The organism is Pseudomonas sp. C2.3V (assembly GCF_058536325.1).
In genome coordinates, this window is record NZ_JBZUBN010000001.1 from 1,254,930 (window position 1) to 1,311,048 (window position 56,119).

Consider the following 56,119-nt stretch of genomic DNA (forward strand, 5'->3'; position numbering starts at 1 on the left):
CGAGGCTTAAAGTTGAGTTCAGCAGACGCCATTATGGCAACAGGCCGCCCGCCACTTACCGTTAAACTACTGACCAAGAATCAGTTGTTGGGGCAGTTGTTCCAGCACTTTCTCAATCAGCAGACGGAATTCGAGTTATGCGTGGGTGACTTCAATGGATTGGAAAAGGCCAGGGCATCTCTGTGGCTGCTTGATGTCGGTAGTGTCGCATTCGAGCAGTGCTCGGCTGTGCTGGAGCAGTTGATTGGTCAGGCACCGGTTGCGCTGGTCAATACCTCGGATGAGCAGGCGCAGCAGCTCATCGAAAAGCATCCCGAGATCAAGGGAATCTTCTACACCCATACCTCCCGGGAGCTTTTGCTCAATGGCATACAGGCCCTGCTGATGGGACGGGACTGGTTGCCACGTGATGTCATGGAGCGTCTGATCGAGCGCTATCGGCGGATGCAGACACTGGAAGAGGAGGCGGTGGACCTGACCGGGCGCGAGCGTGAGATCCTGAGCCTGGTTGGCAAGGGTTATTCAAACGCGGAGATTGCCCATCAGCTCTGCCTGAGTACACACACCATCAAGAGCCATATTCATAACCTGCTTCGCAAGATTGGCGCCTCCAATCGTGCAGAGGCTGCGCTGAAGTTCTACGAAAAGAGTAAAGGACATTAACGCAATGAAGCGTTGGGGAGTCGGACTGCTGGGGATGATGCTGCTGATGTCGGCACAGGCTGCCGATGATGAGGAGAATATCCAGGGCTTTATCGTCGACAACACGATCTCCCGCTTCGGTCACGACTTTTATCGCTATTTCAGCGATCGATTGGTCGATACCAGCCAACTGGATTTCAACTTGGTAGTACGCGAGAGGCCTTCTGCGCGTTGGGGAAGTTTGGTCTGGGTGGAGCATGACCAGCGAGTGGTTTACCGACAGTTCATCCAACCTAATGTCGCGGAGCTCAAAGGCACGGCCTATGCAGCGGCGGACATGGTCAAGGACACAGTCGCTAAACAAAAACTGGAAAATCTTTTATATGACACCTTCGACATGGACAGAGACGAGCTATGAAGAATAAGAACGTACATTCAGCAACGATGCTAGGGCTGCTATTGCTAGGTTCCGTCTCGTCGCTCCAGGCCACTGAACTGGTCTATACCCCCAAGAACCCTGCTTTTGGCGGCAGCCCGTTGAACGGCTCGTATCTGCTTGGTAACGCGCAGGCCCAGAATGACTATGACGATCCGGATGCAAAAAAGGCAACTACGCTATCGGCACTGGAGCGTTTTACCAACCAACTGCAATCAAGCTTGCTCTCTGACGTACTGACTAAGGCTCGTAAAGGGGAAGCAGGTAGCCTTCAAACTGACGATTTTATTGTCAATATGCTCAAGGATGAGACTGGACAGTTGGTCATTCATATTACCGACCGAGCAACCGGCGAAATATCCGAGATCGTAACCGGAACGACTTACTAAGCGGCACGCTAAACCAGGAATAGCCATTATGAAACGACTCATGATGTCGTCAGCGTTGCTGTGCGCGATGCTGATGCAGGGATGTTCTGTGCGTGACCCCATGCCCGCCGAACAAAATGCCCAACCTACACTGACCCCACGGGCTTCTACCTATTACGATCTGCTGAATCTGCCAGCACCGCGAGGCAAGCTTGTTGCGGCCGTCTATGGGTTCCGTGACCAGACCGGCCAGTACAAGCCCAGCCCGGCCAGCTCGTTCTCTACCGCCGTCACCCAGGGTGGCGCCAGCATGTTGGTCGATGCACTCCAGGCCAGCGGCTGGTTCGTGGTGCTGGAACGTGAGGGACTGCAGAACATTCTGACCGAGCGCAAGATCATCCGGGCGACCCAGAGCAAGCCCAACACGCCACAAAACATTCAGCAGCCGCTCCCTTCACTGCAGGCAGCCAACATCCTGCTCGAGGGTGGCATCGTTGCCTACGACACCAATATTCGCAGCGGCGGCGAAGGCGCTCGCTACCTGGGAATCGGTGCGTCCCAGGAATACCGGGTCGATCAGGTGACGGTCAATCTGCGCGCCATCGATGTACGTGGCGGACAGGTATTGGCCAACGTGATGACATCCAAGACCATCTTCTCGATTGGTCGCTCGGCGGATGTCTACAAGTTCGTCGAGTTCAAGAAGCTACTAGAGGCAGAGTCTGGCTATACCACCAACGAGCCGGCTCAGCTTTGTGTGCTGTCGGCTATCGAAGCGGCTGTCGCACATCTGATTGCCCAGGGGATCGAGCGTAAATTGTGGGTCGCCTCCGACGTTCATGCGCTGGATGACAATGAAGTCCTGAGCAAGTACGTGACCTCGAAAACGATGCCCAAGTAAGCCAATGGGGCCTCAAGCAGGCCCCATTTCCATAGGCCCGATCAATTCGGGCCTATTTGTATGCACTGACTAGGTGTGCTCAGGTATTTCTTGAGCGTCGGCCATTGCGGGCGTTCCTGTCCATTCACGGGCTCAACCGCCAGGTTGTAGTTACCCCAGCCAGGACCTGCCGCCCAATAGGTTGCCGGGATACAGTTCTGTCTGAGATAGGCCAACATGTTGTCCATCAGTACCAGCCAGCGAGGATCATTGTCTGGGACGCCAAACTCGCCGATATAACCCTTCTTGCCATGCTTTTTCAGCCACTCTACGAAAGGCTTCACTCGCGCCACACCATACATGGGGTCCAGTGTGCTGACGTCCACGGTCTCGTAGGTGCCGCCGGAGTTGTTATCGAAATAGGTGTGCGCCGAGAAAATCAGATTGTCGGACGGGTCTTTCAGATTGAGCAGCGAATCGTTCCATTGCGCCCAGCGGGTTGCCTCCGCCCAACCATTGCCTTCGACAATAATGGGTTTGACCTTGTCCACCGTACGCACGCCATTGATGCCATGCTGTGCTGCGGTCGGCCAGTAATCGAGCGCACCGTTGGGTTCATTCATAATGTCGTAGGCGTAGAGGGCAGGGTGCTTGGCCCAACGAAAGGCGATGCGGTACATCACGTCGTGGTAGGCCGCATACGGCACGTTCTTTGTGCCAATCAGCTCACCGCGATAGCGCGCATAGTTATGTAGGTCCAGAATGACGCGCACATTGTATTTCTGTGCATAGTTCATGGTCTGCTGGATCAGCCCTACATAGTCCGGGTCAAGCATGCTGTAGAGCTTGGGCTGTAGACGCTCCCAGATGATAGGAAAGCGGATCAGGCGAACGCCTCTCTCGCTCCAATCCTTGAAATGGGTTTCCGTAGGGAAAATATAGTTGCGGTTGTTGAGGCCGGGTAGAACGTGGGCCGCAAACCCTGCGCCCGACATGTTCAAGCCAACCAGACCGACGCTTAAATCATCCGCTTGGGCTGTAGCGGATAGCGTAGCCACAGAAGCAGAGAGCAGCAGCCCCTGTACTGCACCACGAAAGAGGCGTCTGAGTCGTGCGATGGATTCAAAGCGGTTCATGAAAGTTTCCCCAATATTGAATAAATCAATTACCAGCTGCTGTGTTGCGCTGGATAAGCCGTGACAGTCGTTTAAGCGCCGAGGTGATTTCTGCGGCGCATACTGTCGTTGTGCTTGGCGTATCGACGGCTTAGCGTTTGGCTTGAGGTACGAAATAACAGTGAAAAGGCCGTCATAGAGCGGCGATTAGTCGCAATAATGGCTATTTGGAATGATTAATTTAGGTCTGTCAAAAATATGGCGAAGGCGCTTATAAAAATAATTGGCGCGGCTAAGTGACGATGAGTCAACGATTAACCGGAGCTATGAATGATGTTCGGGACAGATATTTTCGTGAACGAAAAACGCACAGGAAGCGCGAGGCGGACCAGCGAAGAGGATTTGAAGCGTTAACAGCTAAAGTTCTAAAGTGTGAGCTTGATCAATTTATCGGTGGCCTCTGCCGCTGCTGCAGAAGCCACCGATTCCAAGGGCATTCCAGACGTTAATGCACGGATTGGGCGCCCACCTTGCTGAGCACTGCAAGGGTCTGCTTGAGCGCGGCGAAGGCAGTGTTAGTATTCTCATCCGTACTCAACAGGCCGTCGAACAGGCTGGCAATCAGCACGTTATCCCGCTGCGTAAAGGTTTCGATAATGGCCGTTGCGTTCACCTTGGCAGCCGTACCGGTTGCCTGGATATGCTCGACCAGCAGCGAGGCAAGCAGGGCAACATAGCGGGCTGCCAGAGGGTAGGCCTTGAGAAACACACTGTAGGGCGCGTCAAGCAGGCTTGGAGAGAACCCTTTGGCGAGACCACGTTGAGCCGTAGCGGCTGCCAGGTGAATGGCTGCCTCACGGTCCTGAGTAACGGCAGGATTATCCTGCAGCGCCTTGCTCATATGGGTAATAAGTGTGTTGAGAAATACCTTGCGGTTGGCCAGGTATTCGTCTTCGATATCCAGCAGGTTCTTGTGGATGTACGCCAGTTGCCGGGCTTCTTCTTCGCCTTCGGCGGCAATCGTCGCGTTAAAGGCTCGCGTCAACGGCGCGGCCAGGATGCTGGGTTTGCGTCCTTCCAGCTCGGCCTGAAGAATTGGCCCGCTGGAATCTGAAAAGAAGATGCGATCCTTGTACTGCTTGAACAATCCGTTGCGGGCCGTTACCCATTGCTCGGGTTGAAAGAGCTGTACGGCCGTGCTGTCGGAAATGATGACACGGTTCTTAGGACGCGCAGACAGGTAGGCTTCCAGCTGTGGGCTGGTGAAGGCGCTGCTATCGATGACAAGGTAGCGATGGCTCACAAAGGTTCCTTGATAAAGCCTGCGGGCCAGCGAACCGGCCTGCAGTGAACAACAGGAGGCATATGATCAAAGCGCCAGGCGCATGGAAAGATCCAGTGCCTTGACGTCTTTGGTCAGCGTGCCTATTGAAATATAGTCGACACCGGTTTCGGCGATTGGGCGAATGGTCGTGTCATTGATGCCGCCCGACGCCTCCAGCTTGGTGCGGCCCGCATTGATTCTTACGGCCTCGCGCATATCTTCAAGCGAGAAATTGTCGAGCATGACGATTTCAGCGCCTGTGGCCAGGACCTGCTCCAACTCAGCGAGGTTCTCGACCTCTACTTCAACCGGCTTGCCGGGGGCGATACGACGCGCCGTCTCGACCGCCTGGGCAATACCGCCGCAGGCCGCAATATGGTTTTCCTTGATAAGAAAGGCATCGTACAGACCAATGCGGTGATTATGACAGCCGCCACAGGTAACGGCATACTTTTGTGCCAGCCGCAGGCCGGGTAGGGTCTTGCGCGTATCCAGCAGGCGGACCTGAGTACCGCTGACCAAGTCTGCGTAGTAACTGCAGCGAGTCGCTGTGCCTGACAGCAGTTGCAGGAAGTTGAGCGCTGTTCGCTCTCCCGTCAGCAGGGGGCGGGCGGGGCCTGACAGGGTAAAAAGAATCTTGTCGGCCATGACCCGTTCCCCGTCTCGAACCTGCCATTCAACCTTTACGGTGGAATCGATCTGGCGGAACACCTCATCGACCCAGGCGGTGCCGCAGAGGGTGGCGTCTTCACGGGTAATGACAGTAGCCCTGGCGGTGCGGTCGGCAGGGATGAGCTGGGCGGTGATGTCGCCGGTTCCTACATCTTCAGCCAGCGCAGTGCGGACGTTGGCCTGAATTTCCTGAGGTAATTGTTCTAGGTAGGTGCTGGGCATGGACAGTCCTGGCGTGCAGCGTAAAACGCAGCCGAGTGGATGCGCTTTACGGGCGTGGGTCAAGACAGCCAGATTACCAGAGCTTGGCTGCCGTCGCCTTACTCGATCGGTTCATAAGGCAGACCGACATAGTTTTCGGCAATGGTTTTTCTACCGGCCTCAGAACCCAGGAAATAATCCAGCTCGGTCTGCTGGATGCGGCGGCCAAAGTCATCGGTATTAGGAAAGCGATGGAGCAGGGAAGTCATCCACCAGGAAAAACGCTCGGCTTTCCAGACGCGGCGCAAACAGACCTCCGAATAGCGTTGTAGGAGATCCGTACGGCCGTCGTGATAGACCTTGGTCAAAATCCGATACAGGGTGCAGACATCGCTGGCCGCCAGGTTCAACCCCTTGGCCCCTGTGGGTGGAACGATATGCGCCGCATCGCCGACAAGGAAGAGATGACCATACTGCATGGGCTCGACCACAAAGCTGCGCAGAGGCGCGATGCTTTTCTCGATAGAGGGGCCGGTAACAAGTCTGGCAGCGGTTTCGGCCGGCAGGCGTCGTTTGAGTTCATCCCAAAAGCGTTCGTCGGACCAGTCCTCGACCTTCTCGTCAGCGGAAACCTGCACGTAATAGCGGGTACGCGTCTTGGAGCGCATGCTGCATAGGGCAAAGCCGCGCTCATGGTTGGCATAGATCAGCTCTTCGTTCACCGGTGGGGTGTCGGCCAGGACGCCCAGCCAGCCGAAGGGATACACCCGTTCGAACGTCTTGAGCGCGTCTGCCGGAATCGACTGGCGCGAGATGCCATGATAGCCATCGCACCCGGCGATATGGTCGCAGTCCAGGCGTACGGTTTCGCCATTCTTTTCAAAGGTCACATAGGGCTTTTCGCCTTTCAGCTTGTGAAGCTGTACGTTGCTGGCTTCGTAGACACTAAGCGCACCACTGGCCTTACGTGCCTCCATCAGATCTCGGGTGACTTCGGTCTGGCCGTAAATCATGACCGTCTTGCCACCGGAAAGCGTCTTGAGGTCGATGCGCTCTTGGCGACCTTCGAACGCCAGCTCGAATCCATCGTGGACCAAGCCTTCCCGATCCATACGCTCGCTGACGCCAGCCTCGCGCAAGAGGTCGACCATGCCTTGTTCGAGGACGCCGGCACGAATGCGGCCCAGCACGTAATCAGGACTCTGACGTTCGAGGATAACGGTGTCGATGCCAGCGTTGTGCAGCAGCTGACCCAGGAGAAGGCCGGATGGACCGGCGCCGATGATGGCGACTTGTGTCTTCATTGTTATGGTCTCTCGCTTATTGTGTCGTCACGTCCGGCAAAGGGGTGGCCAGCGTGCGTTCTTATCTGCGTCGCCTGTATTTTTGGTTGATCATTGCCGGGCGAGAAGGCACTTTACGTAGGAAGTTCTGGACTTTTATAAACACCCTTGCATAAGAATGAGGTCCACCATGAAACCGCCTGTGCCGAATATTCCGGTGTTCATGCTCTATGGCGACCCATTGGAATGGCCTACACCGGACCTGCTGCACTGCGAGTCCATTCCCAAGCGCAGCAGCCTGCACGATTGGGAGATTCAGTTGCACCGGCATGCCGATCTGGTGCAACTGCTCTATGTGCGAAAGGGATGGGCCGAGCTTAATGTGGATGGGCAGCAGACCCGGATCGATGATGCCGCCATCCAGGTGGTGCCTGCCTTTTGCATCCACGGATTTCGGTTCTCGGAGGACATCGACGGTTTTATTCTCACCCTGGCGATGCCCTTGGTTTCCCGGCTGCAGGAGCATCTGGGCGGGCAGACCCAGACCTTCAGCCAGCCTGCGCTTTATCAGGTCGGACGAGAGCGGCGTTACATCCACACGCTGTTTGCCGCGATCAATAATGAGTACAGCTCCTCGGCGCCGGCACGGGACCTGCTCCTGCAATCGCTGGTTGGGGTGTTGGCGGTATGGTTGGGGCGGCAGGTAATGGTGCGCGACGCCCAGGAGCGGCCCGAGCGAGGTCAGTCCTACCTGACTGCGTTTTCCCAGCTGGTAGAGGCGAATTATAGCAATCACTGGCCTATCGAGGCCTATGCCAAGGCGTTGGGTATCACACCGGCCTATCTCAATGGGCTTTGCAGGCGGCTGCGCGGACAGACCTCACTGGGCGTCATCCATCAACGGCTGTTGCTTGAGGCCAAGCGAAACCTGATCTACACGGGCCTTACGGTTAACCAGATTGCGGATCTGCTGGGCTTTTCCGAACCGGCGTATTTCACGCGGTTCTTCAAGCGGCTGGCCGGGGTGTCGCCCTCGGTGTTCCGCCAGGAGTCCTCCTCGCGCGAAGCAGAACTGCATACAGCCTGAGTTCATGGCTACACTGACGGCTCGCTTATCGATAATCGGATACCCATGGATCTTGAACTGGCCCGTACCTTTCTTGAAATTGCCCGGACTGGAAGCTTTCTGGCTGCGGCGGAACGGCTGCATGTGACGCAAACCGCGGTCACGGCGCGGGTACAGAATCTGGAAGCGCAGCTTCAGTGCCGGCTGTTCGTGCGTAACCGGGCGGGTGCCAGGCTGACGGCAGATGGTCAGGTGTTTGCCGGATATGCCAGTCAGCTGGTACAGACATGGGACGCTGCGCGGCGTGACCTGCCGCTGCCGGAGGGGTTTCGCAATCTGCTCACGGTAGGCGGGGAGGTCAGCCTGAGCAATCCATTGATCCTCAATTGGGTAAAGCGTTTGCGGGAGGCATTGCCTGGCTACGCGGTACGGGCTGAAATTGCCGACAGCAGTCGTCTGCAACAGCAGGTAGAGCAAGGTGTGCTGGATGCGGCACTGGTCTATCAGCCGGAATACTGGCCAGGAATGCAGGTCGAGCAGGTGCTGGAGGAAAAGTTGATTCAGGTCTGCTCGGTAGCTCAACCTGAGCCCTATATCTACATTGATTGGGGCGAGGCCTTTCGCAAGCAGCACGACGCAGCCATGCCCGAAAAGGCGAAGGCAGCACTTTCTTTCAGTCTGGGGCCTCTGGCCTTGCAGTACCTTGTACAGAATGGAGGTGCAGGATATTTCAGGACGCGCGTCGTCCAGAGCTATCTGGATAACGGCATATTGCAGCGGGTAGAACGGGCACCGGAATTTACTTATCCCACGTATCTGGTGTACTCACGGGACAAGGAAACGCCCGTGCTTCAGGATGCGATCCAGTTGCTGCGAGACGTGATCGGTGAGGACGCAGACTGGTCCCAGCGTTGGGAGGGATGAATCCAGGAGGACGCATGGCCTTAACCATGCGCCCTTTGAATCAGGCGGCGCTTTCCTCGGAGGCGCGCTGATTGGCCGCCTCACGGTGCGTCAGTACGTTCTTCAACCAGCGTTGGTAGAGCGCAGCGATCAGGTCGGTCTGGCTGATGATGCCGACCAGGTTGCCCGGCTCATCCAGGACAGGCAGGTAGTGCAGGCCCTTGTCTGAAAGCAGTGACACCAGCTCCAAGATATGGGTGGTATCCCGCACACATTGCACATGGCGTGTCATAAAGCGCTCAAGCGGGATATCGCCTGGATTACCCTGCGCGTTCGGCGAGCCCGGCTCGATGGCCTTGAACAGGTCGGCCAGGGTCACGATGCCCACCAGATGCTTTGCCTCATCAAGAATCGGCAGCGCTTTCAGGTGATGAGATTCCAGCAGGTTCCAGGCATCCTGTAGCCGCGTGTCAGGATGGGCGATCTGTAGGTCCCGCGACATGATCTGAGCGGCGGTGATGGCGCCCATGCTACGACTCAAGGCGTGGCGCTCGGTCTGACGGACCAGGGACTCAAGATCGTCTCGAGTGATGTCGACAAAGCCACCAAACTCCTTCATGGCAAGCTCAAGATCTGCCGTCGTAAAGCCCGCACGCTGCGAAGGAAGCGGGTCTCGTGTGTTATGCGGATTGACAGCGGGCGCCGGAGCCTTTGGGTAAGGCAGGCGAGTCAGGTTGTTGTAGATCAGGGCGCCTGCCAGAACGATTAGCGAACAGAGCGCCACCGGCAGCATGATGTACAGACCGAGTTGTTGAAAAGCCGGCCCGCCCAAGCTGACTGCCACGACCACTGCGATGCCCGGTGGATGGAGGCAACGCAGGCTGAACATGGTCACGATGGTCAGCGCCATCGCCACCGCGGCGGCCAGCAGGGTATGGTCGATCCACTGGCCAACCAGTGCACCAATTCCAGCAGCCACTACGTTGCCGCCGATAATCGACCAGGGTTGCGCCAGAGGACTGGACGAGACAGCAAACAGCAGCAGGGCTGATGCACCGATAGGGGCTGCAATTCGCAGCGCAATCTCGAGTCCGTAGAAGTGAGTACACGCCAGAACGCTGGCTACCATGCCCAGGCAGGCGCCAAGCGTGGCACGGACCAGTTCACGGGGCGGGGCTTTGACGGCAACGGGTTTAAAACGCTTGAACCAGGGCAGCACGGAACGCAGTGTTTTTTTCACGATTATTAGAGGCTTTTATAGGCACGCAGGTAATAGCCTCTTTATCCTAGCGAGCCTGTTGGGATCGATCTAATAAATAATAATGAGCCTTTTGCTCAATAAAAGTGAATTAAAAGGCGGGCCGTTGAGACCCGCCTCTTTACTCAGGCTTCCAACGATGCTGCTGGCCCAAAGAATTCATAGCGACTTTGCGCTTCAGGCACACCCAGCGCTTTCAGCTCACGCTTGATCAGGGCCATGAAGGGCTTTGGACCCAGGAAGTAGGCATCCAGGTCACGATTCTCGGGTAGCCACTGCTCCAGTAGTGCATGTGTTAAAAGTCCGTTTGCATCGCCCCGATCCTCGGGACGCGGATGGCTGTAGCAGAAGTAGCAGCGTAGCTGAGGATGCTTTGCCTTCTGCGCTTCGAGCCACGGGCGGAAGGCTTGGACGCCTGCGTCGCGGGCGCAGTGGATAAAGGTAATAGGGCGACGGGTTTCGAGTGCCGCTTCCAGCATGGTGAGTGCCGGAGTGATGCCAACACCAGCGGTAATGAAGACCAGAGGCTTGTCAGATGGCCTGAGCGTAAACTCGCCTGCCGGTGGGAAAAGCTCAAGACGATCCCCTTCGTTTACCTGATCGTGCAGGTAATTGGAAACACGGCCATCGGCCTCGCGCTTAACGCTGATGCGGTATTCGCGACCGTTGGCGCGTGCCGATAACGAGTAATTACGGCGTACCTCTTCACCCTCCAGTATCAGGCGCATGCCAATGTATTGGCCTGGTTGAAAGTCCAGCAGGGCACCGCCGTCCTCGGGTATCAGGTAAAAGGACGTGATCTCGTCACTCTCTGCTACCTTGCGGGTAACACGAAACCAGCGACCGCCACGCCAGCCGCCGGGGGCTGCCTCATGAGTGGCGTACAGATCTTCCTCTGCGCCAATCAGGATATCGGCCAGCTGACCGTAGGCTGCGGCCCAGGCGTCGATCACTTCGTCGGTAGCGATTTCCTGGCCCAATACCTCGCGAATAGCCCGCAGCAGGCAGGTCCCTACGATGGGATAATGTTCCGGCAGAATCTGCAAGGCGACATGCTTGTTGACGATCTGAGCCACCAGTGGGCCGAGTGCCTCCAGCTGGTCGATATGACGGGCATACATGAGTACGCCATTGGCCAGGGCACGAGGCTGGGCGCCACTGGCCTGATGCGCCTGGTTGAACAAGGGGCGGACCTGCGGGTACTCGTTGAGCATCATCTTGTAGAAGTGAGTCGTCAGCACCTCACCTCCGGTTTCCAGCAGCGGAACGGTGGACTTGATGATTGTGCGTTGTTGAGCGGTTAACATGGTTTAGCTCCTGCGTTGGCTTTATCTTAGTAATACACGAGGCGTGCCAATAGCGAGGGCTTTTAAAATCAATAGGTTATCTAGATTCGAGTCATTTTGACTGATTAATGCGTTTGTCAAAATGACTCTATGAGAGGTCATAATGACCACGGCTCCGTTGTTGTCTGCACTGATTCCCTTGGTCGCCGACCTGTCCCGAGAGCTGCCGGAGCAAGAGCGCTATCGCAAATTATTGCTGGCACTTCGGGAGTTGCTGCCCTGCGATGCCGTTGCCTTGCTCAGGCTGGATGGCGATCAACTGATACCACTAGCCGTACAGGGGCTCAGCCCTGATACGTTAGGGCGACGCTTTCGCATCAGTGAGCACCCGCGGCTCAAGGTGCTGATCGAACATCGAGGGCCGACCCGCTTTGCAGCAGACTGCGACTTGCCCGATCCCTATGACGGTCTGGTTGAGGGCCATGAAGCTCTTGAGGTCCATGACTGCCTGGGCTGCCCGCTGTATGTGCAGGATCAGGTCTGGGGCTTGCTGACACTCGATGCCCTGGACGAAGCGCGTTTCGGCACTGTGGATCTGGACATGCTGCAAGCCTTTGCCAGTCTGGCTTCGGCTACCGTAACAGCAGCCGAGCGGATCAATGCTTTGACGCGACGCGTGGCCGATGAAAGCCAGTTGGCTGAACTCTACAAGCAGGCAGCAGGGCAGGTTCGAACCCGTGAGCTGATCGGGCAGAGTGCTGCACACAAGCAGCTCCTGCAGCAGATCGCTCTTGTAGGGGATAGCGACCTGACCGTATTGGTGACGGGAGAGACCGGTGTTGGCAAGGAGCTGGTGGCCGAAGCCATTCACGCGCAGTCTGCCCGTGCACGCCGGCCCTTGATCAGCATCAATTGTGCGGCGCTGCCGGAAACCCTGGTCGAAAGCGAGTTGTTCGGGCATGTGCGTGGCGCCTTTTCCGGAGCGATCAGCGAGCGCAGCGGCAAGTTCGATCTGGCCAATGGCGGGACGCTGTTTCTGGATGAAGTGGGTGAAATGCCTTTGGCGGCTCAAGCCAAATTGCTCCGGGTTCTACAGAGTGGTCAGCTACAGCGGGTAGGCTCGGATCGTGAGCATCATGTTGATGTTCGGATCATCACTGCCACCAACCGCGATCTGGCTGAAGAGGTAAAAGCCGGCCGCTTCAGGGCAGATCTCTACCATCGTTTGAGTGTGTACCCACTGAAGGTGCCCGCCTTGCGCGAGCGTGGACGTGATGTACTGCTGCTGGCCGGCTACTTTCTTGAGGAGAACAGGGCGCGATTAGGATTGCGTAGCCTGCGCCTGAGTCCTGAGGCGCAGAAGTCATTATTGACCTATGACTGGCCTGGGAATGTGCGCGAGCTGGAGCACCTGATCAGTCGCGCCGCACTCAAGGCGCTGTCGAGCCACGGCGAGCGTCCCCGTATCCTGAGTATCGACAGCCGCTCGCTGGATCTGCCCACTGCAACACCCATTGCAGACATAACGCCTGCTGTTGAAAGGCCCGACCTGCCTGTTAGTCTTCCCTTGCGCGAAGCGGTAGATACCTATCAGAAGCAATTGATTGAAGCATCGCTCGAGCGGCATCACCATCGGTGGGCGGATGTAGCTCGTGAACTGGCCGTTGACCGTGCCAACCTGAGCCGCCTGGCCAAGCGATTGGGGATCAAGTGATGTAGCTAACCTGATCCAGATCAGGTTTTGGGTTCAAGCGCCGCTGCACCATGGGTATCCGGAGAGGTCCAATAGTGCATCGAGCAGGAGAAAGGATATGACGCAGCGACTCGAATATCTCAGCCGCGAGCAGATAAAAGCTATCGCGGCATTGGCAACCTGTACCCAACTTACCCATGACGGGTTTGGTACCGGGCTGGGAGGGGGCTTGGGATTGGGAGGCGAATCCGCCACAGGCTCACTGATCGGTGAAACACTGGCCGAACAGCGCTTGCGGGAGGCGATATCCGGTCTGACCCACGAACAACTGGTTGAACTGCTGGCGCTGGTCTATGCCGGTCAGGACTGGAGTACCGCGCGGGCGCTGGAAGAATATGCAGCATCCAAGCAGTCGCTACAGGACCTGTGCTCGGAGTTTCTTATCGACAAATGCATCGAGCACAGTCCCTATCTGCATGAGCATCTTGAGCGAGCTTTGGACGTGATCGCCTGATGCTGCGGAGCCCTCCGGTGGGGCTCCTTGAGTGGGCAGGGCAGCAATCAGGTGGATGGCACCGTAGAGGGGAGGTGGACTTCCACCACGACGTGGTCGTCAATATTTTTGAATTCAGCATGGCCGCCAAAGCTTTCACACAGCGCCTTGACGATGGGAAGGCCCAGTCCCCAGCCGCGATCATCGCTGCGGGTGGAAATGAAATAAGGCGTTGCCAGGTTGACCAATACCTCGTCAGGCATCCGGCCCTGGTTGCGAACGCATAGGACAATGCGTTCGGCAGACATTTTCTGACTGACTTCAATTCGAGTGTCTGGAGCGCCATGCTTGGAAGCATTGATGACTAGATTATCGATGATTCGCAGGAAGGCGTGTTTGTCCCAATAGACGATTTGTTCGGGCGAATTGAGGGTTAGCGTAATTTCGTTCGTTATCTGAATACGCAGGTTGCTGACTGCCTCGCCAAGCAATGTACCCAGATTTAGCCTCTCGCCGTGTAGCTTAACGCCGCCACCCAGACTGGTATGGGAAATATCCAGTACGTTCGTGATCATCTGATTCATACGCTGCAGGTTTTCCTCGAGCAGCTTCAGCATGTCATCGGTGCGTCGGGCAGGCGTGCGACGCATGAGGCTGGCTACCATGGTCGCGGCAGTCAGCGGGGAGCGAAGGTCATGGTTCAGCGAACGCATGAAGCGCTCCAGCATGATCTTTTCAGCTTCCAGGTTTTCACTGCGGGCAATGGCGACGTTGCGCTGGTTTTCGATGCTCGCCAGACGAGTGCTCGATTTGAGCAAGGACGAAATGGTAGCCAGGACTTCGTCCCGGTTGATCGGGTGGGTCAGATAGGCCTGGGCGCCCTGGTTGAGCCCCATGGCCTTGTCCTTGCCGCTGACGAACGTGGCCGAGATGTTGATGATGGCCGGCATCTTGTCCTGGTCCAGCTTCTTTTCAATGGCCTGAATCAGTTCGAAGCCGCTCATGTCCGGCAGGTTGATATCAATGATCACCAGGCTGGTCTGATCGTTGATCAGCTCGAGGCCGGCACTGCCGCTTCCGGCCTCGAGAATATCGAAGTCAGGCTGGGACAGTAGAATCTTCCGCAGCACATAACGGTTCGCATCCGTATCATCAATGATGACGATGCGCTTACGGTCACTCATTTCTCAAGCTCCTGGACAAACTCTGTACCTGACAGAGCAACTGCTCAAGATACCCAGGTTGGGATTTTTGCAGAATGGCATGGCAATAGGGTCTGAGGCGGGCCAGCTCTTCATCGTTCAGAGCCTTGGCTGTGTTGACCAAGACGCGACGGTGCATGGACCAGTCCATGCTCTCCAGCAGCTCTTCACCGCTGATATCCGGCAGATCGAGGTCAAGGAAGATGATATCTGGTCGCACGGCATTGAGCTTGTCCATGCTGGCCTTGGCGCTATCAGCCTCAATCATGATCGGGGCGTAGCTTTCCAAGGCGCGGGTAACGATATAGCGATCGGCTTCGCTGTCGTCGATCAGCAGAATCGTCATGCCGGCGAGGGCGTTCTGCTCGAGCGTGGAGGCGTTTTCCTCCAGCGCTATCGGGATGCGCAGGTAAAATTTGCTGCCCACGCCTTCCTGGCTGGTCAGATCAATTTCGCCTTTGAGCAGGGTGGCCACCTTCTGCGCCAGGGACAAGCCCAGCCCCGTCCCTTCAATGTTCTTCCGGCCCGGTGATTTGATCCGGTAGAACTCGTCGAATACCTTTTTCTGGTTTTCTTCGGAAATGCCGATCCCGGTATCGGCCACCATGAATTCGATCTGCTGGTCGTCCGGACGGAAACAGCGAATCGTCACGCTACCCTTGGGCGTGTACTTGAAAGCATTGGAAATCAGGTTGCGCAGGATCTGGAACAGACGCTCCCGGTCCGTATTCAGAATGACGTCTTCCGGCAGGCGGTCGAGCCGGTAGCTGACATTCTCGTAGCGGAACGAAAGCGCGGCGGCAAAGGCTTCGATTCGCTCCAGAAGTTCATTCAGGCTGAACGGCTCAGCCATGACTTTCATTCGACCGGACTGCACTTCAGCCAGATCCAGTAGCTCATTGACCAGGGTTGAGAGTTCGGCTGCAGCATCACTGATGAATTTGACCTGACGGTACTGTTCTCCATTCAGTGGTCCGTCCTGACCGGAGATCAGGAGCTTCGAGATGTTCTCGATAATGTTGATCGGCGTCCGGAACTCATGGGTCATGTTGGAGAAGAAGCGACTCTTAGCTTCGCTGGCATCCTGCAGCTCCTGAGCGGTCTTTTCCAGCTCGGAGTACAGGGCCACAACCCCCTTGTTGGTTTCCTCCAGTTCCTTGTTGGTGTCCTCCAGTTCCTGCTGCTTGGCGCGCAGTTCCGAGGTGGTCACCAGCAGGTCTTCACTCTGGAGCTGCATTTCCTTGTAAGGGTCCAGCGCACTCTTGTCGGTGAGCTGATGCAGCAGCCGACTCAGCTCCGCCTCGCTGGGAAAGGGCTTGGGTACGGACAGGTATTTGGCGGCGCGGATTCGGGTACCGCTCGAAGAGGTGTCGATCTGGAAATCGTCCATCAGGCGCTGAGCGCCCCGCAGACCTACACCCATACCGGTCTGAGAGACGTAGCTGCCATTAAGGATATCGTCCAGATTCTGGATGCCTGCACCGTTGTCCTGCGCTTCAAATCGCAGGCCGTTCAGGCGCCCTTCGGCAGTGGTCATCATGTAAAAGCTGAATCGACCCTGCCTGGCGTACTGGTAGATATTGCGTGCCAACTCAGAAACCGTGGTGGCAACGCGGATCTGGTCAAGCCTGGGTAGCCCAATCCAATCGGCAAGCTGCTTGGCACGTTGGCGACACCAGACGATGTCCTGTTCGCTTTCGATGCGCAGGCTAGAAATCAGGCGGTCATTAGACATGACGTACTACCAGCGCCGTGGCGTCATCCGTTGAACGCTTGAAATCACGATGAATCAGGGCGGCGATAATGGCGGGATGCTTGCCTAGCAGGCCGGTATACCCTGCAAGGTTGACCCGGGAATTGATACCATCCGAATTCATGACCAGCACGGTAGATTCATCCCAGGGATAGGAAAAGGATTGTACGCGGCCTATCTTGTAGCCAACAGTACCGTTGGCCGAGACCATGCTTCGCGGCCGATCTGCCATCAGGGTGCCGGCAATGTTGCCAACACCACAGAAATTGACGGTGCCTTGTTCCGGTAGAATTTCAGCAAAGGCCAGGGCTGCACCACGTGTACTTGTCAGGGCACGGTGCATGCGCTCCATCAGCTCGGTCAGGGGAAGGCCGGTGGGGTGGTTGAGAAATATATCCCGAGCCTTGGCACTGGCTTCTCTGGCCTGTGTGCCATGCCCAAGCCCGTCACACACCATAATCCGGTTGTTCAGCACGGCCCAGCTGTCGCCACAAACTTCCTCCCGCGGATGCGGGGTGCACAACACACCGTCTTCAAACCGCTTGCCTGGAGGCGAGGGCACCAGTTGCGTTCGGGAAAATACAATAGTGCCCTTGCCCGGCTGCGAGTAGATATCGAAGCGATCAGACATACGCCGGATCGCCCCCAGTCCGGCCCCCATCGTACCCTTGGTGGAATAGTTGTCGCTCAGGCACTGCGCCACGTTGACCATGCCTGGACCGCTATCCACCGCGATCAGGTCCAGCTCATGGTTATTATGGCTCAGGTACAACTCGCCTTCGCCGGCATGGTTGACCAGATTGCGTGCCAGCTCCTGGACAACAAGGGTCAGCTTGCCCAGCACTTCTTCGTCATCGGTCAGTTCGCGGGCATGGCGGATGACCGCCCGGCGCGCAGCATCCACGTGGGCGACATCGGAAACCGAGAATGTCTGGCTGCAATACAATGGGGTCAACGCCACTTCCACAACTCCACACGTGTACCCTGGCCGGGTGCACTTTCGATTGCGAATTCATCCACCAGCCGCTTGGCACCGCTCAGGCCCAGGCCCAGCCCATTGCCTGAGGTATAGCCGTCCACCATGGCCTTGCTGATGTCATCGATTCCCTTACCCTGGTCGGTGATGACCAGGTGAACGGCGCTGCGGCCGTTACGCATCGTATCCTCGATCACGCATTCGCCACCGCCGCCGTAAATCAGAGCATTACGGGCAATCTCGCTTGCGGCCGTAACGATCTTGGTCTGTGAGACAAGCCCCAGCTTGGCTGTCTCGGCAGATTGGCGTACACGCTGCCGGATGAGGACGATGTCAGTCTCCTGCTTCAGCGGAAGTATGTCTTTCTTCGCCACGCTCTAGCTCCAGGAGTTCATCATCCGCGACCATCTGTTCCAGACGGGCCATCCCTTTTTCTACATTCAGTGCCGTGGCAATGCCGTCGAGTGATAGGCCTAATTCGACGAGCGTGATTGCGACGGCAGGTTGCATGCCCACGACGATGACCTTGGCGTCAAGGATGCGAGAGACATTGGCAATGTGGGACAGCATGCGGCCAATGAACGAATCGACGATCTCCAGGGAAGAGATATCGATCAGCACGCCCTTGGCTCGGTGCTTGACGATTTGATTGGTCAAATCTTCCTGCAGGTCCAAGGCCAGTTGGTCGTGCATGTCGACCTGGATGGACAAGAGCAGGTATTTGCCCATTTTGAGAATAGGGATCTTGTCTACCATGGCGGCTCCTTAGCGTGCCGTAGCAGAAACGAGACGAACGTTGAGCTCTTTTAGAGCCATCTGGAATGCATCGGCCAGCGAGGCTTTGGTCACGACATCACCCAGCTCTACGCCCAGATGGACGATGGTGGCGGCGATTTGCGGGCGAATACCGCTGATGATGCATTTGGCGCCCATCAGCTTGGCGGCGGTCACTGTCTTGAGCAAATGCTGGGCGACCATGGTGTCTACGGTAGGCACGCCGGTAATATCGATAATGGCAAGGTCGGACTCGGTCTGGACGATCTTTTCCAGCAGGGCTTCCATCACGATCTGGGTACGGTTGCTGTCGAGCGAGCCGATTAGGGGAATGGCCAGGATGCCTTTCCAGAGTTCAACGACCGGAGTCGACAGCTCCAGCATACTCTCCTGCTGCTCGCGAATGATGACCTCACGGCTTTCCATATGGCTTTCAACACAGTACAGGCCGAGCTTGTCCAGTAACTTGCTGGCAATCCATATCACTTCTACGGGATTGGCGCACTGCGCCTGAATCCGTGCAAAAAGGGGCTCCTTCAATGAAAAAACGAAGGTTGCCGTCTCCGAAGGCGTGAACCCCTGTCGGCTCTGGCTGCGAGACAGACGATCCAGCATGGCCTTAACCGGGCTCCACTGGTCATGATGAAGATCATCCAGGCCTTCGGCAGCCGCAACGGTCAATAGTTTGAGCATTTCTTTAGAATTGCTCTTGACCGTTTCTTCATCAATCAGATCGGTACGAATACCTGCTGAGCGTTGCGCAGTGATCCATTCCTCTAACAACTCGCGTTCATGCTGTTGTAAAAGCTCGGCAATAACAGATGCAGGCATTGCTTATCCTCGTAAGAAGAGCGAGGTCGCCAGACGCGTACCTCATGGACATCAGATTCAACCTGAGTGTCCATCATGCAGTATTTTGCGGGCTGGCATGATGGAATCGTGGCGTCGGGTCATTGATGCTGAATAATCAGCCTTTTAATGTGGCCTTCGACCCGCGATTCAAGGGATGGTGCACACACTGAATCAAAGAATTTCAGTGGCAGACAAGCGCAGGGTAGCGCGTGCAGGGCATGAAGCGGTATGGCGTTTCATGCCCTGCCAGGGAGGGTTACTGCGAGCTCAGTGCCTGCTGACCCGCGCCCTGCAGATCCTTGCGGCGGAACAGAACCAGCGTAGCCGTCAGGCCAAGTACGGCCGCCAACGTCAGCCAGATGCCCGGTGCGGCACGGTTATCCAGCGTATGGATCAGCCAGGTACAGATGACCGGGGTGAAGCCGCCAAAGGTCGCCGTGGCCAGACTGTAGGCCAACGAAAAGCCTGTAGTCCGTACGTCAGCCGGCATGACCTCAGCCAGGGCCACGACCATCGCGCCGTTATAGCTGCCATACAGGAAGGACAGCCACAGTTCGACTAGCAGCAGACGGGTGAACGAGGGTTCGTTCGTTAACCAGATCAGCGCGGGGTAGGCGGTAAAGATAGCCAGAACCGTTGCTGCGATCAGCAAGGGGCGACGTCCGATCCGGTCCGATAGCGAACCCATCACAGGCAACCAGATGAAGTTCGAAACTCCTACGCACATGGTGACCAGCAAACTGTCGATGTCGCTCAGGTGCAGTTCGGTCTTGCCAAAGGTCGGGGTATAGGCGGTGATCAGGTAGAAGGACGCTGTGGTCATCGAGACCATGGCCATCCCGGCGATGATCAGGCCGAAGTTGCTGCCAATGGAGCGGATTACCTCACCCAGAGTTGGACGGTGGTGACGCGCCTGGAACTCGGGCGACTCCTCCAGCGAACGGCGAATGATGAACAGCACGGGTACGATCAGGCAGCCAATCAGGAAGGGAATACGCCAGCCCCAGTCACCCATGTCTTCTGGAGACAGCAGACGATTGAGCATGACGCCCAGCAGGCCGGCAAAGACCACTGCTACCTGTTGGCTGGCTGACTGCCAGCTGACAAAGAAGCCGCGGCGGCCGGGCGTTGCAATCTCGGCCAGATAAACGGATACACCACCCAGTTCGACACCCGCCGAGAAACCCTGCAGAAGACGGCCCAGCAATACCAGGATGGGCGCAAGCACGCCCAGCGTGGCATAGCCGGGCACCAGTGCAATCAGCAAGGTTCCGGTGGCCATCAGGGCCAATGTGATGACTAATCCCTTGCGACGGCCATGACGGTCGATATAGGCCCCTAGAAAGATGGCGCCTAGAGGACGCATCAGAAAGCCCGCTCCGAAGGTTGCCAGGGACAGCATGAGCGAAGCAAGGGGGTTGTCGCCGGGGAAGAAGGTTTTGGCAATGGCGGTGGCATAGAAGCCATACACCATGAAATCGTACATTTCCAGGAAGTTGCCGCTGACAACCCGGAAGATGGCTTTGCCCTTGGAGTTGTTCGCCATGGGTACACACTCGATGTTGGAATAATCGGCCCTGACGTATCTGGTTACAAATATCAGGCTCTTTTGAGTCACGCACTTGTAACCATATGTGTAATTGCTACCTTACGGCAAGGCTTGTCAGCATGCGCATTTCCAGTTATGGGTGTCTGGCATCACTATTTTGGAAAAGCAAGAGAGGCAGGCTCTGGCTCGAGACGCCAGACAGACGTGGGTCCACCTTTCAGCACGCCTTGGCGCTTACAAAATTGCTTGGCCGACAGCTGGTTTGTGCTCCATCAGTTTCGCTTTTGCAAAATGTGACCGTTTGGGCGTAGTGAGGAGGATTCAACCCGTTCATTCAGCGGGTTCGGCTTTAACTGTCCCGTTTATCTCTGTTAAGACAGCACATCTCGGCCGGCACCGGTGTGCCTATAAGGTTAGTTTGCTAAGCAATTTAATGGCACACTGAGCGGGCAGCGCGTCGTCTGCACTGGGCTTTTGGCTGAATTGCCGAGCCGTGGAAAGCGATGCGTACCATAAAGACAAACGACAAATGAATTGAATCTCGACTGCCAATGAGATCTTGCACCTCTCGATTTTTACGGTGCACCATTTTTAAGGAGAGCCACCCCTGATGAAGACCTTCAGACTGAGCACGCTAACCCTCTCGTTAATGGCTTGCAGCAGTACAATGGCCTTCGCCGGTCAAGCGGATTCCAATGGATTTATTGAAGACAGCCATCTTCAGCTCCTGAATCGCAGCATGTACTTCAATCGCCAGGTCAAAGGCGATGGCCACCACGAAAACGCGCATAACCAGCGTGATCCTCGCGATTGGTCCTATGGTCTTCTCGCCAATTATGAATCGGGGTTCACCCAGGGAACGGTAGGCTTCGGAGTAGATGCCTTCGGGTATCTTGCGCTTAAACTCGACGGCGGTAATGGCCATGCTGGCAGCGGCAATGTCCAGGTCAACTCGAGCGGCGAAACGCAGGATGAATATTCAAAGGCTGGCGGCGCGGTAAAGCTACGAATTTCCAACACTATTCTGAAGTATGGCGAAATGCAGCCGACGGCCCCGGTGTTTGCGGCAGGTGGCAGCCGACTATTGCCGCAGACTGCACGTGGTCTGAACATCATTAGCAAGGAAATCGATGGTCTGACCCTGGACCTGGGGCATTTCACGGCGGGTACCGAACCAACCTCTACCAGCACCGATGGCGGATTGTGGGCGACCTATGCCGGCGTCGAAACCCGCAAGGTCGACTACCTAGGCGGCGCCTATCAGGTTAATGACAACCTCAGTGTCTCGCTGTATGGCTCGGAATTCCAGGACCTGTGGCGTCAATACTACGGTAACGTCAACTATGCGCTGCCCCTGCAGGATGATCAGTCGCTAACCTTCGACTTCAACATCTACCGTACCAATGATGAGGGGCGCGCCGAGGCGGGCTCCATCAGTAACACGGCCTGGTCTCTGGCAGCGGCCTATAACCTAGGCGCGCATACCTTTACGCTGGCGCACCAGCGCATTCACGGCGATACGCCCTTTGATTATGTAGGCTTCGGCAACAATGGCGCAGGCGGCGGCGGTGACTCGATCTTCCTGGCTAACTCGATCCAGTGGTCTGACTTCAACGCACCGAATGAAAAGTCCTGGCAGGCGCGTTACGACCTGGACATGACGTCCTATGGCGTGCCAGGTCTGAGCTTCATGGCCCGCTACATCTATGGCTATGACATCGACGGTACTCATGCGGACGCTGGCGGTGCCTACGTATCCCGAGACGAGGCGGGTGCGGTAACAGGTTATGCCTACGATCATAATGACAAAGAGCGTGAAACCAACCTGGAGGCCAAGTATGTCGTTCAGGAGGGGCCGGCAAAGGATCTGTCCCTGCGCGTTCGTCAGGCATGGCACCGTGGCGCTGCCTCGACGGGCGGGTCGGTCAACGAGTTCCGCTTGATCGCGGATTACCCACTCGATATCTTCTGAATACGAAAGCCCGGCGCTGTCGGGCTTCTGATTGGCTCACACCAACGGTTTGGGTTCTCGCTCAAGCAGGGCAGGGCTGTCGTTACGAACACTGCCGACAGCCTTGTTCACCGGATACCATTCGAACTGATCGACAGAAATCGCGCCGTCCTGGGCGATTTCCTCGGCGCGCTCGGGTGAGAGGTCTGGCTCTATCCATTCCCGGGCCGCTTCGGGCGTCAATACCAGCGGACGTCGGTCATGAATGTCGATCATGCCTTCATCGGCAGCCGCCGTGATGATGACGAAGCCATCATCTTCATGTTCGTGTTGGTCGGTCCGATGAAACTGTCCAATGGCGGCAAAGAACATCGGCTCGTCTGACTTCAGCTTGATGAAGTAAGGCTGCTTGCGTTTGGGGTCATCGGCATCCTTTTTCCATTCATACCAGCCATCAGCTGCTACCAGTGATTTTCCATGCTTCCACAGGCTGCGAAACATTTTACTGGTGGCCGCTGTTTCTACACGGGCATTGATGACAGGAGGCCGCTTGGGCTTGTGTGACTCGGGATCACGCGCCCAAAAGGGTGCATATCCCCACGGCACTGGATCGAAGCGGATGCCTTCGGTCTCTTCATGCAGCAATTGCACCCGGGTGCCAGGTGCCACGTTGTAACGGCCAATGGGCATGGGGTCGAGTCCGCCTGCAAATTCGACCGATGTCTTGAGCGCCTCGATATAGTCTATGGCGGTCCGGTATTGCGCAAATCGTCCACACATGAAGAGATGCCTGGCTGCTGGTACTGTCCAGTCGACAACACCGCCTGGCATAAGAGTTCATTTTTAAGAAAGGCGCAGCAGGGCGGCGGGCGGTGCGTCTTGATACAGAAGGCGCTAGAAGGCCCTTGGCTAGTAATAGTCAAAGTCCCTAAAGGGGCCTAGAATTTCAAGCATATTCACCTTTGAATAAGGTCGCAGCAGTATGTCGATCCGCGCCAAGCTTATTACGCTGGTAATAGCCATCTTGGCTCCGACACTGTTGGCTTCTACATTCGCCATCTACTACGTCTATCAGGATCAGCGAAGCAAGGTGGAAGAGAGCATGCGGGCCACCACCCGGGCGCTTTCGCTGGCCGTTGACCGTGATCTGCTCAGGCGTGATGCCATTATCTCGACTCTGGCCATTTCGCCTTCCCTTGAGCGCAACGACCTTGAGGCCTTCTACAAGCATGCGCGACGGATTACCCAGACCTGGGAAAACTCCATCATCCTGTTCGACCTGGACGGGCAACAGCTAATCAATACCCGTAGACCTTTTGGTGCAGACCTTCCCCATAGCATTAACGCTGAAATCAATGCCACCGACTTCAACAAGCCGTTACTGGTGAGTGGACTGTATGTCGCGCCTGTGGGGAAAGAGTACAGCTTTGCGGTCCGGCGGCCTGTTTTTCGTGATGGGCAGGTCACCTACTTTATTGCAATGGGCTCGTTTGCCTCGCAGATGGATACGGTGCTTAAAGAGCAGCAGCTGCCCCAGACTTGGCTGGGTGTCATCATGGATTCCAAGGCGCAAGTCGTAACCAGAAGTAGCCGTCCGCAGGACTTTGTAGGAAGACAGGCTTCAGGCCCCTTAATGGATCGGCTGATGGTCGATAGTGAAGGGTTTCTCGATTCGGTCTCGCTGGAAGGCATGCCCATGCGCTCCTTCTTCAGCAAGGCACCCTTGTCGGGGTGGTCAGTGGTTATTGGCCTCCCACGCGCGGAAATTCAGCGTACGGCTATTCATGCCTCGATTGCCGTCATCGTAGGATCACTGATTCTGTTGGGGTGCGCCATTCTTCTAGCCTTCTGGATGGGGCGCAGAATCGCGCAGCCGCTTCGTCTGCTGGATCAAACGGCCCAGGCGCTGGGCCGAGGCGAGGCGATCAAGCCCATTGCAACAGGCATGGTTGAAACGGACCGCACTGCTAGCGTACTGGCAAAGGCCAGCGAGGAAATACAGAGCGCCAACGCCAAGATGAACCAGCGGGTGGATGAGGCGGTTGCTCAGGCCGAGCGCTCGCAGAAGGCGTTGCTGCAAGGGCAGAAACTGGAATCTCTGGGGCGCCTCACCGGCGGTATTGCTCACGACTTCAATAACCTGCTGCAAACGCTAACCATGGGGTTGGCGCTGGCTGAGAAGTCAGCCACGACACCCCGCGCCCAAAAAGCGATCGAAGCCTGCAGCCGGTCTGTTGAGCGGGGCACCAAGTTGACTCGCCAGCTCATGGCGTTCAGTCGCAGCCGGGTTGATGAGGCTCGTACAGTGGACCTGCGTACGGTCCTGATGGGTATGGGCGATCTGCTGGACGGCGCCTTACCCAGCCGTATAAGGCTCACGCTGGAAATACCGGACCAGTCCTGGTCGGTATTCCTCGATCCGCTTCAATGCGAGCTGGCCGTCTTGAACATGGTATTCAACTCCCGCGATGCCATGCCTGATGGCGGCGAAATCACCGTCTCGCTGGTGCGTAAGGTAATCCAGACCGGTGAAGTAGAGGGATTGGCAGGGGGAGAATACGTGGCGTTGTGCGTGAAGGACAATGGCCATGGCATGAGTGAAGATGTGCAGGCCAGGGCCATGGAGCCGTTCTTCACGACCAAGGAGGTGGGGCAAGGCACCGGGCTTGGGCTTGCCCAGGTCTATGGGTTTGCCAGGCAAGCGCGGGGGACGGTGCTGATCGAAAGCGCTGTAGGCGTAGGCACGACCCTTACAATCATGCTGCCCCTGGGGGAGGCCGTATTGATCGAGCACCAGGAGGCCGCTTCCGACAGCGCGTTGCCTGTTGCGTCTGCCCGGGTGTTGCTGGTGGATGATGACGAGCAGGTGAGGGAAGTGGTCGGACCGATGCTGGAAGAGTTGGGGTTTGAGGTAACCACAGCCGCCAATGCCGACGAGGCCTTGCAGCGGTACGAAACGATGCTGTCCGGCTCGCCCAGCGTACGACCCAACATCATCTTTTCCGACATCATTATGCCTGGCCGTCTGGACGGCGTCGGACTGGCGTTGGCGCTACGCGAGCGCGATCCAGGTCTGCCGATTGTATTGGCCACCGGTTATACCGAGCACGCGGTAAAGGATTATGGCTTCAAGGTCCTTTCCAAACCCTACGATTTGAAGACCCTGGCGCAAACCCTGAGAGATGAACTTGACCGCTCTGCCGCCTGAAGAGGCATTAAGCATTACCCGTCCAGGACAGCTGTTGGGTATCGCTGGGCTGTACCCAACCTGCTGAGCGGAGTGTAATGGAGAGAGCAATTAGGATGGGTTGAGCAATGCGATACCCAACTGGAGCGCAAGAACCGAATCAGTAAGGTATCCAGCAGAGCGGTTGGAGATTGCATCACGGCATCCAACCGACTCGCTTATGACCACCTGACCAAAGGATGCCAGCCCTCAATCAGGCTGGCAGCTCATACGTCAACCCATTCGGGCCTGTATCAGCAGGGCGTAGCCCAGCGCCATCAGCGTCCAGGCTAACAACGGGCCAAAGGCCCACTTCCAGACTTTCGCCCGAGGGTCGAACCCTACGCCGTGCACAAAGCCGCCCGCCACGCCCCACATCACCAGCATAAGCATGCTATGGCTGTAGTGGCCTTCGGCATTCAGAAACGCAGTGGGATAGATGAGCAGCAACAGGCACAGTGGCGAGGCGAGGAGCAGGGAGAGTACCCTGAACCCTCCTCGCAGCAGCACCGGGCGGGCGTGGGTGATCACGGCTGGATCTCCTCGTCGAGATTTTCAGTCGCTTCGAGCCACAATGCATTCATGATGCCGAAGCCGCACGCCAGAGCGATACCGAGAACCCAGGTGAAATACCACATGATGATGACTCCTGAAGATATTTAGGGCCTGTCCGGCCGATCCCTGGGACTGTTTTGAGCCTCCGCAGGGTCGGCCGAATGAGCAGACGAATGAATCAATAAAGGCCGTGGGGGTTGTCGTTGATATGCGCGGTAGTCACCTTGCCCCACATCTTCACATAACCCCACAGGGTATAGGTCAGGATGATCGGGACGAAGATGCAGGCTGCTACCAGCATGATCCCCAGAGTCTTGTGACTGGAGACGGCGTCCCACATGGTCAGGCTCGCCGCGGGATCAAAGCTCGACGGCATGATGAAGGGGAACAGTGCAAAGCCTGCGGTGCACAACGTACCCACAATGGCCAGGCTGGAGCCGAGGAAGGCTACCCAACTGCGGCCGGAAGTCGAGGAGAGCAGGGCCATCAGCCCACCCACGATACCGATGACCGGGGCCAGCTTGGTCATCGGATATTGAGCGTAATTGGTCATCCAGCCGACGTTGGTCTGGGCGACTTCCTTGGCTAGCGGATTCAGCGCGGCGTTGGCGTCAAAGCTGGACAGCAGAGCGAAACCGTTGATGCCACCCATCCACAGCCAGACACCCGCCCCAATAAAGGTAGCAAGGAACGCCAGCGCCAGAATCTGCGAGGCGCGGCGGGCGCGTTGGCTGATAGCACCTTCGGTGCGCATCATCAGCCAGGTACCGCCATGCAGGGCCAGCATGGTAAAGCTGACGATACCGGCCAGCAGGCCGAAGGGGTTCAGCAGTTGCCAGAAGCTACCGTGATAAGAGGCACGCAACGTGTTATCCAGTTCCAGCGGTACGCCTTGCAGAAGGTTGCCAAAGGCCACACCAAACACGACCGAGGGCACGACTGCACCGGCGAACAGCCCCCAATCCCAGGCCTGACGCCATTGGGTATTTTCCAGCTTGCTGCGGTAGTCGAATCCCACCGGGCGTACAAAAAGTGCAAACAGCACTACCAGCATGGCCCAGTAGAAACCTGAAAACGCGGCGGCATAGACCATCGGCCAGGCGGCGAACATCGCACCGCCTGCTGTGATCAGCCACACCTGGTTGCCGTCCCAGTGGGGCGCAATGGTGTTGATCACCACGCGCCGCTCGTTGTCCGTACGGCCAACGATGGGCATCAGAATCGCCGCACCCAGGTCGAAGCCATCGGTCAGGGCAAAGCCAATGAGCAATACCCCCACCAGTACCCACCAGATCAGTTTAAGACTCTCGTAATCAAACATAAGGGTGTTCTCAGGCAATGATGGTTGGAGTCGCAGCCGCTTCCGGCGCCTGCGGCAGTTCGGTCTTTGCGCCTTTCTCAAAATGGTAGCGACCGGTGTGCAGGCTGGACGGACCGAGGCGAGCGAAGCGGATCATCAGGTACATTTCGATCACCAGCAGGCCGCTGTAGAAGACGATCAAGGCGATCAGCGAGCCCCAGACATCACCTGTAGAGACGCTGGAAGCCGACAGGTGAGTAGGAAGCAGCTCGCCAATGGACCAGGGCTGACGACCGTTCTCGGCGACAAACCAGCCCGTCTGGCCGGCAATCCAGGGCAGCGGTAGGCTGAACAGGGCAAACTTGAGCAGCCAAGTCTTGGTGGCCTCGTTGCGGCGTGCCACGGCGTAGAAGGCGCAGGCGAACAGGATCAGCATCAGGAAACCCGAGGCGACCATGATGCGGAAGCTCCAGAAGATGCCAGATACGTGCGGGATGGTGCTCTTGGCCGCTTCCTTGATCTGGGCATCGGTAGCCGATACCACATCAGGGGTGTATTTCTTCAGCAGCAGGCCGTAACCCAGGTCTTTTTTCACATCGTTGAAGGCAGCGATGTTTTCAGGGGTCTTCTCACCGCCACGCAGTTTTTCCAGCAGACTATAGGCCACCATCCCGTTACGGATGCGGTCTTCATGCTGGTCGATCAGCTCATGAATACCGGTTACCTGCTTGTCCAGCGAGCGGGTGGCGATAATGCCCATGACATAGGGAATCTTCACCGCATAGTCGGTGCGCATGGTTTCCTGATTCGGGAAGCCGAACAGGGTGAAGGAGGCCGGAGCTTCTTCGGTATGCCATTCGGCTTCGATGGCGGCCAGCTTGGCTTTCTGCACGTCACCCACTTCGTAGCCGGACTCGTCACCCAGCACGATCACAGACAGCACCGAGGCCAGGCCGAAGGCAGAGGCGATTGCAAAGGAGCGGCGGGCAAAGCCTACGTCACGCTTCTTCAGCAGGTAGTAACTGGAGATGGCCAGCACGAATACCGAGCCGGTTACATAGCCTGCCGCCACGGTATGCACGAACTTGACCTGCGCGACCGGGTTCAGCAGCAGGGCGCCAAAGTCGGTCAGCTCCATGCGCATGGTCTCGAAATTGAACTCGGCACCCACCGGGTTCTGCATCCAGCCGTTGGCGATTAGAATCCATAAGGCCGAGAGGTTGGAGCCCAAGGCTACCAGCCAGGTTACCGCCAGGTGCTGTTTCCTGGACAACCGCTCCCAACCAAAGAAGAACAGGCCGATAAAGGTCGATTCGAGGAAGAATGCCATAAGGCCTTCGATCGCCAGCGGTGCACCGAAGATATCGCCCACATAGTGGGAGTAGTACGCCCAGTTGGTGCCGAACTGAAATTCCATCGTCAGGCCGGTAGTGACCCCCAGGGCGAAATTGATCCCGAAGAGCTTGCCCCAGAACTTGGTCATATCCTTGTAGACCTGCTGGCCGGTCATGACGTAAACCGTTTCCATGATGGCCAGCAAGAAGGCCATGCCCAGCGTCAGGGGAATGAAGATAAAGTGATACATCGCCGTCATGGCAAACTGCAGACGCGACAGGTCGACGACTTGTTCCGAGATCATCTCGGTGTCTCCTCAATTTTAAGCGAAGCGGGAGTGGCACCCAAAAGGCGTTGGCTCATTTCCACGGTGCCGTCCTTGGGAACGGTGGGCGCGTCGAACCAGAGGGCCTTGATGCCCATGAGCAGGGTCAGCTTGATCAGGAGAATCACGGCGATCTCCTTGGCCAAGCGGTGTTTAAGAAAGCTGAAGGGCGAGTTCATAGTCGATACTCCGTGGAGTATCGGCATTAGAGACGATGGCAGGGTGCTATCTATTGATCTGGCGCAATGAAATCAGAGTAGAAGCATCCCTCAAGGGATGGCAGTTTGCCGCAGGGGTCAGGTGTAGCGGATGAAAACCTCGCGAACCTTGGCCAGCGCCTCGGCACTGTCCTGATCGGGATCGCTCATGGCTTCTTCAATCAATGCTGTCAGCATCAGGCGATACGCTTTTTCCAACGCACTGCGTGAGGCAGAAAACTGCTGGGCCACCGACTCGAAGCGCTCTCCGCGTCGGATCATGGCCTGAAGGCCCCGAATCTGGCCTTCGATACGGGCCAGCCGCTTGAGCATCACCTGCTGCGCTGTGGGGTGGTCGAGTAGATCATCATTCGCGGAAAGATTCGATTTCATGAAGCGCTCAGTAAATATAACGAGGCCACGCTCTTTGAAAGCTGTTATGCCATAGGGCGAGGCGGAAAAACGTAATCAAGATCATGGCTACTGCTTAAAGACACGTCTTATCCATTAATAAAGGAGGCGCCAAAGCGGCTGATAAGCAGCAGGGCTTGCGAGTTACCTCCAGATGGAAGGGCCCCAGGCCCATCAGAGCTGACGTTACGATGGCTGGAGCCTAGCAAGGGTATGTCCGATGTAGCCTAGCAGGTGATGCCGGTGGCCCTTGCCTAGGCAGCGGACTAATTCGCTCTCGATTGACTTGAATCAATCGAGGTGACGGGCTGTGCTCTTCATGAAGCGGTGAGGTGTGTTTACTGCGGTTTACAGGGTATCCGTACCAAGGTGGCCTGAGTGACATCAATCGGGTCGCGGCACATGAGCACAGCGGTTTACTCAAGGCAGAAGAGACTCGCTGCGCTGCACGCTTTGCAACACAGGGCCACTAACCTTTCCGTGTTTATCCTTCTGTCGAATCAGGCCGCTGGTAGACCTCTGAGTGCTGCCGATTTGATATTGAAGGCAACAGTTCATGAACGGCATTGATTGAACTTGTTAGTAAGTTTTCATTATAAATCAATCAATTAAATTGTTTTCTTAATGGGGATTCAATTTAACGCTAAGGTTCTCAGCGAGACGGCCGTTACAGTAAAGACGATTACAGATTATTGGCGTCAAGGTGTATGCTCCGCACGCATGCTTGATATCGAATGGCCATCGCTCTGTGTGATGAAGCAGCTGTTGGCTATGCAAGGTGCAGACAGGATCGTGCAGGTCAGGCTGCCAGGGTAGGCCAGTAACCATTCATTATCCGATTTGTTTCATCGCGTGGCGGTGAACGTAGTTATCAGGATTTTCTTGTGCGGAACCGCTTCTCTCAAAGCCCGATTCATTTTGCGCCGCCCTTGTTTCTGGCAATGGTGGCGTGGCTGCTTAGCCTGTATTGGCCGGGCACGGCTTTCATGGCATCGCTGTTCAGTGTACTCCCAACGCTTCTGGTGTTGTTGGGAGGAGCCTTTTGTGTGGTCTATCAGCGGCAGAGCCAACTGTTTTCTCTGGTCACGCTTTACATTGCACATTTTTCATTGTCGCTTCAGGTCAGCCATTATCAGCAGACCCATACGCTCAACCCTGAAACGCCCTTAGTCTTTCACCTTGCCACCGTCATGACTCCACTGCTGATTGGTATCTATTGCGTCTGGCAGGTCAAGGCGCATCTGCTGCAGGACAGCATTGCCCGGCTGACGCTACTGATTGTGGCAACAGTCGTCCCGCTGGCACTGGGCCGTGTTTATCCCGAAGCGATGCTGCACGCGGTCGATACCATCTATTGGCCCACGCTGCATGGCGACTGGATGAAGCTGGCGCAGCTGGCCTATTTCACTTTTATCGTGGGGTTGGGGCTTGTCATCACGCGATATGTTCTCTTGCCAAGGCCGCAGACGGCGGCGCCTATTGTGGCTATTGGCTGTCTGATGTGGATGTGGTCCAAGGTCTTTATCGAGCCCCAGATCCTGGATGTAATGATCAGCTTTGTTCAGCTCATCATCATCGGCTCGGTCATTCATGAAACCTTCTACATGGCCTTCCGAGACGAGTTGACCGGTATTCCGGGGCGCCGTGCGCTCAATGAGCGCTTGAGTCGCCTGGGTAACCAGTACGTCATTGCCATGGCCGACGTGGATCACTTCAAGAAATTCAACGACACCCACGGCCATGACGTCGGCGATCAGGTACTCAAGCTGGTCGCCAGCAAGATACGCAAGGTCGGCGGTGGCGGCAGTGCGTATCGGTATGGCGGCGAGGAGTTTACGCTGCTTTTTCCAGGCAAGACGCTGAAAGAATGTCTGCCGCATCTGGAGGCTGTGCGGCGTAGCATCGAAGAGTACCCTTTGCGTATCCGGGACAAGCAGAGCCGCCCCCAGGATGACGAGCGGGGCAGGGAGCAACGTGGCTCCGGTGAGGCCAAGACTGTCTTTATCACAGTCAGCATGGGCGTCGCAGAGCGGGGCGTGGCAGCGCGCACCCCTGAAGAGGTCATCAAATGTGCGGATCAGGCACTATATAAAGCCAAGGGCGCTGGCCGTAACAATGTCATGCCTTATGGGCAGAGCGCCCAGCCTGCTTCACGGGTCAGGCGGGCCTGACCTTGGTGCCGTGCAGGAAGAGCTGCACGGCATGGTCGACAAGCCGGTCCAGCTCCTCTGAGGTAGGTGAGGGGGCCGCACCCAGGGCGGCGCGGCGCTGCGGGCCTGGAATCACCATGCCGAACAGCATGATCGACGCCTCCCTGGCATCCGGTACGTGCAGGCGTCCCGCCTGGCATTGCTGTTCGATCCATTCTGCCAAGAGCTCGACCGCCTTGTAGGCGCCACGATCTTCGTAAAGACGAGCCATCTCGGGAAAGGCTTTCGCCTCTGCCAGAACCAGTCGAAACAGGCCCACCGGAATCTCACCAAGCGATACATCAGCAATTGCTCGCACATACCGCCGCAGCCCTTCGGCCAGATCATCACCCGGCGTGCCGATGTAGGCTATCGCCTGGCCCATATAGGCATCAATGACCGCCTCGAACAGCTCGCTCTTGGAGCGGACCACAGCATAGACCGTCCGCTTGGACATACCCGCCTGCTCGGCAATGGTATCCATGCTGGCGCGATACCCCTGTTCCAGCCATACCCGCAGGGCCGCTTCGATAAGGCGATCCAGGTGGCGGCGGGCTGGTTCGGTCAAGGCTTGACGTTCCGTCATTGATCCTTCCTAGAAAATTAATAAACATAACTGGAAACTAATCAGTTTCCGTTCCACTCTTTAAGCATGCTGGAGATTGGCTTCAGGCAACCAGCCTAAATCGTTTCGCGATATGGCCGTTTGAAACTGCCTGTTCAACCCGACCGGTTTCTCGCATAAAGATGACGATCCAGTCCGTACGTCATCTCCCGAACGGCTTCAAGGCTACTACTTGAACAGGTCAGATCCTAAGGACACGCATAATGACAACAAAAGTTGGACTCAGCGGTTTTTCTCTCTCAGTACTCAGTGCGGCGCTGCTGACGGCAGGTCATTCCTGGGCTGCCGAGGCGTCAAGCCGACACGACTCACCGGACCGCCGTGCAGAGGCGGTTGTAAGTGCAATGACGCTGGACGAAAAAATTGCGCTCGTGCATACCCCGTTCGGCTATCCGATTGGCGATAGCCCCAAGCCGGAAGGTGCCATCGGTTCTGCGGCCTATGCTCCGGGTGTGCCACGTCTAGGTATTCCCGCCCTGCAGGAAAGTGATGCCAGCCTCGGTGTGACCAATCCTTACGACATCCGCCCCGGCGACAACGCGACCGCGCTGCCGTCCAGCATGATGTTGGCCGCTACCTTCGATCCCAAGCTGGCCCGCAAGGGCGGTGAGATGGTAGGCACCGAGGCCCATGCCAAGGGTATCAATGTGATGCTGGCCGGTGGGGTGAACCTGACCCGCGAGCCACGTAATGGTCGTAATTTCGAATACCTGGGTGAAGATCCGCTGTTGGCCGGACAGATGGCTGGCAATTCCATTGCCGGTATCCAGAGCAAGCATGTGGTTTCGACGATCAAGCATTATGCCTTGAATGCTCAGGAAACCGGGCGCGTGATGGTCAGCTCTGATATCAACAAAGGTGCTGCTCGTGAGTCCGACCTGCTGGCCTTTGAGCTCGCTATCGAAAAAGGCCGTCCCGGTTCAGTGATGACAGGGTACAACCGCATCAATGGCGAGTACGCTTCGCAAAATGCCTTTTTGATCAATCAGGTACTCAAAGGCGATTGGAGGTATAAGGGTTGGGTGATGTCCGATTGGGGCGCGACACACTCGACCGAAAAGGCTGTTCTAGCCGGTTTGGATCAGCAATCCGGGGAAAACCTCGATCCTGAAGTCTTCTTTGGTGAGCCGTTGAAGCAGGCTGTGCAAGAGGGACGTGTCCCCCAAGAGCGCTTGGACGACATGGTCAAGCGCATCCTGCGTAGTCTGTTTGCCGTAGGCGCCATCGAACATCCAGCCAAAGCAGCCAGCATCGATTACGACGCCCACGCCCAGGTCGCCAAGGCAGTAGCCGAGCAGGGGATCGTGCTGCTGAAAAACGCTAACAACCAGTTGCCGCTGTCCAGCAAGGCCAAGCGTATCGTAGTGATTGGTAGCCATGCAGATGTCGGAGTTTTGTCTGGTGGCGGTTCCAGCCAAGTGACTCCGCTGGGCAGCGTAAAAGTGCCCTCGCCATACCCTGACAATGCCTTTATCGCCAATATGGTTTATCACTCATCCTCGCCACTCAAGGCTATTCAGGCGGAGGCACTCAGCGCGCAAGTAATATTCGATAGCGGGGAGGACCCTCAACAGGCGGCCAAACTGGCCCAGGGTGCCGATGCCGTCATCGTCTTTGCGCAGCAATGGACCGCCGAGTCCGTGGATGTGAAGGATTTGAGCCTACCTGACAATCAGGACGCGCTCATCGAAGCGGTTGCCAAGGCCAATCCCAAGACTACTGTCGTACTGGAAACGGGAGGTCCGGTCAAAATGCCGTGGCTGGGCAAGGTGCCTGCGGTGGTCGAGGCCTGGTACTCAGGTTCCAAGGGCGGCGAGGCTATTGCCAGCGTGTTGTTCGGCCGTGTGAATCCTTCCGGCCGCCTGCCGATTACCTTCCCGCAGGATGAGACCCAACTGCCGCGCCCCACTATGCGTGACCCGGCGACCACAACGTCTAATCCAGGGGAAGAACGCAAGGGGCTGTTCTCTGAGAACTACAATATCGAAGGCGCCGATGTGGGCTACAAGTGGTACGAGCGTGAAGGCAAGAAGCCGCTCTTCCCGTTCGGCTATGGCTTGTCTTATACGACTTTCAGCTATAGCAACCTGAGTGCCGAGCTGCGTGGCTCCAAGCTCGTACTCGGCATGGATGTTACCAACCGCGGCCAGCTCAAGGGCATCGATACGCCGCAGTTCTATATCGGCAATGCGTCCAGTCAAAATGGCTTTACCAGCCGTCTGGTGGGTTGGGATCGGGTCGAGCTCAAGCCTGGCAAGACTAAACGTGTCACCGTAACGGTTGATCCTCGTCTTGTGGCGCGCTTTGATGAGAAGGTTAATGCCTGGCATATTCGGAGCGGTAACTACCGCGTCAGCGCAGGCGCCAACGCCCTGGAGCGCCCACTCAAGGCACAGGTGCGCCTTACCGAGAAATACCTCGCGCCGTAACCGTGAAAAGCCGCAGCTACCGCTGCGGCTTTTCGCTTCCGCGGTATCTGCTTGTCCTATGTTGGGCACCCTCGGGCCATCCCTGGGTCATACCTGTATCGATAAGCCACAGTAAGTCAGTGCAGCCATGCGACCGATCACGATAAACCTCGAAGCGCTCAAATCAGTCCTCACCAGTGAGGCCCGACACGACCACGTACTCGATCTGGAAACCGGCAAGCTCCTGAATCTGACCGAGGATGACTTTGAAGCCGAAGAACTGCACGCCATCGAAACCCAGAAAGATCGCTATGTGCCCATCGAACCACTGGGTATCGCCGAGCGCGTAGCCATGCGCGAAGCCTTTTTGTTCGATCTTCATGACCCCCATGCACACCCGGTGCTCTCCCGCGCCTTGACCGACCGCAAGCCGCTACGCACCTTTGACTACGAACTCAAGAACTTCCCAAAGGCCCAAAAGGCTTGGGAAGCCTATGAGGCTACTCAGGTCAGCCAATATGCCCTTATCTGGCTGCACGACCATGATCTGGAGCCCGTTTCAGAAGACTACGCTTCCCAGCCTGATGTTAAAGAAGGCGTGCCCGAAGGCATTCTGCGCCGCATGAACAAGAGCAACGTTCAAGAGTAGAGCGCTACCTGACAGCAGCAGGTGCCTGAGTAGATGACTCAGGCGCCTGACTGGATACCTCTGATCCCCTCTACTGGCCCGTCCGTTCTGCACAAATAAATTTGATGAAGCTATCTAGCCAACCGAACTGTCATATGGGATAGATAGGATGGACAAAACATAACAAGAAAGTCATCTGTATAACGGGGGATGGAGACCATGCGTGGTTTAGTAGTAGTAAGTCTGATCACGTTACTGACAACCGGCTGCGTCATGAGCGGGCGCAACATTGACGAACAACAGGTAGGGCAGATCGTCGAGGGCCAGACGACCCGCTCGCAGCTCATCGCCATGTTTGGCGAGCCGCAATCCAAAATCCGCAAGTCAGGCTATGAGATGCTGTACTGGTCCTATTTTAATTCAGGCTTTCTCGCTGCCTCTGAACAATCCAAGGGCCTACGCGTCCTGATCGATGAAGACGGCACGGTCAAGAAATACCAGGCAATCAACTCGAACACCAAATCCGCACTGGCACAAAGCGATATCTAAGCGTATTCATACCGGTTTCCTGTGCGTTGCTCAGTGGCAGCGCACGGGCAAACTCATGTCTTCTGCCTACAATCCTTACAGCAGGTATGTATTTTTTGAGGGATGACATGCGGAAGGTAACGGCGCTAACGCTGCTGCTTGGGGTGGGATGGCTGGTGCTGGTCGCCATTACGCTTCGCGGCACTGTCGAGATGGGCTTAGTGGCGGGCCTGTACACCTTTGTAGGCGACTTTGCTCATCCGTGGCGAGCGCAGTTCCACTCAGACCTGAGCCTGAACGTTTTCCTGATTGCCCTCTGGCTTCTCTATCGAGCCCGCTCCTGGCAGGTTGGTCTGCTATGGGGCTTGCTGGCACTCATGGCGGGCGCCTTGTTTACGCTGCCTTACGTAGTGATAGCAATGATTCGGGCGAAGGGGGATTGGCGAGTGCTGCTACTGGGAAGGCAAGCCAGGATGTCAGCCCCGCTTGAATCATGAGGAAGCGAATTGGAGCGGGCGAAGGGAATCGAACCCTCGTCATGAGCTTGGGAAGCTCAGGTAATGCCATTATACGACGCCCGCTTCGGGAGGCGTCCTTTGTACCAGAAGCCGAGCCTTGGGTGAAGCCTCTTGATAAGGTTTTTGTGCGAGGGAGTCTAGGGCGGGTTTTGCGGTCTAACCCTGTGCCACGTAGAGTGGCGTGAGAGGGGTAGTGTTGTGCTGCTCCAACGCTGGCTGCTTAGGGAGGGCGTTCGTATGCCTCGCTTGGGTTCTGTTCAAGGTTTTATCCCCCCGTACATCCTCAGCCGTATCGTTGATCATGGCGATGAACGCCAGCGCTCCTGCGCGCTAGGTACGCTAAGTCATGTACGTACGCTTTTGCATAATCCAGGCCCGCCTGGGGTGCGTCAGGCACCGGTGAGTGAGCTGGAGCGTACCGATGATGAGCGTGCACAGCGCAGTATCTATGATGCAAAAAATGGCAACCAGTTGCCGGGTGTGCTGGTTCGCAAAGAGGGCCAGCCTGCCGTAAGTGACATTGCTGTAGATGAGGCTTATGACCATCTCGGCGCCACCTTCGATTTCTTCTATCAGGTGCTGGGCCGCAACTCCATTGATAACCGGGGCCTGCCGCTCTCGGGCACGGTACATTACGGGCAGGACTATCAGAACGCCTTCTGGAATGGCGAGCAGATGGTATTCGGCGATGGGGACGGCGAGATCTTCAACCGCTTTACCATTTCGCTGGATGTCGTTGCCCATGAGCTTACCCACGGGGTGACGGAAAGTGAGGCGGGGCTGGTGTATTACAACCAGTCTGGCGCACTTAATGAGTCCGTGTCCGATGTCTTTGGGGTCTTGGTTAAGCAATACAGCCTGAAGCAGCGAGCCGAGGAGGCCAACTGGCTGATCGGGGAAGGGCTGTTGACTGAGAAGATCAATGGTCGTGGTCTGCGCTCGATGGCTGAGCCGGGTACGGCGTATGATGATCCGATGCTGGGCAAGGACCCGCAGCCTGGCCATATGCGTGACTTCATTGAAACGCGGGATGACAATGGCGGTGTGCACCTCAACTCGGGCATTCCGAACCGGGCATTCTATCTGGCGGCAACCGGGATCGGCGGATACGCGTGGGAGACAGCGGGCCGCGTCTGGTATGACACCTTATGCGACAGCCGCTTGACCAACGATGCTGATTTTGCGGCCTTCGCTCGACTCACCGTTTCGAATGCCGGTCGCCGCTTCGGCGCAGAAGCGCGCGAGACCCAGGCAATTAACAAGGCCTGGGAAGACGTTGGGGTAGAGCTGACCTGAGGAGGTCATTATGAAAGAGCTACCAAAGTTGGGGCCGGATGCCTTGTTAAGGCTTTCTCGACAGGGCGGCTTTGCAGCGATCCATGCGCTGGCGCGCCCACGGGAGATCGATTTTTCCAGTTGCAATGAGGATGAGCGCGGACGAATCTGTTCCGTGCTCGAGCGTTCGCTGCCAGCCTCGGCGGAAAGCGTAGGGCGTGGCGATCAGCGGTATTACAAGATCGAGTTGCGCTTCAAGGACAAGCCCGACGAGATCACAATTACCGTTCCGGAAGACCGTGCACCCAACGAGCTGGTAAGGCTATGGGATAAGGGCGACGCCAAGGTGCCCTGATCCCACTTCACGCCTAGTATCTAGCCGTCTCGCCTGGCACCGGCGCATCAGGGGGCAGGACGCCCTGCTCCCGTAGTGTTATCCAGAGTTCCTGCGGGATTGGTACCTGCATCAGTTCAACGTTTTCCCTGACCCGCTCAGGCTTGCTGGTGCCTGGGATCGTGGCGGCTACAGTAGGGTGTGCTACGCAGAATTGCAGGGCTGCAGCGCGCACGTCGACGTCGAACTGTTCGCAGACCCATTTGAGGTGCTTGGCTTTTTCCTTAATGGAGGAATCAGCCTCGGCATAGTTGTAGTTCTCGCCGCCCGCCAAAATACCCGAGTTGTACGGACCTCCTACAACAATACCTACGCCGCGCTCCAGGCATTGCGGGAACAAGGTGTCCAGCGCCTCGCGATGGTCCAGCAGTGAGTATCGACCCGCCAGCAGAAAGGCATCCGGGTCAGCCTGCTCCAAGGCAAGACGGCAGGGCTCGACCATGTTCACACCTAGCCCCCAGCCTTTGATGAGACCTTCTTCGCGCATCCGGGTCAGTGCAACCGCTGCGCCTTTCATGGCCCGGTCAAAATACTCTCGCCATGTGGGGCCGAACTGGTCTTCGGATACATCGTGGATCCAGACGATATCAATCCGGTCGGTCTTGAGGCGTTCGAGGCTGTCTTCAATGGAACGACGGGCACCGTCTGCGCTGTAGTCCAGAATGCGGCGGTAGGGGCGCTCGTTGACGAACGGGGCTGCATTCTCGGGCTCGTCGGCCTTTTGCAGCAGACGGCCAACCTTGGTGCAGAGGGTGTATTCATCCCTGGGCTTTTGACTGAGCACCTCGGCAAAGCGAATTTCCGACAGGCCGGCACCATAATGGGGAGACGTATCGTACAGACGGATACCGGCCTCCCAGGCCGCCTCAAGCGTGGCGGAGGCTTGTTCTTCGGTGAGCTCATGAAACATGTTGCCCAGCGGGGCGCCGCCAAAACCGAGGCGGGGAACGTGAATGCGCATACGGCTCTCCTGGCTGATGAATGATTCTTATGCCGACCGGAGTGCGCGCCGAATGTTCCTCAGTGGTCTAGGCAGGGACGCCGCATGCGATTTCTGTAGCGGTAAGAGGGCGATATTCACTGGGTGCCAGGGCGGGGTCAAGCACAATGGGACCGATCCGCTCCCGGTGCAGGTGCAAGACCTGATTTCTAAAGTGCCCGAACATGCGCTTGACCTGATGATAGCGGCCTTCGATGAGAGTAAGCCGCGCGCTGCGCTCGCTCAGGATATCCAGATGGGCGGGCAAGGTAGTAAGGTCTTCAAACTTGAAGTACAGCCCGGCGGCGAATGTGGAGACGTATTCCGGCAGGATCGGGTTGGCCGTCTCGACGTAATACACCTTGGGCAGCTTGCTGCCGGGCAGGGTCAGACGACGAGACCAGAGACCATCGTTGGTGATGAGCATGAGGCCTGATGTGTTCAGGTCCAGACGGCCGCTCAGGTGGAGATCATCCTTGTCCTGTTCGTTCAGCAGATCGATTACCGTGGGGTGATCCGGATGCTGCGTTGCGCTCACATACCCAACGGGTTTGTGCAGCATGAAGTAACGAGCAGCCTTGCCAGGTTGAAGCAGCTCGTCCAGCAACTCGACCCGATCGAAGAAGCGCACCTCGTAGCGGCCATCACGCACAGGCACGCCATTGATCCGTACGTGTCCATGCGCTAAATGCATGCGTGCGTCCAGGCGGTTGAGAGTAGGTCGGTTACTGATGAAACGATCCAGGCGCATCAGCCGTTAGTATCCGTTTCATGTTCTAAGGTAGCACTGGCGCAGCGGGCGCACAGGCAAGCCACGTTGCGAGCGTCTTCCGGCAAGGTCTCGAGTGCTTCGGGAGCGATACGAGTGTGGAAGCACCAGCAGTCAGTCACCGGTTGGCTGCAACCGAGCTGAGCACAGCCATTGGGTTGCCCGCAGCGTGGGCAGAGGTGGGGTGGATAGGCTGTGTTCATGTCTGTCGCCTCGTGCGCCTGTAAGGGCGTACGGAAATTCAATGTAAATGGGGTAGACCGTAATCGTACCCCGTGTGGGACAGTACGGCTATGAAGACCAGCCGTATGGGCTACGCTTGCTTACGTCCTTTGACTGATGGCCCGCAAATGTGGGGATAAGCGGTATCGTCACGTTAACGTCGTGTTCATGCCGCAGCATGGGCGTTGTGTATTCAAAATCCAAAAAGTTACAACAACGGGAGACACCGATGGATAGAGGTTTATGCAAGGGATTATTGGCAGGAGCGCTAATGGCGGCCATGGGGATGATGGGGCAGTCGGCTGGTGCCGCGAGCGAGCCGGTAGGCAAGTCGCTGAGCGAGAAGGCGGGCATTCCGTACCCGGCCGTGATTGCACACCGGGGGGCGTCCTATGATGCACCAGAGTCCACCGCGCCCGCGTATATGCTGGCCCGTGACTTGGGCGCCGACTATCTGGAACTGGACCTGCAGCGTACCCGTGATGGCGTCCTGATCGCCCTGCATGACGACAACCTCAAGCGCACCACTAACGTTGCGCAGCGCTTTCCGGACCGGGCGGATCAACCTGTCAGTAGCTTTACGCTGGAGGAGCTTAAAAGCCTGGATGCCGGAACCTGGTTCAATACGGCTCACCCGGACCGTGCACGGCCCAGCTTTGCTGGCCAGAAAATTCTGACCCTGGACGAGGTGATTGATATTGCCGAAGGTGGACAGAACAAGCCGGGCCTATATATCGAGACAAAGCAGCCCAAGCTATTCCCCGGCATCGAAAAAGATCTAAAGGACAAGCTTCAGACGCGCGGCTGGTTGAACAAGCCTGCCGAAAAACCGGCCGATACACAGCACGTGCACGTGGCGTCCATGCCAGGTCGCGTAGTCCTGCAGACGTTCGAAAAGAGCAGTATGGAACTGTTGCAGCAGGAAATGCCGCAGGTGCCCAAAGTGCTTCTGCTATGGCTGGGCGATGGCAGTATCGAACCCAAGTCGAACGTGACCTTTGCCGAGTCCGGCGAAAAGGACAAGGCAGCCTATTATGCCAAGCAGGAGGTCAAATCCAAGGCTGAGTACGAACGCTGGCTGAATTGGGCGAAAGCGCATGGCGCACTGGGAATAGGGCCTTCCTCGGCACTGACACATGGCGGTGATCAGAGTTATGCGGATCTGGTGAAGCCCTGGATGAATCAGATGGCTCATGAAAAAGGGCTGATCGTGCATCCATACACGGTGGACGAGGCCGTGGACTTCAAGAAAATCAGCGATGCGGGCGTAGATGGCTTCTTTACCAACCGCACTGCCGAGCTGTTGAAGTTTTACAACCGCCCTGCAAAGGACGGCATCGACACGATACTGAAGCGCCACGGTTATTGATAAACGCCCTTTAGCTTTATGATGGGTACCGCGTTGCTCCACCCACTCTAGAAGAGACCGGCTTGGACGTAGGAGGGGGAGCAGCGATACCCGTCATGTCGCCCCCTTTATCCATATAATTACCTATGCGGTCACCGCAATTCGAACACAACACGGATAAACTGGCAGGGTGGGTCTGAAAAAGAGTCTGCCAGCAGGAGAGCAGTAGTGAACGACTTTTCCGGGGCTAAACTTGCCTTGTTGTGTGGTGATCAACTCCTGACCTACAAGCGAGACGAGAAGAACTCGATTCCCTTCCCGGGCTGCTGGGATTTTGCTGGCGGTGGTCGAGAAGGGGATGAGAGCCCAATCGAGTGCGCATTGCGAGAGTTGGATGAGGAGTTTTCCCTGCAGCTGACCAAAGATCGGATCATTTGGGAAAGGCGCTACACGAGTTATACCCGTAAGCCTCTTGACGCCTATTTCTTCGTCGGCGAACTAACCGCTGAAGAGATCGAATCCATACGCTTTGGTGATGAGGGTCAGTATTGGCAGATGATGCCAATAGCGGAGTTCCTGTCCTTGCCGGACGCAGTACCTTATCTGCAAACACGGCTGCGCGACTACCTTGAGCAGGAATCCTGATCTGAAACATCTGGTTACGTTGCTTAATGCCAGCTGAATGCCTGGGTGATTGCACAGAACAAGGTTTCACAGAGCAGTAATATGTTACTACGCACCGTTTTTTAGGGCGTGGAGGATACTGTTTTGCGGCGTCTATTCTTGGCGTTAGCGTTTGCTCTACCGTTAAGCGGCTGTGTGGTTTACGACGATAACCCTTACCGTCATACCACCACGACCTACTACCGTTCATATACCCCTGTTTATGTAACGCCGGCTGTTCCTGTTGGGCCGCCGCCTTCTGTCATTATTTATGACCGACCTGTGACACGTTGGCGCTCGAATTTCTATTATGGCCCACCACCGCCTCCGCCGCGGTTTCGCCCTGGTTGGGGCCCCGGTCCCGGCCCAGGCTATTGGCGTCATGGACCGAGACCGTACTGGGGGCCACCACCGAGACGGTGGTAAGCCCCGGCAAGCGATTAGCAAGCCCCTCCTATCGCTGGCTGGCCATATAAGCCCGCCAGCCACCGAAGTGGGTGATGTCCTTGGCGCCTTCCAACCCATAGGGCTCACAGATAAACCCGGTTTCCCAACTGCTATCAGCCAGCTGAACCTTGCCTAGGCCGAGCGGAGCAGGAATACCCATCAGAAACGAGCCTAGCTCGCGGCTGGGCAGTTCCCAGATTTCCACGGCAATGGCTCGACCACCTTCGGCTACACGAACCATGCCTGGGCGGAAGGGGGGGCTGCCAGCCAAGGCGTACAGTTTGTAGTCGGGGCTGCTTTCTGTACGTGAAACCAGTTTGCCGCCCCGCTTCATCAGTTGCCAGTTGAGCGGCAACCCTTCCAGATGCGCACCGCAGACGACCACACGAGCATGATCATGGCGCGCTACCGTAGTAGGTGCAGAGGCAGGCATATGTGCACTGTTTACCAGAGGTAATTGCTGCACACGCTGGAAGGCATCGGCCAAGCTCAAGAGGTACTGGTCGGTGAAGGCGCGTCCGAACAGCGTCACGCCCCACGGCAGGCCGTTTTGCATAAAGCCGGCCGGCACCGCCACGGCGGCATAATCCAGCATGTTCATGAAGTTGGTGTAGTAACCCAGATCGGAGTTACGGGCGACAGGCTCGGCCTGCAATTCATCCAGAGTGACGGGGCGGGGGTAGGCAGGCGTCAGTACGCAATCCAGCTCGGCCAGCGCCTGGTCACAGACAGCCTTGAGTGCTTGCAGGCGGTACTGCGCCCGGAAGGCGTCTACGGCCGTCGTGCCGGGCGCCTTGGCCAGTACTGCCTTGATGACGGGCAGTACCGCGTCCGGTTGTACTTCGATCAGCTCACCCGCCACGCTGTAGCGCTCGGCTACCCAAGGACCTTCGTAGAGCAGCTTGGCCGCTTCGAGGAACGGGGCGAAATCCAGTTCGACTGCCTCGCCCCCGAGCGCTTCCAGCTGTCTTACCGTGTGCTCGAACAGCGCGGGACTTTCCGGACAGCCGAGAAATTCGAGCTGCCTGGGTACACCAAAGCGGAACGGGCGCGGAGTACCGAAGGCCGAGGCATCGTTCCAGAGCGGATTGGCGCGACTGTACGCGTCGCGTGGATCGTATACAGCGGTCAGGGCGAGCAGTTCGCTGGCCTCTTTAGCCGTGGCGGTGAAATAGGTGACGCAATCCAGTGTACGGCATGCCGGAACGACACCCGCCGTCGAGATCAGCCCTTTGGTGGCCTTGAGACCGACCAGGTTGTTCAGCGCAGCAGGTACTCGACCCGAGCCGGCCGTATCGGTACCCAGTGCAAAGGTAGCCACGCCTAGCGCTACGGCCAGGGATGACCCCGCGCTGGAACCGCCGGAAGGGTAGTCTGGATGAATACTGTTGCGGCAGGCACCATAGGGCGAACGTGTACCGTTGAGGCCGGTGGCAAATTGATCCAGATTGGCTTTGCCCAAGGGAATCGCACCCAAGGCGATCAGCTGCTCGACAACGGTGGCCGAGCGCTCCGGTGTATAGGCAAAGGCTGGGCAGGCGGCTGTGGTAGGAATGTCCGCCAGATCGATGTTGTCTTTGATGGCAAAGGGGACGCCATACAGCGGAAGGTCCGCGGGGGACCTGCTTTCCAGTACCGCCAGATAGGGTTCCAGCTCCGCCAGGGAGAGCAGATGGATGAACAGGTGAAAGTCGGGATTCAACTGCTCGGCCTTGTTGCGAAGTTCGGTAATAAGCGTGCGTGGCGTGGTGCGGCCTTCACGGTAGGCGGCGCGGAGGATATCGAGGCGCAGGTCAGTCATAAAATAGTCCCTGGTAGTCTGGATAAAGCCATTGGCAATACCCAGCAATAGCGTTCTGAGCCGGGTATCGCCTTGCTCGACCCGGCCTCTGGTTAAGTTGGATCAGGCGTGCTCGATTACCATCATTCTTTGCCCGGCGCGTACAGGAGAGCCGGGCTGCACGCGAACGTCCTTTACGAGTCCATCGCAAGGCGAGAAGAGCGGAATCTCCATTTTCATGGATTCCAGAATCACCAGCACATCGCCGGCTTTGACCTCTGTGCCCGGTTCCACCTGTACCTGCCAGAGATTGCCGGCAATCTGGCTTTCCACAGCGGTCTGCCCGGCAGTCAAGGGGGAATCCTCATCGGGCTCTGGCGTGACGTCTTCGCTTTCGAAGTGCGCCTGACCGGACTCGAGCCAGCGCTGGCGCTCGGCATTGAAGGCTGCCTGCTGGTGGGTGCGGAAGGTTTGAATAGAGTCCGCCTCTTTGGCAAGAAATGCCTGATAGTCCGCCAGGGACAGCTCGGTCTCTTCGATCTGCAAGGGATAACGACCCAGCGGAAAGTCGGCGCGTATCGTGAGCAGTTCTTCTGCTGACACCTCATGAAAGCGAATCTGGTCGAAGAAGCGCAGCAGATAAGGCTGGCCGCAGAAGGCATCGACCTGCTTGTAACGGTTCCACATTTGCAGCGTGCGGCCCACGAACTGGTAGCCCCCCGGGCCTTCCATGCCATACACGCACAGGTAAGCGCCGCCGATGCCGACAGAATTTTCCGCCGTCCAGGTACGGGCCGGGTTGTACTTGGTTGTTACCAGACGATGGCGAGGGTCCAGCGGTGTGGCTACCGGGGCGCCGAGGTAGACGTCTCCCAGACCCATCACAAGGTAGCTGGCGTCAAAGACGATTCGCTTCACCGCTTCAATGGAGTCGAGGTCATTAATGCGGCGGATGAATTCCAGATTGCTCGGGCACCAGGGGGCGTCCTTGCGGACAGTCGTTGCGTATTTTTCGATCGCCAGTTTGCACGCCGGGTCGTCCCAGGAAAGCGGAATATGGACGATACGAGAGGGTACGCGCAGATCGTTGGCGTTGCGTAATTCCCGCCAGGTTCGCTCGACCAGGATCAGCAGGTCATTGAGTGACAACTGCTCGGGGCGATAGTGAATCTGTAGCGAACGGATGCCGGGGGTGAGGTCGATGATACCCGGTAGGTCGAGGGCTTCTAGGGACTGCATCAGCGCATGCCCCCGGAAACGCAAGACCAGATCCAGTTCGGCCGGTCCGATTTCCAGAAGCAGATGGGTATCGCCAGAGAGCCGTGCGACCAGACATTCGTCGTTGTGGCCGATATCCAGCACGATGGGGCTGATCAGCTTAGAGTCAGTACCGGTCAACGGCAACACGTCATAATCAACGTTTGGTATCAGCGTTTCAGTCTCGACATGACGCGCCTTGGCCAGTAGACGTGCCGTCTCGATGCCGACCGGCACAAAGCGTACCCTGTCACCGGCCTTGAGCTGACCCATCTGCCACAGGTCTGCCTCGATGATTGTGACCGGGCAAACGAAACCGCCCAGGCTTGGGCCGTCTGGCCCGAGGATGACAGGCATGTCGCCCGTAAAGTCAACGGCACCGATGGCGTATGGATTATCGTGAATATTGGAGGGATGCAGACCGGCCTCGCCGCCGTCTTCCCGTGCCCACTCCGGTTTTGGCCCGATCAGCCGTACGCCGGTACGACTGGAGTTGAAATGTACCTCCCACTCGGTATCGAGGAAGCGCTGGATGTAGGCCTCGCTGAAATATTCCGGCGCGCCGTGCGGACCGTAGATCACGCGCAGGGTGCGGGTATCCGTCAGCGAGGTGCATAATTCGGGCGAAAGGTTGGCACCTGCATGGTGGTCCTGCGACGGGTACAGGTGCAGCACATCGCCTGCCCGCAAGGCACGACCGCCATGCCCGCCGAACTGACCAAGAGTAAAGGTGCTCTTGCTGCCGAGGTAATCTGGTAGATCCAGGCCGCCTCTCAGGCAGAGATAACTTCGCGCGCCGGCACCGCTGACCGTTCCCAGCGTCAAGGTTGCCCCGGCGGGGATGAACAGCGTGGTATTCATGGGTTGCGACACGCCATCAAGCTGTACAGGCAGTGCTGCCCCTGTCACGGCTACCACCGCAGACGTGTTGAAGCGCAAGGCCGGCCCGGTCATGGTGATCTCGAGCCCCGCAGTGCCCTCAGGGTTGCCCAGCAGGCGATTGCCCAGGCGCAAGGCTCGATCATCCATGGGGCCTGACGGCGGAATACCCACCGCCCAATACCCCTGGCGGCCTGGGTAATCTTGTACGGTCGTCTGAGTGCCCGCGCTGATGACCTCAAAGGTAGTAGCTTGATAAGTCAGGTTCTCCAGGCAGCGGGTCCAGGGGTTGCCTGAGGCGAAGGGGGTATCGGTGAGGATCTGACGCAGGTAATCGCGGTTACTTTCTACCCCATAGAGGCGGGTGCGTTGCAAAGCAAGGTCCAGTGCACTGCGCGCGGCGTCTCGGGAGTCGGCCCAGGTAATGACCTTGGCGATCATCGGATCGAAGTAGGGCGGGATTTCACAACCCGCTTCCACCCAGGTATCGATACGCAGGGCGCGACCCTCCGAGGGCGGAAACTCGACAGCGGTCAGCAGGCCAGGGCTGGGCTGGAAGTCGCGGCCTGGATCTTCGGCATACAGCCGCGCCTGGATGGCATGGCCATGTGGCTTTAAATGTCTGGCAAGTTCGGCCAGTGGGGGCAGATCGCCTGCGGCCAGCTCGATCATCCAGCGCACCAGGTCCACACCCCAAACCTGTTCGGTTACTCCGTGCTCGACCTGCAGGCGTGTGTTTACTTCCAAAAAGTAGAAGTGCTGGGCTTCGCTGTCATACACGAATTCGACGGTGCCGGCGCTCCGGTAATTGACCGCCTTGCCCAGCGTGATTGCTGCTGCGCACAGGGCTTCCGCCATGCCGTCAGGCAGGTTAGGCGCTGGGGTCTCTTCCAGCACTTTCTGGTTGCGGCGCTGTACGGAGCAGTCGCGGACACCTAGGGCAATCACGTCGCCCTGGCCGTCGCCAAAAATCTGGACTTCCAGATGGCGGGCGCGCTGGATGTATTTTTCAATGAATACGCCCGCGTCGCTGAAATTGTTCTGACCCAGACGTTTGACGGCGTCGAATGCTTCAGCGAGTTCACTGGCCGAGCGGCACACCCGCATGCCGATACCGCCACCGCCAGCGGTGCTTTTCAACATGACCGGATAACCCACGGTCTCGCCAGCCTTTAACGCAGCCTCCAGATCCTCCAGAAGCTCTGTGCCTTCGAGCATCGGTACGCCTTGAGCCTTGGCCAGCGCGCGGGCCGTATGCTTGAGGCCAAAGACACGCAGCTGCTCAGGAGTGGGGCCAACGAAGGCGATGCCGGCGGCCTCGCAGGCTTCGGCGAATGCGGCATTTTCGGAAAGAAAACCATAGCCTGGATGGATAGCCTGTACGCCGGCTGATGTAGCGATAGCCAGGAGCTTGGGCACATCCAGATAAGTAGCCGCGGCTGCGCCTTCCCCCAGGCTTACGGCCTCGTCAGCGTGGCTCACATGCAGGCTGGCACGGTCGGCCTCGCTGTAAACAGCTACGCCCTTTACCTGGAGGTCGCACAGGGTGCGCAGAATGCGGCAGGCAATGGCGCCGCGGTTAGCGATCAGGAGTTTGGTGAACATGTCGCACCCTCGAAAGGGAGGCGGGCCGTCCCGCCGTAATTTCACGCTCCAGGGTCGTCCCGGGAGCCAAGTCGTTGTCATGCATAGCTGGAGGGGGTATAGCGGGGCGATACCTGTCGTTTTCGGCGTCGCTCAGTCCCTTTTGCACTCAGAGCGTCGTGTATTCAAACACTGCCCGGAGCGGCTCTGGCAAAGAGTATGCAACCAGGTGCGTAGTCGCTGTTTCAGCTCCATATCAGCACCTCTGCCGGAGTCGGGTTCCAGCCGTTGCATGGGTTGTTGAGCTGCGGGCAGTTCGAAATCATCACAATTACATCCGTCTCGGCGCGCAGTTCTACGTACTTTCCCGCGCCGGAGATGCCATCCTCGAAGGTCAGCCCGCCTTCAGGCGTCACCGGAACATTCATGAAAAAGTTGATGTTGGCAGCGATGTCGCGCTTGCCCAACCTGCCGTCATGGTGGCAGGCGCAGAGAAAGTTATCGCGGCAGCTATGCATGTAGCGCTTCTCCAGCGCATAGCGCACGGTGTTGCTCTCTTGGGCGCAGGCGCCGCCAAGCGTGTCGTGTCGGCCACAGGTGTCGGCAACGATGGTCAGGAGTGGATTGCCCAGGTTGGAATACAACACGGTCCCGGTGGTGAGGTAGACCTTGCCCTGTCGACGCAGCGTACGCTGGGCGTCATAGCGCTCGCGCGGGTTCGTTGCGCTGTAGAACAAGGTATCAACAGCCTGATTGCCTTCGAGGTCATGAATGCGAATTGTCTGGCCGGCCTTGATCTCTTTCAGGTAAGGCGCACCCGCCGGGATGACCTCACGGTAGAGGGCATTTTCAGGACGTTTTTCGCTAGCAGTCATGGTCATGGCAGTCGTCCTCACAGAAAGAAGCGTTCGGTGTTGATAAAGCCGCGAATATTCTCTTCACGGGATGTACGGCAGACGTCGGCCACGCCTGGGTCGGCGCTTTTCAATGTCAGCGTGACGGATTTCGGTGCGTATTTGGGTGTTGGGTCCAGCGGGTGCTGCAAGGCGGTGAGTACAACCAAGGTATTCATGGGTGCATACAGCTCGATGTAGTCGCCGGCTGAAGAGTTGCTTTCGATGAAGTAGAAGACGCCTTCGGCATCCACGTCCACCCGGCTGAACAGGTTCAGTGTCATGAGTAAATCTTCCTGCCCCAGCCCCCACTTGCCCATCTCTACCAGCAGGTTGTCAGTACCGTTGCGGTGAAAGCCGTTGCGCAGCTCCTGATATCGGCCGGGGCCGTACTTTTCAGTGACTTCTTCGGCATTTGCCACGCCACCAAAGCTGTCGTGCCAGCCGCAGGTATCTTCGACAATGGCGGCCAGCACGCGGCCCATGTCTGAATATAGGCAATGCCCTTTGGTGAGCTTGGCAGTGTGCTGGCATTTGAGTGTATCCGGCAGGTTCAGGCGTTCGCTCTTCTCCTGCGCGTTGAACAGCATCAGGCTGACATTGGCGCCGCCCAGTTCGTCGGTGATCCGCAGCAACTGGCCGCGTTTGACGATGAGCGAGGTGTGACCGCCTCCGGGAACGTGTTCTTCGAGCAACAGGGAAGCAACAGGGCGTGTTTCGTTCATAACAGGATCCTCAGTTGACGGCGGGTTGGCCCAGCAGGGTTTCCACCGACGTCAAGGCGCCGGAGGTTTTTCTGCGGTTTACCGGGATGTTGTAAGTAATGCGTGCGCCATAGGCGTTGGGCGCATGGGGATCGATACGCATCTTGTCGAATACCAACACGCGGCTGGCGAGAGTGAAGCCTTCGGAAAGATCATGGGTGACCATGAAGACGGTCAGCTTGTGCTCCTTCCACAGCTCGGTCAGCAACACATGCATGTCCTTGCGGATGCCAGGGTCGAGCGCACCAAAAGGCTCATCCAGCAGCAAAATACGTGGCTTCACAATCAGCGCCTGGGCGATGGCCAGACGCTGCTGCATGCCACCGGAAAGCTGGCTGGGGTGTTTGTCGAGCGCATGGCCCAGACCGACCCTGTTCAGCATGGCCGCTGCCGTCTCGCGAAGGCGTCGCTTGTCGGCGCCGAACAGGCGACCCAGAAGACGTGAATGGGGGAGCTCCATGCCGATTACCACGTTATCCAGCACGGAAAGATGCGGAAATACGGAGTAGCGCTGAAAGACTACTCCACGGCAGGGATCGGGCTCGGCACAAAGCGGTTGCCCATCCAACAGGATGTGCCCGCGGGTGGGGCTTTCCTGGCCTAAGAGCATCCGTAGAAAGGTTGATTTACCGCAGCCGGAAGCCCCTACCAGGGCACAGAACTCACCCTCTTGAATGCTCAGGTTCAGGTGTTCCAATACGACCTGATCACCGTACTGCTTCCAGACATTCTTAACCTGGATCATGAACGGGCTCCTGTGTCGTACCAGGGGAAAGCCCAGCGCGTCAGCTGTCGCAGGCCAACGTCCATGGCCCAGGCCAGCGCCGTGATCCAGACGACATACGGCACGATCACATCCATCGCCATGTAGCGGCGGACCAGAAAGATGCGGTAGCCGAGCCCATCAGTACTGGCAATAGCCTCGGCGGCGATCAGGAACAACCAGGCCGAGCCGAGCGCCAGGCGCAGCGCGATCAGAAGACGAGGCAGGACTTGAGGCAGTACCACACGCAGAATCAGTGTCCAGCTGTTGGCGCCAAGGGTTTGTGCCTTGATCAAGAGTTCCTGTGGAATCTCGCGGACCCGCTGCTCCATGTCGCGAACAAGCACCGGTGTAATACCGATGACGATCAGCATGACCTTCGACAGCTCACCCAAGCCGAACACGATAAAGAGGATAGGGAGGATCGCCAGCGGCGGCACCATGGAGAGTACGGTTACCAGCGGAGAAAGCGGCGCGCCAAACAGCGGAATGGCACCTGTGGCGATACCGACCACCAGTGCGATCGAAGCACTGATGACCAGTCCGGTAGCCAAGCGGGAGAGGCTAGACGTTGTGTCCTGCCAGAACACATAGTCACCGGTGCGCTTGTCTTCCTTGAACGCCAGACGATCTATCGCTGCGGCCATTTGAGTCGCGCTGGGCAGGAGCTTATCGTTGGGGTTTTCCGCCAGGCGGGTAGCCGAGCCGCTGAAGTAAGCAAACAGCAGCAGGGCGAAAGGCAGCAGGACGAGAAGCAGACGACTTCCGCGATCAGGCTGGCGATTGATCAGGCGCATGGTGGATTACCTGTGTAGCGGATATGGGCCGGCCCAAGAGACAGCCCAGGCCTTAGTCAAAGCGTGCCGTCGGCAGCCATTTGCACGTACGTCGGGTCGAAGCGCAGCTTCATATTGCTGGTGTCGCCCACCGTTGCACCGCCGGCGAATGCCATGCCAATGGCATTCGCATCCGGCGCACCTTCGCCCAGCAGGCCGTGATCAAAGGAGAACCGGGCGATCTTTTCCATCGTCTTTGGTAGCTCCGGGCTGAGTACGAAGCTCAGGGAGTCCTCAGGGGCGTAGAAGAGCCTTGTATTGGCCAGCTGCGCCTTGAAGCCCGCAAGGTCGGTACCCGATGCATTCGCCATGGCCGTGAGTGCCGCCTGGCCTTCAGGCGTTCCGGCTGTCATCAGGGCAGTCATTTCATACCAGGCGCCGGTCAGGGCCTTGCCGAGATTGGGGTTTTCCTTCAACGTTTCGGTATTCACCACCATCATGTCCATGATCTCGCCGGGAATCTGGCTGGAGTTGAATACTTCTGTGGTGTCTGGCGAAGTTTTGATTTCAGCGAGCAATGGATTCCAGGTCGCTACGTTCTGTACGTCCTGCGTGTTGAACGCGGCTACCATGTCAGCATCCGAGGTATTGATCGTAGACAGGTCCTTCTCGCTTAGGCCGACTGTTTCCAGCGCCCGGGCGAGCAGGTAATGGGAAACGGAAAACTGTACGAGATTGACGGTCTGGTCCTTGAGGTCCGCAACGGTTTTACTCTTGCCCTTCATGACGATGCCATCGTTGCCGTTGGAAAAGTCACTGACGATCAGAGCGGTCGTATCCACTCCGCCGGCCGCTGGAATGGTCAAGGCGTCCATATTAGTCATGGCGCAGCCATCGAACTGGCCGGCGGTGTATTGATTGATGGATTCGACATAGTCATTGAGCTGTACCACATCGATCGTAATGCCGTACTTCTTGGCCCATTTGTCGATGATTCCCTGAGTCTTGGCTTCACCCCATGGCATCCAGCCGGCATAAATAGTCCAGCAGACCTTGAAGTCGTCGCGAGGTGCTGCCAAAGAGGGTAGGCTGACCCATGCAGTCAGGCTGAGAGCGAGGGTGGCAAGCAAGCGTTTACGCATGGAACCTCCGAATGAGTGGTGGGCAAGCAGGAGCAGAACAGCGCAATGCGCGTCTTCTCCCGGGCTTTTGTCCCGCCGTGTAACCTCGTCGGAGGTCGATGACTCTCGGACCAGTCACTTACTTTCGTAAGCCGGAACCCTAGTCATCTATTTCGCCAAGTTGTGGTGCTGCGGTTCCGGCATGCCGGCTGCTCCTGCACATAGGTCGTATAGCTAGCACCATGCCAACTTCTCCAAACCCTGATAGCACATGGGTTGCGTTATACATTGGGGCATTTGGAAAGAGGTATCGTGCGCAACCTTGGGGCATTGCTCTATGCTTCGCACATTTGTGGGGCGGGAGCCTACTGGCAGGAAATGGGATGAATGGTTGACAGAGCAGACCACCTTTCCTACGGTGCGCTCGATTGACATGAGGACATAACGTGGACGACGACCGCATCAAACTGGAACCGCAGTGGAAAGCCGCACTGCGTGATGAATTCGATGCTCCTTATATGAAGCAATTGGGTGAGTTCCTGCGCAGCGAAAAAGCGGCCGGCAAGGTGATCTATCCGCCAGGCCCCTTGATCTTCAATGCGTTGAACAGTACGCCGCTGGATCAGGTAAAGGTCGTCATCTTGGGGCAGGATCCCTATCACGGCCCAGGGCAGGCCCATGGCTTGTGCTTCTCCGTACAGCCCGGTGTCCCTGCACCGCCATCCTTGCAGAATATTTACAAGGAATTGAAGCGGGACCTGAATCTGCCCATTCCCAATCATGGCTATCTACAGCATTGGGCTGAGCAGGGCGTACTGTTGCTCAATACCTCGCTAACGGTAGAACAGGCCAAGGCCGGCTCCCATGCCAATGCCGGCTGGCAGCGTTTCACTGATCGTGTGATTCAGGTGGTCAGCGAGCGACGTAACCATCTGGTCTTTCTGCTGTGGGGTGCTCACGCACAGAGCAAGGAAAAGCTGATCGACACACAAAAGCATTTGATCCTGCGCTCACCCCATCCGTCACCGCTCTCTGCCCATCGAGGCTTTATCGGCAACGGCCATTTCAGCCGGACGAACAAGTTTCTGGAGCAGTCAGGCCTTACGCCCATTGACTGGGCGTTGCCGTCTTTGTAAGGCATCGGGCCGGTTTATTCGATTACTCGGCCCGTTATATCCTCAAAGCGTACTGAACACTTTTTTGGCAATGTTGGTAGCGGCGGCGGCCGGGTTTTCCCGGAGTGCGCGTTCCTGGTCAGCGATTACGGTGAATAACCCATTAAGCGCCTGGTCCGTGACGTAGCTTTCAACGTTTGCACTCTTGGCATCCACCGCGCCGAAGGCAGCAGCTTTGCCAGCCAGGGCGTTGTACTGCTGAGCCAAGCCTACCTTGTCCGTTGCCTGCTTGATGATGGGCATCAATTGAGCGCGAAGCTGGTCTCGGCTGGAGCGATCCAGATACTGCGTGGCCGCATTGTCCTCGCCGGTCAGAATGCCCTTGGCGTCCTGAACCGTCATACGTTTGACCGCATCGATCAGCAGTGCCTGCGCCTTCGGCACAGCGGCTTCGGCAGCCTGGTTCATGCTGGTTTCCAGCTGTTCTACCTGCGCACCCATACCGAACTGCTTGAGCAGGGCGGATGCTTTGCCCAGTTTTCCAGGCAGCTCAATACGGACTTCCGGGTTGTTGGTGAATCCTCCCGGTTTACCCAGTTGTTGAACCGCGATTTGCGCGCCCTGAGTCAGTGCGTCCTTCATGGCGCTGGCGGAATCTTGTTGGGAAAAGTCAGACAGACTCAAGGCAAAGGCGTTGACCGATAAGGTTAAGGCCGCAAGCGTAAGCGCGAAACGTTTCATCTATATCCCTTGTATCAACGGACGGGGGTCAGCTTGATTTCAACCGGCTGGTCGTTGGTGCTATTGAGTTGCACCGGTATTGCCTTTGGTGTCAGGAACAGCGGGCGGCCACCCAGCAATACGCGAGCGCTGATGGCATAGCGCTGACCAGACTTGACCTTCGACGGATCGTAGTCCAGGCGGAAAGGGATAGGTGTTTCCTGTTTCACGAAAACGGTACGTTGTGCGAGGCGCCCTGAGGGCGTATCGCCCGTGGCCGCATTGTGCAGACTGACAGTCAGTTTGGCGGTAGGCGGCAAGGGTTCGGACTGTTCGAAATAGGCATCACCTTCCAGGCTACGTTTGGCCGGTGAAGGCGTACCGGGTTGCGGCATGATGACCGGAGGTTTGCTCGTGCTAGGAGTCGTAGGGGTAGGGCCAGGTTCGAAAACTGGGCGCAGCCCGCCGCTACAGGCCGTAAGCAACAGGCTGGTCAGACTTAACAGAACAATCTTGCGCATGACATAAGGTCTCTTCTGAATGGGTCAATCGGGCATCGGAACTGAGGGCGGAATGCTGGGTTCATCGGGCCGTTCCAATGCCACGTGTCGAATCGACAAGCGTATTTCGGCTGGCAGCATTCGCTTGCCAGCTTCTTCGGCCAGCTCGCCCAGCAGTTCATGGTGGCCAAGCTTGCCTTCGGCGTTCTTGTGCAGCACGCCTTCTTTCAATAACGTTTCGATAAAATGCCGGAACAGGCTTTTGTCAAAGAATTCCGGTGCGTTCAGTCCATGCAGGATGGAAAGTCGCCGTGCCATGACGGTACACAATTCCTCCAGCTCGCTGGCGGTTAGTTTACCCTGGCCCTGGTTGAGCAGTAGGGCAATGGCCATGTAATAACGCTGTAGCGTTTGCTGAATGCTGCGGGCCAGCAGTGCCAGACGTACAAACTGCCGTGAGCTGGGAGGCGGGCGTTTGAAGGTCTCGTCCTCTTGTTGAAGCAGGTCATACTCCACCAGCGCTGCCAGCCACTGATCAATCATGGCGGGTAGCTCGTCGCGGTCCCAGCGGATGAACAGTTCGGCTTGTAAATAAGGGTATAGCGCCAGGGTAAACCGATGAATCTGCTCTCGGCTCATGCGAGGCGTGTTCTGGAAGAGGCTGGCCAGTAACGCCGGTAATGCAAAAATATGCAGGATGTTGTTGCGGTAGTAGGTCATCAGGATGGCATTCTGCTCATCGAGGTAGAGGATACGGCCCAGCGCATCCTGTTGCTCGGCCAGCAGATTAAGACTCTTCACGTAGTCCACCTGCGCTTGTCCGTCACCCTCGGGTAGGGTTGCAGAAGGCGAGTAGGGGACCTTTCGCAAAAGCCCCAGGTAAAGGTCGAGTACGCCAACCAAAGCACGCTCATCCATCGCCTGTCGATGGGTGGATAGCATGATCAA

Annotated in this window: 54 protein-coding genes, 1 tRNA gene and 1 riboswitch (1 of these 56 running past the window's edge); of the genes, 20 read left to right on the top strand and 35 right to left on the bottom strand. The window is 57.2% G+C overall.

What is annotated here, in order from left to right; translation table 11 throughout:
• The first annotated feature begins 33 nt into the window (after positions 1-33).
• Genes AC4LF3_RS05895 through AC4LF3_RS05910 form a run of 4 tightly spaced genes read left to right on the top strand, consistent with a single transcriptional unit; the run spans position 34 to position 2,347 of the window.
• A complete protein-coding gene (locus tag AC4LF3_RS05895; RefSeq protein WP_491834936.1) occupies positions 34-663 on the top strand; it encodes a helix-turn-helix transcriptional regulator in 630 nt (209 codons plus the stop codon).
• Between the two features lie 4 nt (positions 664-667).
• Positions 668-1,060, top strand: a complete 393-nt coding sequence (gene csgE, locus AC4LF3_RS05900; protein ID WP_491834937.1) for a curli production assembly/transport protein CsgE — start codon at positions 668-670, stop codon at positions 1,058-1,060.
• Complete coding sequence (locus AC4LF3_RS05905; RefSeq protein WP_434135899.1) at positions 1,057-1,467, top strand: curli assembly protein CsgF; 411 nt, start codon at positions 1,057-1,059, stop codon at positions 1,465-1,467. The genes csgE and AC4LF3_RS05905 overlap by 4 nt, the downstream gene beginning before the upstream one ends.
• 28 nt (positions 1,468-1,495) lie before the next feature.
• Complete coding sequence (locus AC4LF3_RS05910; RefSeq protein ID WP_010797523.1) at positions 1,496-2,347, top strand: CsgG/HfaB family protein; 852 nt, start codon at positions 1,496-1,498, stop codon at positions 2,345-2,347.
• A 41-nt stretch (positions 2,348-2,388) separates the two neighbouring features.
• Here the strand turns inward: AC4LF3_RS05910 and AC4LF3_RS05915 are convergent, their stop codons facing one another.
• From AC4LF3_RS05915 to pobA, 4 genes are all read right to left on the bottom strand, one after another.
• A complete protein-coding gene (locus AC4LF3_RS05915; RefSeq protein ID WP_312270162.1) occupies positions 2,389-3,462 on the bottom strand; it encodes a glycoside hydrolase family 5 protein in 1,074 nt (357 codons plus the stop codon).
• Positions 3,463-3,946: 484 nt separating this feature from the next.
• Complete coding sequence (locus tag AC4LF3_RS05920) at positions 3,947-4,744, bottom strand: hypothetical protein (RefSeq protein ID WP_019366620.1); 798 nt, start codon at positions 4,742-4,744, stop codon at positions 3,947-3,949.
• A gap of 66 nt (positions 4,745-4,810) precedes the next feature.
• Positions 4,811-5,659: a carboxylating nicotinate-nucleotide diphosphorylase gene (gene nadC, locus AC4LF3_RS05925; protein WP_491834938.1), complete on the bottom strand. Its 849-nt coding sequence runs from the start codon at positions 5,657-5,659 to the stop codon at positions 4,811-4,813.
• A 98-nt stretch (positions 5,660-5,757) separates the two neighbouring features.
• Positions 5,758-6,942, bottom strand: a complete 1,185-nt coding sequence (gene pobA, locus AC4LF3_RS05930) for a 4-hydroxybenzoate 3-monooxygenase (protein ID WP_491834939.1) — start codon at positions 6,940-6,942, stop codon at positions 5,758-5,760.
• 169 nt (positions 6,943-7,111) lie between these two features.
• On the opposite strand from pobA, the gene AC4LF3_RS05935 reads away from it, so the two are divergent.
• Positions 7,112-8,008, top strand: coding sequence for a helix-turn-helix domain-containing protein (locus tag AC4LF3_RS05935; protein WP_010797528.1), 897 nt, complete (start codon positions 7,112-7,114; stop codon positions 8,006-8,008).
• Between the two features lie 45 nt (positions 8,009-8,053).
• Positions 8,054-8,911 carry a LysR family transcriptional regulator gene (locus tag AC4LF3_RS05940; RefSeq protein ID WP_010797529.1) on the top strand — a complete coding sequence of 286 codons (858 nt, stop codon included), beginning with the start codon at positions 8,054-8,056 and terminating at the stop codon, positions 8,909-8,911.
• A 40-nt stretch (positions 8,912-8,951) separates the two neighbouring features.
• On the opposite strand, the gene AC4LF3_RS05945 is transcribed toward AC4LF3_RS05940, so the two are convergent.
• Together AC4LF3_RS05945 and hmpA are read right to left on the bottom strand one after the other, a co-directional pair.
• Positions 8,952-10,130, bottom strand: a complete 1,179-nt coding sequence (locus AC4LF3_RS05945) for an HPP family protein (protein ID WP_491834940.1) — start codon at positions 10,128-10,130, stop codon at positions 8,952-8,954.
• Between the two features lie 143 nt (positions 10,131-10,273).
• The gene (gene hmpA / locus AC4LF3_RS05950; protein WP_407363028.1) at positions 10,274-11,455 is read right to left on the bottom strand and encodes an NO-inducible flavohemoprotein; all 1,182 of its coding nucleotides are present in this window, start codon (positions 11,453-11,455) and stop codon (positions 10,274-10,276) included.
• A 142-nt stretch (positions 11,456-11,597) separates the two neighbouring features.
• Between hmpA and norR the strand changes: the two genes are divergently transcribed.
• Positions 11,598-13,148 carry a nitric oxide reductase transcriptional regulator NorR gene (gene norR / locus AC4LF3_RS05955; RefSeq protein ID WP_434135905.1) on the top strand — a complete coding sequence of 517 codons (1,551 nt, stop codon included), beginning with the start codon at positions 11,598-11,600 and terminating at the stop codon, positions 13,146-13,148.
• 97 nt (positions 13,149-13,245) lie between these two features.
• A complete protein-coding gene (locus tag AC4LF3_RS05960; protein WP_074827693.1) occupies positions 13,246-13,641 on the top strand; it encodes a hypothetical protein in 396 nt (131 codons plus the stop codon).
• Between the two features lie 47 nt (positions 13,642-13,688).
• Here the strand turns inward: AC4LF3_RS05960 and AC4LF3_RS05965 are convergent, their stop codons facing one another.
• From AC4LF3_RS05965 to AC4LF3_RS05995, 7 genes are all read right to left on the bottom strand, one after another.
• Complete coding sequence (locus AC4LF3_RS05965; protein WP_407363030.1) at positions 13,689-14,804, bottom strand: hybrid sensor histidine kinase/response regulator; 1,116 nt, start codon at positions 14,802-14,804, stop codon at positions 13,689-13,691.
• Positions 14,797-16,557, bottom strand: a complete 1,761-nt coding sequence (locus AC4LF3_RS05970; RefSeq protein WP_491834941.1) for an ATP-binding protein — start codon at positions 16,555-16,557, stop codon at positions 14,797-14,799. Before AC4LF3_RS05970 ends, AC4LF3_RS05965 begins: the two co-directional genes overlap by 8 nt.
• The gene (locus AC4LF3_RS05975; RefSeq protein ID WP_239382895.1) at positions 16,550-17,536 is read right to left on the bottom strand and encodes an ATP-binding protein; all 987 of its coding nucleotides are present in this window, start codon (positions 17,534-17,536) and stop codon (positions 16,550-16,552) included. Before AC4LF3_RS05975 ends, AC4LF3_RS05970 begins: the two co-directional genes overlap by 8 nt.
• Complete coding sequence (locus tag AC4LF3_RS05980) at positions 17,527-17,925, bottom strand: anti-sigma regulatory factor (protein WP_010797537.1); 399 nt, start codon at positions 17,923-17,925, stop codon at positions 17,527-17,529. The genes AC4LF3_RS05975 and AC4LF3_RS05980 overlap by 10 nt, the downstream gene beginning before the upstream one ends.
• Positions 17,885-18,307 (bottom strand): STAS domain-containing protein, encoded by a 423-nt coding sequence (locus tag AC4LF3_RS05985; protein WP_010797538.1) that lies wholly within the window; start codon positions 18,305-18,307, stop codon positions 17,885-17,887. Before AC4LF3_RS05985 ends, AC4LF3_RS05980 begins: the two co-directional genes overlap by 41 nt.
• 9 nt (positions 18,308-18,316) lie before the next feature.
• Positions 18,317-19,156 (bottom strand): STAS domain-containing protein, encoded by an 840-nt coding sequence (locus AC4LF3_RS05990; RefSeq protein WP_491834942.1) that lies wholly within the window; start codon positions 19,154-19,156, stop codon positions 18,317-18,319.
• A 277-nt stretch (positions 19,157-19,433) separates the two neighbouring features.
• Positions 19,434-20,723, bottom strand: a complete 1,290-nt coding sequence (locus tag AC4LF3_RS05995; RefSeq protein WP_010797540.1) for an MFS transporter — start codon at positions 20,721-20,723, stop codon at positions 19,434-19,436.
• A 613-nt stretch (positions 20,724-21,336) separates the two neighbouring features.
• Between AC4LF3_RS05995 and AC4LF3_RS06000 the strand changes: the two genes are divergently transcribed.
• Positions 21,337-22,698 carry an OprD family porin gene (locus AC4LF3_RS06000; protein WP_010797541.1) on the top strand — a complete coding sequence of 454 codons (1,362 nt, stop codon included), beginning with the start codon at positions 21,337-21,339 and terminating at the stop codon, positions 22,696-22,698.
• A gap of 36 nt (positions 22,699-22,734) precedes the next feature.
• Here the strand turns inward: AC4LF3_RS06000 and AC4LF3_RS06005 are convergent, their stop codons facing one another.
• Positions 22,735-23,457 carry an SOS response-associated peptidase family protein gene (locus AC4LF3_RS06005; protein WP_491836253.1) on the bottom strand — a complete coding sequence of 241 codons (723 nt, stop codon included), beginning with the start codon at positions 23,455-23,457 and terminating at the stop codon, positions 22,735-22,737.
• 202 nt (positions 23,458-23,659) lie between these two features.
• Between AC4LF3_RS06005 and AC4LF3_RS06010 the strand changes: the two genes are divergently transcribed.
• Entirely contained in the window at positions 23,660-25,885 is a 2,226-nt protein-coding gene (locus AC4LF3_RS06010; protein ID WP_434153711.1) for a hybrid sensor histidine kinase/response regulator, read from the top strand.
• Positions 25,886-26,137: 252 nt separating this feature from the next.
• On the opposite strand, the gene AC4LF3_RS06015 is transcribed toward AC4LF3_RS06010, so the two are convergent.
• From AC4LF3_RS06015 to AC4LF3_RS06040, 6 genes are all read right to left on the bottom strand, one after another.
• On the bottom strand, positions 26,138-26,434 hold the full coding sequence (locus tag AC4LF3_RS06015; RefSeq protein WP_010797544.1) for a cyd operon YbgE family protein: 297 nt from the start codon (positions 26,432-26,434) through the stop codon (positions 26,138-26,140).
• On the bottom strand, positions 26,431-26,541 hold the full coding sequence (gene cydX, locus AC4LF3_RS06020) for a cytochrome bd-I oxidase subunit CydX (protein ID WP_010797545.1): 111 nt from the start codon (positions 26,539-26,541) through the stop codon (positions 26,431-26,433). Before cydX ends, AC4LF3_RS06015 begins: the two co-directional genes overlap by 4 nt.
• A gap of 95 nt (positions 26,542-26,636) precedes the next feature.
• Entirely contained in the window at positions 26,637-27,779 is a 1,143-nt protein-coding gene (gene cydB / locus AC4LF3_RS06025) for a cytochrome d ubiquinol oxidase subunit II (protein ID WP_010797546.1), read from the bottom strand.
• A gap of 10 nt (positions 27,780-27,789) precedes the next feature.
• Positions 27,790-29,397, bottom strand: a complete 1,608-nt coding sequence (locus AC4LF3_RS06030) for a cytochrome ubiquinol oxidase subunit I (protein WP_219652808.1) — start codon at positions 29,395-29,397, stop codon at positions 27,790-27,792.
• On the bottom strand, positions 29,394-29,597 hold the full coding sequence (gene cydP, locus AC4LF3_RS06035; protein ID WP_010797548.1) for a cytochrome oxidase putative small subunit CydP: 204 nt from the start codon (positions 29,595-29,597) through the stop codon (positions 29,394-29,396). Before cydP ends, AC4LF3_RS06030 begins: the two co-directional genes overlap by 4 nt.
• 117 nt (positions 29,598-29,714) lie before the next feature.
• Complete coding sequence (locus AC4LF3_RS06040) at positions 29,715-30,008, bottom strand: metal-sensing transcriptional repressor (protein WP_434135912.1); 294 nt, start codon at positions 30,006-30,008, stop codon at positions 29,715-29,717.
• Between the two features lie 959 nt (positions 30,009-30,967).
• On the opposite strand from AC4LF3_RS06040, the gene AC4LF3_RS06045 reads away from it, so the two are divergent.
• Positions 30,968-32,197 (top strand): GGDEF domain-containing protein, encoded by a 1,230-nt coding sequence (locus AC4LF3_RS06045; RefSeq protein ID WP_491836254.1) that lies wholly within the window; start codon positions 30,968-30,970, stop codon positions 32,195-32,197.
• On the opposite strand, the gene AC4LF3_RS06050 is transcribed toward AC4LF3_RS06045, so the two are convergent.
• Positions 32,184-32,801 (bottom strand): TetR/AcrR family transcriptional regulator, encoded by a 618-nt coding sequence (locus AC4LF3_RS06050; protein ID WP_404627757.1) that lies wholly within the window; start codon positions 32,799-32,801, stop codon positions 32,184-32,186. The genes AC4LF3_RS06045 and AC4LF3_RS06050 overlap by 14 nt on opposite strands.
• Positions 32,802-33,043: 242 nt before the next feature.
• On the opposite strand from AC4LF3_RS06050, the gene AC4LF3_RS06055 reads away from it, so the two are divergent.
• From AC4LF3_RS06055 to AC4LF3_RS06070, 4 genes are all read left to right on the top strand, one after another.
• Complete coding sequence (locus AC4LF3_RS06055) at positions 33,044-35,269, top strand: beta-glucosidase family protein (protein WP_491834943.1); 2,226 nt, start codon at positions 33,044-33,046, stop codon at positions 35,267-35,269.
• Between the two features lie 127 nt (positions 35,270-35,396).
• Positions 35,397-35,897 (top strand): UPF0158 family protein, encoded by a 501-nt coding sequence (locus AC4LF3_RS06060; RefSeq protein ID WP_074827676.1) that lies wholly within the window; start codon positions 35,397-35,399, stop codon positions 35,895-35,897.
• A gap of 198 nt (positions 35,898-36,095) precedes the next feature.
• On the top strand, positions 36,096-36,425 hold the full coding sequence (locus AC4LF3_RS06065) for a hypothetical protein (protein ID WP_010797552.1): 330 nt from the start codon (positions 36,096-36,098) through the stop codon (positions 36,423-36,425).
• A 107-nt stretch (positions 36,426-36,532) separates the two neighbouring features.
• A complete protein-coding gene (locus tag AC4LF3_RS06070) occupies positions 36,533-36,901 on the top strand; it encodes a DUF1475 family protein (protein WP_019366595.1) in 369 nt (122 codons plus the stop codon).
• A gap of 10 nt (positions 36,902-36,911) precedes the next feature.
• On the opposite strand, the gene AC4LF3_RS06075 is transcribed toward AC4LF3_RS06070, so the two are convergent.
• Positions 36,912-36,985 (bottom strand) — tRNA-Gly (locus AC4LF3_RS06075).
• Between the two features lie 174 nt (positions 36,986-37,159).
• Between AC4LF3_RS06075 and AC4LF3_RS06080 the strand changes: the two genes are divergently transcribed.
• A complete protein-coding gene (locus AC4LF3_RS06080) occupies positions 37,160-38,218 on the top strand; it encodes a M4 family metallopeptidase (RefSeq protein ID WP_019366594.1) in 1,059 nt (352 codons plus the stop codon).
• Between the two features lie 10 nt (positions 38,219-38,228).
• Entirely contained in the window at positions 38,229-38,552 is a 324-nt protein-coding gene (locus tag AC4LF3_RS06085; RefSeq protein ID WP_010797555.1) for a protealysin inhibitor emfourin, read from the top strand.
• A 13-nt stretch (positions 38,553-38,565) separates the two neighbouring features.
• Here AC4LF3_RS06085 and AC4LF3_RS06090 read toward each other — a convergent pair whose 3' ends face one another.
• From AC4LF3_RS06090 to AC4LF3_RS06100, 3 genes are all read right to left on the bottom strand, one after another.
• On the bottom strand, positions 38,566-39,552 hold the full coding sequence (locus tag AC4LF3_RS06090) for an aldo/keto reductase (RefSeq protein WP_404627767.1): 987 nt from the start codon (positions 39,550-39,552) through the stop codon (positions 38,566-38,568).
• A gap of 67 nt (positions 39,553-39,619) precedes the next feature.
• Complete coding sequence (locus AC4LF3_RS06095; RefSeq protein WP_491834944.1) at positions 39,620-40,321, bottom strand: 16S rRNA pseudouridine(516) synthase; 702 nt, start codon at positions 40,319-40,321, stop codon at positions 39,620-39,622.
• A complete protein-coding gene (locus tag AC4LF3_RS06100) occupies positions 40,321-40,542 on the bottom strand; it encodes a cysteine-rich CWC family protein (RefSeq protein WP_074827669.1) in 222 nt (73 codons plus the stop codon). Before AC4LF3_RS06100 ends, AC4LF3_RS06095 begins: the two co-directional genes overlap by 1 nt.
• Before the next feature lie 248 nt (positions 40,543-40,790).
• On the opposite strand from AC4LF3_RS06100, the gene AC4LF3_RS06105 reads away from it, so the two are divergent.
• Positions 40,791-41,930, top strand: coding sequence for a glycerophosphodiester phosphodiesterase (locus AC4LF3_RS06105; RefSeq protein ID WP_491834945.1), 1,140 nt, complete (start codon positions 40,791-40,793; stop codon positions 41,928-41,930).
• 207 nt (positions 41,931-42,137) lie between these two features.
• Positions 42,138-42,554 carry an NUDIX hydrolase gene (locus AC4LF3_RS06110; RefSeq protein WP_312270138.1) on the top strand — a complete coding sequence of 139 codons (417 nt, stop codon included), beginning with the start codon at positions 42,138-42,140 and terminating at the stop codon, positions 42,552-42,554.
• Between the two features lie 472 nt (positions 42,555-43,026).
• Here AC4LF3_RS06110 and atzF read toward each other — a convergent pair whose 3' ends face one another.
• The 7 genes from atzF to AC4LF3_RS06145 all read right to left on the bottom strand — a co-directional run bounded on the left by atzF (position 43,027) and on the right by AC4LF3_RS06145 (position 52,857).
• Positions 43,027-44,820, bottom strand: coding sequence for an allophanate hydrolase (gene atzF, locus AC4LF3_RS06115; RefSeq protein ID WP_491834946.1), 1,794 nt, complete (start codon positions 44,818-44,820; stop codon positions 43,027-43,029).
• A gap of 102 nt (positions 44,821-44,922) precedes the next feature.
• Positions 44,923-48,540 carry an urea carboxylase gene (gene uca / locus AC4LF3_RS06120; protein WP_491834947.1) on the bottom strand — a complete coding sequence of 1,206 codons (3,618 nt, stop codon included), beginning with the start codon at positions 48,538-48,540 and terminating at the stop codon, positions 44,923-44,925.
• 224 nt (positions 48,541-48,764) lie between these two features.
• A complete protein-coding gene (locus tag AC4LF3_RS06125) occupies positions 48,765-49,400 on the bottom strand; it encodes an urea amidolyase associated protein UAAP2 (protein WP_312270135.1) in 636 nt (211 codons plus the stop codon).
• 11 nt (positions 49,401-49,411) lie between these two features.
• Positions 49,412-50,137: an urea amidolyase associated protein UAAP1 gene (locus AC4LF3_RS06130; protein ID WP_491834948.1), complete on the bottom strand. Its 726-nt coding sequence runs from the start codon at positions 50,135-50,137 to the stop codon at positions 49,412-49,414.
• Positions 50,138-50,147: 10 nt separating this feature from the next.
• The gene (locus AC4LF3_RS06135; protein WP_491834949.1) at positions 50,148-50,921 is read right to left on the bottom strand and encodes an ABC transporter ATP-binding protein; all 774 of its coding nucleotides are present in this window, start codon (positions 50,919-50,921) and stop codon (positions 50,148-50,150) included.
• The gene (locus AC4LF3_RS06140; RefSeq protein ID WP_491834950.1) at positions 50,918-51,736 is read right to left on the bottom strand and encodes an ABC transporter permease; all 819 of its coding nucleotides are present in this window, start codon (positions 51,734-51,736) and stop codon (positions 50,918-50,920) included. The genes AC4LF3_RS06135 and AC4LF3_RS06140 overlap by 4 nt, the downstream gene beginning before the upstream one ends.
• Before the next feature lie 56 nt (positions 51,737-51,792).
• A complete protein-coding gene (locus AC4LF3_RS06145) occupies positions 51,793-52,857 on the bottom strand; it encodes a putative urea ABC transporter substrate-binding protein (protein ID WP_491834951.1) in 1,065 nt (354 codons plus the stop codon).
• A gap of 54 nt (positions 52,858-52,911) precedes the next feature.
• A riboswitch (guanidine-I (ykkC/yxkD leader) is annotated at positions 52,912-53,011 on the bottom strand.
• A gap of 271 nt (positions 53,012-53,282) precedes the next feature.
• Here AC4LF3_RS06145 and ung point away from each other — a divergent pair.
• Positions 53,283-53,972: a uracil-DNA glycosylase gene (ung, locus tag AC4LF3_RS06150; RefSeq protein ID WP_312270130.1), complete on the top strand. Its 690-nt coding sequence runs from the start codon at positions 53,283-53,285 to the stop codon at positions 53,970-53,972.
• Between the two features lie 42 nt (positions 53,973-54,014).
• Here the strand turns inward: ung and AC4LF3_RS06155 are convergent, their stop codons facing one another.
• The 3 genes in view from AC4LF3_RS06155 to plsB are tightly spaced (at most 24 nt apart) and all read right to left on the bottom strand, a layout consistent with a single transcriptional unit that may run on beyond the window.
• Positions 54,015-54,692 carry a DUF4197 domain-containing protein gene (locus AC4LF3_RS06155; RefSeq protein ID WP_491834952.1) on the bottom strand — a complete coding sequence of 226 codons (678 nt, stop codon included), beginning with the start codon at positions 54,690-54,692 and terminating at the stop codon, positions 54,015-54,017.
• Positions 54,693-54,706: 14 nt separating this feature from the next.
• Entirely contained in the window at positions 54,707-55,192 is a 486-nt protein-coding gene (locus AC4LF3_RS06160; RefSeq protein ID WP_010797572.1) for a YbaY family lipoprotein, read from the bottom strand.
• 24 nt (positions 55,193-55,216) lie between these two features.
• Positions 55,217-56,119, bottom strand: partial view of a glycerol-3-phosphate 1-O-acyltransferase PlsB gene (plsB, locus tag AC4LF3_RS06165; RefSeq protein ID WP_491834953.1) — the end only. The gene runs 1,599 nt beyond the window's last position; the window shows 903 of its 2,502 coding nt (coding positions 1,600-2,502); its start codon lies off the right edge, out of view; its stop codon occupies positions 55,217-55,219.

What these genes read in the sequence shown, in the direction of transcription:
- AC4LF3_RS05985 (WP_010797538.1), bottom strand. Translation starts at nt 18,307, where the DNA reads ATGGTAGACAAGATCCCTATTCTCAAAATGGGCAAATACCTGCTCTTG.
- AC4LF3_RS06145 (WP_491834951.1), bottom strand. Translation starts at nt 52,857, where the DNA reads ATGCGTAAACGCTTGCTTGCCACCCTCGCTCTCAGCCTGACTGCATGG.
- AC4LF3_RS05895 (WP_491834936.1), top strand. Translation starts at nt 34, where the DNA reads ATGGCAACAGGCCGCCCGCCACTTACCGTTAAACTACTGACCAAGAAT.
- AC4LF3_RS06055 (WP_491834943.1), top strand. Translation starts at nt 33,044, where the DNA reads ATGACAACAAAAGTTGGACTCAGCGGTTTTTCTCTCTCAGTACTCAGT.
- AC4LF3_RS05910 (WP_010797523.1), top strand. Translation starts at nt 1,496, where the DNA reads ATGAAACGACTCATGATGTCGTCAGCGTTGCTGTGCGCGATGCTGATG.
- nadC (WP_491834938.1), bottom strand. Translation starts at nt 5,659, where the DNA reads ATGCCCAGCACCTACCTAGAACAATTACCTCAGGAAATTCAGGCCAAC.
- AC4LF3_RS05995 (WP_010797540.1), bottom strand. Translation starts at nt 20,723, where the DNA reads ATGGCGAACAACTCCAAGGGCAAAGCCATCTTCCGGGTTGTCAGCGGC.
- hmpA (WP_407363028.1), bottom strand. Translation starts at nt 11,455, where the DNA reads ATGTTAACCGCTCAACAACGCACAATCATCAAGTCCACCGTTCCGCTG.
- AC4LF3_RS05965 (WP_407363030.1), bottom strand. Translation starts at nt 14,804, where the DNA reads ATGAGTGACCGTAAGCGCATCGTCATCATTGATGATACGGATGCGAAC.
- AC4LF3_RS06155 (WP_491834952.1), bottom strand. Translation starts at nt 54,692, where the DNA reads ATGAAACGTTTCGCGCTTACGCTTGCGGCCTTAACCTTATCGGTCAAC.
- AC4LF3_RS06085 (WP_010797555.1), top strand. Translation starts at nt 38,229, where the DNA reads ATGAAAGAGCTACCAAAGTTGGGGCCGGATGCCTTGTTAAGGCTTTCT.
- norR (WP_434135905.1), top strand. Translation starts at nt 11,598, where the DNA reads ATGACCACGGCTCCGTTGTTGTCTGCACTGATTCCCTTGGTCGCCGAC.
- AC4LF3_RS06140 (WP_491834950.1), bottom strand. Translation starts at nt 51,736, where the DNA reads ATGCGCCTGATCAATCGCCAGCCTGATCGCGGAAGTCGTCTGCTTCTC.
- AC4LF3_RS05915 (WP_312270162.1), bottom strand. Translation starts at nt 3,462, where the DNA reads ATGAACCGCTTTGAATCCATCGCACGACTCAGACGCCTCTTTCGTGGT.
- AC4LF3_RS06080 (WP_019366594.1), top strand. Translation starts at nt 37,160, where the DNA reads ATGCCTCGCTTGGGTTCTGTTCAAGGTTTTATCCCCCCGTACATCCTC.
- AC4LF3_RS06050 (WP_404627757.1), bottom strand. Translation starts at nt 32,801, where the DNA reads ATGACGGAACGTCAAGCCTTGACCGAACCAGCCCGCCGCCACCTGGAT.
- cydB (WP_010797546.1), bottom strand. Translation starts at nt 27,779, where the DNA reads ATGTTTGATTACGAGAGTCTTAAACTGATCTGGTGGGTACTGGTGGGG.
- AC4LF3_RS06090 (WP_404627767.1), bottom strand. Translation starts at nt 39,552, where the DNA reads ATGCGCATTCACGTTCCCCGCCTCGGTTTTGGCGGCGCCCCGCTGGGC.
- AC4LF3_RS06045 (WP_491836254.1), top strand. Translation starts at nt 30,968, where the DNA reads ATGGTGGCGTGGCTGCTTAGCCTGTATTGGCCGGGCACGGCTTTCATG.
- AC4LF3_RS06160 (WP_010797572.1), bottom strand. Translation starts at nt 55,192, where the DNA reads ATGCGCAAGATTGTTCTGTTAAGTCTGACCAGCCTGTTGCTTACGGCC.
- AC4LF3_RS06030 (WP_219652808.1), bottom strand. Translation starts at nt 29,397, where the DNA reads ATGATCTCGGAACAAGTCGTCGACCTGTCGCGTCTGCAGTTTGCCATG.
- AC4LF3_RS06070 (WP_019366595.1), top strand. Translation starts at nt 36,533, where the DNA reads ATGCGGAAGGTAACGGCGCTAACGCTGCTGCTTGGGGTGGGATGGCTG.
- AC4LF3_RS05940 (WP_010797529.1), top strand. Translation starts at nt 8,054, where the DNA reads ATGGATCTTGAACTGGCCCGTACCTTTCTTGAAATTGCCCGGACTGGA.
- AC4LF3_RS05960 (WP_074827693.1), top strand. Translation starts at nt 13,246, where the DNA reads ATGACGCAGCGACTCGAATATCTCAGCCGCGAGCAGATAAAAGCTATC.
- csgE (WP_491834937.1), top strand. Translation starts at nt 668, where the DNA reads ATGAAGCGTTGGGGAGTCGGACTGCTGGGGATGATGCTGCTGATGTCG.
- AC4LF3_RS06065 (WP_010797552.1), top strand. Translation starts at nt 36,096, where the DNA reads ATGCGTGGTTTAGTAGTAGTAAGTCTGATCACGTTACTGACAACCGGC.
- AC4LF3_RS06000 (WP_010797541.1), top strand. Translation starts at nt 21,337, where the DNA reads ATGAAGACCTTCAGACTGAGCACGCTAACCCTCTCGTTAATGGCTTGC.
- AC4LF3_RS05970 (WP_491834941.1), bottom strand. Translation starts at nt 16,557, where the DNA reads ATGTCTAATGACCGCCTGATTTCTAGCCTGCGCATCGAAAGCGAACAG.
- AC4LF3_RS06125 (WP_312270135.1), bottom strand. Translation starts at nt 49,400, where the DNA reads ATGACCATGACTGCTAGCGAAAAACGTCCTGAAAATGCCCTCTACCGT.
- AC4LF3_RS05905 (WP_434135899.1), top strand. Translation starts at nt 1,057, where the DNA reads ATGAAGAATAAGAACGTACATTCAGCAACGATGCTAGGGCTGCTATTG.
- AC4LF3_RS06040 (WP_434135912.1), bottom strand. Translation starts at nt 30,008, where the DNA reads ATGAAATCGAATCTTTCCGCGAATGATGATCTACTCGACCACCCCACA.
- AC4LF3_RS06010 (WP_434153711.1), top strand. Translation starts at nt 23,660, where the DNA reads ATGTCGATCCGCGCCAAGCTTATTACGCTGGTAATAGCCATCTTGGCT.
- AC4LF3_RS06135 (WP_491834949.1), bottom strand. Translation starts at nt 50,921, where the DNA reads ATGATCCAGGTTAAGAATGTCTGGAAGCAGTACGGTGATCAGGTCGTA.
- AC4LF3_RS06005 (WP_491836253.1), bottom strand. Translation starts at nt 23,457, where the DNA reads ATGTGTGGACGATTTGCGCAATACCGGACCGCCATAGACTATATCGAG.
- AC4LF3_RS05990 (WP_491834942.1), bottom strand. Translation starts at nt 19,156, where the DNA reads ATGCCTGCATCTGTTATTGCCGAGCTTTTACAACAGCATGAACGCGAG.
- atzF (WP_491834946.1), bottom strand. Translation starts at nt 44,820, where the DNA reads ATGACTGACCTGCGCCTCGATATCCTCCGCGCCGCCTACCGTGAAGGC.
- AC4LF3_RS06100 (WP_074827669.1), bottom strand. Translation starts at nt 40,542, where the DNA reads ATGAACACAGCCTATCCACCCCACCTCTGCCCACGCTGCGGGCAACCC.
- cydP (WP_010797548.1), bottom strand. Translation starts at nt 29,597, where the DNA reads ATGAACTCGCCCTTCAGCTTTCTTAAACACCGCTTGGCCAAGGAGATC.
- uca (WP_491834947.1), bottom strand. Translation starts at nt 48,540, where the DNA reads ATGTTCACCAAACTCCTGATCGCTAACCGCGGCGCCATTGCCTGCCGC.
- AC4LF3_RS05935 (WP_010797528.1), top strand. Translation starts at nt 7,112, where the DNA reads ATGAAACCGCCTGTGCCGAATATTCCGGTGTTCATGCTCTATGGCGAC.
- AC4LF3_RS06095 (WP_491834944.1), bottom strand. Translation starts at nt 40,321, where the DNA reads ATGCGCCTGGATCGTTTCATCAGTAACCGACCTACTCTCAACCGCCTG.
- AC4LF3_RS06105 (WP_491834945.1), top strand. Translation starts at nt 40,791, where the DNA reads ATGGATAGAGGTTTATGCAAGGGATTATTGGCAGGAGCGCTAATGGCG.
- AC4LF3_RS06060 (WP_074827676.1), top strand. Translation starts at nt 35,397, where the DNA reads ATGCGACCGATCACGATAAACCTCGAAGCGCTCAAATCAGTCCTCACC.
- AC4LF3_RS06130 (WP_491834948.1), bottom strand. Translation starts at nt 50,137, where the DNA reads ATGAACGAAACACGCCCTGTTGCTTCCCTGTTGCTCGAAGAACACGTT.
- pobA (WP_491834939.1), bottom strand. Translation starts at nt 6,942, where the DNA reads ATGAAGACACAAGTCGCCATCATCGGCGCCGGTCCATCCGGCCTTCTC.
- cydX (WP_010797545.1), bottom strand. Translation starts at nt 26,541, where the DNA reads ATGTGGTATTTCACCTGGGTTCTCGGTATCGCTCTGGCGTGCGGCTTC.